The organism is Mycobacterium sp. URHD0025 (assembly GCF_000426065.1).
GTDB lineage: Bacteria > Actinomycetota > Actinomycetes > Mycobacteriales > Mycobacteriaceae > Mycobacterium.
This window is the reverse complement of the sequence record NZ_AUEQ01000017.1, coordinates 57672-115342: the sequence shown is the minus strand read 5'-3', so window position 1 is coordinate 115342 and position 57671 is coordinate 57672. Positions and strand designations below refer to the sequence as shown.

Genomic DNA, 57671 nt, shown 5'->3' with positions numbered 1-57671 from the left:
CCGTGGTTGGGCGCGGCCGCTCCGGGCGAAAATCTCGTCGCACTCGGCTACGAGGGTCAGCCCATCAACGCCACCCCCGGTGAGGACGGCCCGGTGCCGCTCAATGGCACGTCTTTCTCTGCCGCCTTCGTTTCCGGCCTGGCCGCTCTGGTCAAGCAGCGGTTCCCGGACCTGACCCCTGCGCAGGTGATCAATCGAATCACCGCCACTGCACGGCATCCCGGCGGCGGCGTCGACAACTACGTCGGCGCCGGTGTGGTCGATCCGGTGGCTGCACTGACATGGGAGATCCCCGAGGGACCGGCGAAGGCACCCTTCCGGGTCAAGGAAGTGCCCCCACCGGTGTACATCCCGCCGCCAGACCGTGGCCCGATCACCGGTGTGGTGGTCGCCGGGGCCGCGCTCGTGCTGATCCTCGGCATCGCAGCGATGACCCGACGCGCGTTGCGGCGCCGCCCATGAGTTTTTTGAAGCGGCACTTTGGGTTTCGATTCACGACGGGACACGCCATCTGGGCAGCAACGCTGATCCCGGCGTGCATCGCCGTGTGCATGCACTTCAATCTGCTGTGGCTCGGTATCACGCTGTCGGTATTGATCGCGATTTTTTCGGTTCTGACGATCCGTGGATATCGGCTCACCGGCTGGGTCAGAGCGGTGTTCTCGTGGCGGAGGCGCCACCGCAGCACCCCCGATGCGCCGTCGGAGCCCGCGGTCGGAGCCACCGTGATGCCCGGCGATCACGTCGCCGTACGCTGGCAGGGCGATCATCTGATCTCGGTGATCGAGCTGGTACCAAGGCCTTTCACTCCGACGGTGATCGTCAATGGCGATGCCGTCACCGACGACACCGTCAGCACCAAGCTCGTGGAGAAGCTGATCCAGGCGCATTGCCCTGACCTGGAGGCGGACGTCGTGTCGGCCGGTTACCGGGTCGGCAAGACCGCACCGGCCAGCCTCGTAGCCCTCTACGAGCAGGTGGTCGGCCCGTACCCCGCGCCGGCGAACCGACGAACCTGGATTGTGATGCGCGCCGATCCGGATAAGACCCAACGCTCGGCGCAACGCCGTGACAGCGGGGTGTCCGGGCTCGCCCGATATCTGGTGGCCTCGACGACCCGTATTGCCGATCAGTTGGCCAGCAACGGGATTGACGCGCGCTGCTGCCGCAGCTTCGACGATTACGACAAAGCGACCGAGATCAGCTTCGAGAAAGAGACCTGGTCTGTCATCAAGGGCCGCAGCACTTTTACCGCGGCCTACAACGCCCCCGGCGGCCCGGATGTCTGGTGGTCGGCACGCGCCGACCACACCACGACCCGGGTCCGTTTGAGCCCGGGTGCGGCTCCGACCACCACGGTGCTGCTCACCACACTGTCGAACCCCACAACGCCGCGCGGATTTTCCTGCTTGTACGGCGGGCAACGTGCCGCACTGCAGGGCATCAGCCCGGTGACGGACAAGCACTACGATCTGCCGATCGGTTCGGCCGGGGTGCTCGTCGGTGAGACGTCGGACCGCTACCCGGTGTATATGCCGTTCGACAACGTCGACGTCAGCATCAACCTCGGCGACTCCCGACTCTTCACTCAGTTCGTCATCCGCTCCGCCGCGTCCGGAGCGGTGGTGACCCTCGGGCCGCAGTTCCGCGAGTTCGCCACGATGATCAACGGCCGGGTCGGGCGCGTACCGCGCGTGGCATGGCCCAACGCCACGACGTATCTGGGACCACATCAGGGCGTCGGCCGAGTCATCATGCGGCCCAACTTTATTGACACACCGCGCCACCGGCAGCTGCCGATCACGTTGATCAATCCGCGTGAAGAGAGCCGCTACCAGATGGCGCTGGAGCAGTGACATCAAGCTTCCTGGGAGAGGGGTCCCAGAAGGGTCGGGAGGAATAGCTATGCCAGAAGAATTGAAGGTCGACACCAGCCAGCTTCGCAGTCGCGCGGCGGAACTGACCGGGCTGACGTGGCCGGGGGAACCCATTCAAGTGCAGGCACCGAACGACTTCATGCCCGCCGGAACCGCGATCGGCAATTTGAATAAAAACGCCGCCGCCCTGCAGCGCAGCAATAACTGGGCAAAGGAGGAGGCCGCGCGCGTCGCGGACATCCTTGAGAAGGCCGCCACCGAGTACGACCACAAGGACGAAGCGTACGCCGGGATACTGTCTTCGGATCCAGCGCGGATGGCAGCGATGGCGGACATCACTGTTCCGCCACCTCCTACGCCGCGCCCGGCTGACCCGGAACCTATGGAGCCGATGGCCGCCATCCCACCGGGTCAATGTATGAACATCAAGGAGGCTCAGAAGAAGCTCGAGGGGGGCGACCAAGGTTCTTCAGCGCGCAACGCTCACAGCCAGTGGTCAAAAACTGCATCGGATTTGAGCTCGATTCTCCCGATCACCAGCATTCCCGCCTGGGAGGGCGGAGCGGCGGAGGCCGCTGAAACTTACCGAAAAGAGCTGGTGGACTGGATGAACCAGCTATCCACCGCCTGGGCGGCGCTCGCCCAAGTAGCAAAGAGCATCTACGACCAGCACAAGGCAACTTTGGAGGCCCACACACCGCTGTATGAAAAGTACCTCGAGCTGGAGAAGGAACTCGCCGACTCCACATCGTGGAACGGCGGCATATTCGACGGCCTCGGGATGTCTTACGACATCGCGAACGGCCATGTTGAGCGGGTTATCGCTGACATGGAGGAGTTGGAGAAGCGATCTGGAGAAGTCCGCGACAGTTACGCCAGCTCCTTGGTGACCCAACCGGTGCGGGCAGCCAACCCACCTCGAGGTGCGGGCGGCATCGACCCGTCAACTGTGCCCACCGGACCCGGGGGCCCCGGCGGCGTACCCGGGGGACCAGGCGGCCTACCCGGGGGACCAGGCGGCGTGCCGGAGATGCCCAAGATGCCGTCAGTCGATCCCGCATCAATGTCAGCGCCGACCGGGGCTGATCCCTCAGCCGGTGAGAAGTCCGGCGGTTCTCCGAGCGGTGGCGCACCCTCAGGTGGGGGCGCACCCTCAGGTGGCGCCCCGTCCGGCGGTGGCGCGCCAAAGGGTCCTGGCGCGGGTCTGCCTGAGGGCACGCCCGAGATCCCCGGTGTCGGAGAGCCCAGCCTCAAGCCGGCGAGTGCCGGCGCTGGAGGCGGGGGCGGAGGCCTGGGTGGCGGCGGGATGCCCGCCGCGCCCCTCGGTCCTGCCGTCGGAGCCGACTCCGTGGCAGCGTCTCCTGCCGGTGCCCGTGGCGGTGCGATCCCGGCCGGGGCTTCCGGAGGTTCCGGCGCCGGCGGTATGGGCGGCGGTATGGGCGGCATGGGCGGCGGTCATGGACAGGGTGGCCAGGGCAGGGAGAAGCGGCGCGACGCCAACCTCGCCCCCGATGAAGACCTGTACGTCGAGGATCGCAACTACACCGAAGGCGTGATCGGCCGGCGGAAGCGTAAGCCTGGCCAGGACGGGCAGGATTCGAAGTGACCGACGAGATACACCCGCAGGTCGCTGCGGTACTGCGCCAAGCACAGCAACTGCAGTCGCTCATGGATGATCAGCTGCACAAAATGAACACCGAAACGTTCACGGCGACAGACGAAGCCCAGAGCGTCGAAGTTACGCTCAACGGCCATCATCAGCTGACCGACGTCTACATCAAGGACGGACTACTGCGGTTGGGTGCACACACCGTCGAACAACGGCTCAACGAGGCGATCCAGAAGGCAACGGCTGCGGCGACGACATCCATCGAGGCCGACAGGGAACGGCTGGATGCGATGGTCGCGGAGCTGACCGCTGACGGGTCGGAACTGGGCTGAGGGCCCCGAACTAAACCGAGTCAGCCCGCCTCGCCGTACATGGTCAGGCGGGCTGACTTGTTGGTGACGGCTCGTTCGAGGTCCCTTGCAATGGGCGCGGACGAGGTCGAGCCGCCTGGCCGGCCCCGGGCCTAAGGGCTTGCAGGGGACCAGATGCTGGCGGAGCACGTCGAAACACGTCTGCAATGCCCGAGTCCTCGCCTACACAGCGACAGAAACCGTGGCCAGCGCATCACCAGCCATCACACCGATGTGCTGCCAGTAGATCGCATCGGCCGTCGCAGTGCGCAGAGCCTCGCCATCGACAGCTGTATACGCACCGTGTAAAGCCATCTCCTGCATATGATTTGCAAAAGGAATCAATGCCTGCAGCTGCGGCACAGCTCGGCCCGTATCAGCGCTCAACAACGGCCGAAAAACCTCCATCATGAGCTCGAACCGCCGATCCTCCGGTGGTTGCGGATCAGCTGGCGCCGGCGGCAGCATGTCGATCAACATTGCATCAGTCACCGCTGACAACCGTGCGGCCACCTCCGGAGCAATCACCTCCAACCGAGACCGCCCCTGCATCCGACCATCGGAAGGTAAATCCTCGCGTTGCAGCGCAACGGTCGGCACGCCGGGATCCGAACCCTTGAACTGCTCCTCAAACCCAATGACCGCCCTCAGAGTCGTATCGTGCGCCTGCGCCCAACCATGCAACGCCAGAATCGGATACGTCGTCCACTTGGCCCGTTCCTCCATCGGAATGGATTCGTCCACGCTCGCGAACTTGACCTGTTGGGGCAACTTGACCCCCTGCGGGATGTAACCCAAACCGTAGTTGTTCGCCACCACGATCGTTCCGTCCTGGGTCAATCCGGTCAGCCACGTGAACTTCAGCTCGCCCACACCAACATTGAGCGCGGCTGCGATCCTGCGCGCCGTCTCCAACGGGTCAGAACCCGAACGCTTTGCCGCGTTCAGCGCGGCATCACGCTCGGCACGCGCCGCAGATACCGGTATCGGAGCCACCTGGGCGCCGGCCGCTGCCGACACGGCGGGCGCAGGTGGAGCAGCCGGTGGCGGGGGCGGTGCCACCGCTCCGGCCGGCGGCGCAGTAGGCGGCGGGCCCAACGGCATGCCGCCACCACCCATACCCATCGGGCCACCCGACGGAGGCTGGGCCGGCGGCGCAGCGGCGGGCGCACTGTTCTGCGACACCGGCGCCGTGTTGGTGCTCGCCGGCACCATTGGATCACTAGCTGGAACCGCAGGAGCGGGCGCCAAGGGCGGGGGCGCACCCCCGCCAGAAGAAGCAGCATGCACCGGCGTCCCAGCCGAATCCGCAAAGCCCTTCGAGAACTCCTTGAGCGGATCCACGGGCGGACGGCCGGCCAGTGCTTCTGCTGCCTTTGACGGATCCATCCCCGCACCTGCCAAAGAGGAGGACCCGCTGCTCAACGGACTGCTCGCCGCGCTCGAGGAGCTAGGCGCGCCGCCCAGACTTGGGGCGCTCGGCGCCCCCGGCGCGGACGGAACGGAAGGAGTCACCGGGCTCGTGGGTGGTTTGCCAGCAGGGGGTTGAGCGGGATTTGGCGAGACAGTCGGGAGAGTTGCGGGGGCCGGTTGCGCCTGCTCAGCCACGCCCTCAGCTGTCTTAGCCGGTGCTTCGCCCTCATCACCCGCAGACGGAGCACGAGGGGCCGGTTGCGCCTGCTCACCCAAACCCTCAGCTGCCTTAGCCGACGCTCCGCCCTCATCACCCGCAGACGGAGCACGAGGGGCCGGTTGCGCCTGCTCACCCAAACCCTCAGCTGCCTTAGCCGGCGCACCACCCGCGGGCGCGTCGTCGCCGGGTTGCGGATGCCCCTTGGGTTCATTACTCATTAACGACGCCAACGGCTCTTTACCTGAACCGGATGTGCCTCCAACCGATGCCGTCGATCCGGGAGACGTCGATCCAGGCGTCCCGGTGCCATTATTTTCGAGCGGGCCGGCGACATTATTCCCAGGTGGTGGAGATTCGGCCGCTTCGGTTTTTCCACCCAGGCTGTCGGCCAGGGTGTCCAGAAATTTCTTGTTGGCGTGGTATGCCTGCTCAGCTATCTTCTGCGCTGCATCTTTGGCATCTTGCGCCTTCGTTCCCTCCTTCTCCGCCTTAGCCAAGAAGTCATAAATTTCCTTGTGCTTGAGCTCGACATAGTCGGAAATCGCTTTTTTCGCCATCCTGGTGGTCACCCACGCCTTACCACACCATTCGATGGCATCAGCAAGTTGCTGTTCGATCTCCTGCATCGCCTTGCTGTGCTCCTGCGCTTTCGCCGCAGCGGCCGTCGCGCTGCCACCGACCCATACCAGCAGCCCATTGAAAATTCCCGCATGTACCGCATCCCAGCTCGCCCGGGCTTGGGACACCGCTGATTTGATACTGCTCAGCATTTCTTTTCGCTGATCGAACACCGACTCATCGAACTCCGGCCACGCTCCCGGACCCGTCATAGTAGGCGCGTACTCACCAGGCGGCTTCTCTATAGTCCCGCCCATCAACGCGGAGATATCCGAAATGTCGTCAATCAGCACAGGGCCGGGGTTGGCAATCGCACTCACGACTCTGCCTTACACGCCCAATAGATCGCGTTGGACAGAAATGACGATACCCCCGAAATATAGGAAGAATTTGGCGCATATGTGGGAATCGCCTGGACATACGCGCGCCTATACTGCGCTGCAAAGACCGCGAAGTCCTCCCAAACCGGATTCGCGCTTTGCCGACCCAAACGCTCCATATCATCTGCATAAGTGACCATCACGGGCACAACTGCGTCCATGACGGCTTTTTGATCTAAAGTCCATGCCGTTGCCGGGATGTTCGCGTCGATAGCGCGCCAAGCCTCGGTGTCTTTGTCGTAACGCTCAGTCGTACTTATCCAGTCGTCACACACACGATTTTGACCGCTCAGAAATCGCTCCGGTACCAGAGAAATGTCACGATTCATCGCCTCGACATCCGTCGGAGGCCCAGGGAGTGGAATCAGGGGAGCACTTTCCTGCGCCGCGCGGAAATGAATCGCATCGCACACCCTGCTGAGCGTCGCCGCGAATTTATTGTACGCTGCAACAATGTAGTTATCTGCCGACGCGTAAGTTGGAATAGCATCGATAACGGCCTGAGCGTACGCAGAATATTGCCCATACAGTTCGCGTACGATCCGATGCGGTGTCTGCTTCGCGAGGTTAGCCACCTTTTTGATCGAGGTAGCTAATACCGAGCTTTCCTTCTCGAACACCTCTCGTTGTTGGGCCGTCCACTCTGCCGCTGGCACCGCATAATCCTGGTGGTTCCATTCAGGGACCGCTGCCTCCATATCGCGCGCGATCTTTACCCACGCTTCGCAAGTCGGCTCCTCGGTGATGATATTGGCCGGTCCGGTGTCATTTGCGCTCGCGAAATCCGAGGCGCCGTCGGCTGAGTTGGGCGACTGGCCGCTGCCTCCCGAATCTGGGCGCAGCACGAGAACAGTTCCGACGACGCTCACCGCGATCACCGCGACGAGCGCGAGACCCACCAGGATCCACTTGCCCTTGCCGCCCTTGTTCGGATGTGGGGACGGGGCGCCGGCCCAGGACTGCTGCTGTTGCCACGGCGCACCGGGCTGCTGCCCGTACTGCGGTGCTCCCTGAGGTTGCCCGCCACCGGCGTACGGCGGTATCGCACCTTGCGGCGCTGGCCCACTCCACTGCGACCCCCCACCCCCACCGGAGGGTTGCGAACCGAACGGATCCTGGGGAGGAGGAGGAAGCGTCATCACCACACCTTCGAGTCAAAAAGCACTATCGGTCACAACAACACTGACGGATCACCCGGCGGCCGCCGCGGATGGCTGGGCGCAGCCTCGACCGTCGGGCTAGACGGCGCCCCTTGTGCGGGCGATTCGAGTACCGGTGCCCGTTGCGCGCCACCATCGGACGCGACAGCTCCCTCGCGCTGATCATCCTGGTCTTGCTGCGCGTCCTTGCCCTCACGGTTCTCGTCATCGGAAGACGACTCAGTCTCCGCATCAGGCACCGACCCTGCAGGACCGGCAGGGGAGCCTTCCGCAGCCGAGCTGCCTTGGCCGAGCCCGCCTCCCATCTGACCGAACTGCTGGACGCCTTGCATGATCGTCTGCGGAATCTGGCCCGCCTGTTGAGCCATCTGCATCGGCACCTGAGCCAACTGCTGGGCCATCTGCATCGGCACCTGCATCAGCTGGCCGAACTGACCCATCGCATCCATCGCCCCACCGCCACCGCTCGAGCTCGGTGAACCGAACTTCGAGTCGAACTCCGCCGACCGGGCGTCGATGGCTCCCTGAGCCTGCTGGTCAGTCTGCTCATACTGATCAGCGGCCACACCGATGTTCGTCGCCGTCGTCTGCGCATCACTTCTGGTTGTTGGCAACGTGTCCTTGAGCGGTGCTTCCACCTCATTGGTACGGTCGGTCATCGCTTGCGAGAACCGATCTCCGCCCAATGAGGGGAACGCACTCGGCGGATCAGGAAGCGCATCGGCCGCATCCCGAAATCCCAAACCGCCCGCCCGCAGTTCGGCAATATTGACCTTCAGCTCCCCGGTCATGGCACCCCCATCAGTTAGCCGTGAGGAACTCGCTGAGCAGGCCCGCCGGCGGCCCCGAATACCCTCTGGCCCGTTACGCGACGACGCGGCTACGGCCACCCAATCAACATCATTCCAGGACGGCCGTCGACGATCCCCTCTACCAGTAGTTCAGCAAAATGCTACCCGAGCCCAACGCAGGCCGAACGCACAAAATCTAGGTGCTCGGCGGCCTTCAGCATGCGTCGCACGCGACGGGTCGATTCGCCCCGCCACACCGTCCGTGCCCTTCGGGAGGTCCTGCAGTGGACGCTGCCCGCGCTGGTGCCGGTGCTTGGGTAATCGGTTCCCCCAGCGCCCGACAAGCCTCAGTGCAACCGCAGATTTCGCAGCAGGTCGTACACCCCGGCGATCCACAACAGCAGCGGGATCACCGCAGCAATAGCGGCGCCATCTGTCAGTTCCAAGATCCGCTTGGTGACCGGCGACGTTCGGCGTACTCCGTCGGCGGCGCCCACCGCGATCAAAGCAACCAACGCCACCGCCGTGTAGATCCCCAGCACCATCCAGGCGTTGCCCGGGTTCCACAGGCACAGGCGGACCATCACGCCAGTCGGCACGCTGATCGCTGCCGCAAGGAGGGCCCAAGAGCACCACCGTTCGGCATACAGACGGGACCGGAAGCCACAGATCACGGCCACCAGGCCGGCGACGATCATGCTGTGAATAAAGAAATGCCCTTGCACCACAACAGCAATCGCACCGATCGACAGCACCAGCGCACCGGCTGAAAGGAACCCGATCAATAGCTGGCGCGTCAGCAGGCTGCGTTCCTGCAACCGGGCAGCCGATTCCGGCACCGACGCGATGATTGCCTTCCACGTGGGTGAGGCGTCGTCGACCTCATCCGGGGTGACGACCGGGTCGAGGAGTTCATCGTTGGATACTGTCTCACCCGGCACCGGAATCGGTGGCAATGCGATACGGGCAACGGCGACAGTAAGTTTGGCAGCGTTGGTCACCACGACCAGCCCGAACGCGATCGCTCCCGCGGGCACCCAAACGCCCCCGCCATATCCGACGGCGATAGCCCCGCCCGTGATGGCGATCGCCAGGACCGCGAGGAACGCTGCCACATCGGCGCGGTGACGCGGCCCGCCGCGGGTGGCCAACGTCAACAGCAGCACCACCGCACCCGCGCCGGCGAGCTGTGGCGCGCCAAGAGAATCGGCGTCGTACGGCAACGGCACGGCCAGCGCTGCGGCACCGGCGAGCACGATCGTGGACGCCAAAAGAAGACTCTCGGCCAAATCCAGATTCTGGTAACGACTCTGCGCGGTGAAGCTGCCCCCGAGAAGCCCGAGGCCGAACAGCCCCAGCGCCACCGCCCACCACCAACCTTGGCCGGCGCCACTCCAGGACAGCAGCGACATGACGGTCACAACGGTGGCGACCACCGGAATGGCCAGGCCGACAAAACGATCCAGCGCAGTCCGGTCGAACACAGGTGACTCATCGAGCACCGCGATTGCGTCGATCACGTCCTCGACCAGTGGACGGTAGCGCTCGGTGCGGCTCACGGAAACCAGCGTCAGCAGCGATCCGTCGACGACCCCGGCATCGTCCAGGGACTCGGCGGCCTTCAACGGTGGCGCACCAGGGCGGGCGAACGCCCACATGCCCTGCTCCGAGAAGTCGAATCCGGCGAGGGTGTCCTTCGGGGTGTCTTCGAGCAATTCGCCCAGGACACTGACGGTTTCGTCGATATACGTCTCGATCGGCGCAGTGGCCGGCAACACCAAATCCGTCAACCGCTTACCGGTGAGGATGGTGACCCTGGTAGTCGACGGCTTGCTGGGCGTCGCGCTGGAAGTGTCAGCGGCGGCTGCAGTCGCGGTCAACGCCGTTCAAGCCTGTCGAAATCGTCGGACAGCGCAGCAGCCAGCTCGGTGACGCGCCGCCGGTACGTATCGCTCAGCAGGTCGAGCTGGATCTCGGTGCCCGCAGCGATGTGCTTGTCATAGGGCAGCACGATGACGCGGCCCGGAGGCACGTGGCGTTCAAATTGCTGCACCAGATCCTCGACGTCGACGTTCGGCTTGCCCGGCGTGACATGGTTGATGACGACGCAGGACCGGCCGAGCAGATCCTGATACCCGTTCTGGCGCATCCAGTCCATGGTGATGGCTGCCTGTCGGGCCCCGTCGATCGAGGCGCTGGCCACGATGACCATGCCGGAAACGCTGGAAAGCACTCCGCGAGAAGCCTTCTGGAACAGCCCGGCACCGCAGTCAGCGAGCACCAGGTTGTAGTAGCGAGACACTACTGCGGTGGCGCTCTTCCAGTCCTCGTCGTTGAACTCACGTTGCGCGCCGCTGTAGTCCTCCGACGACAACACCTCGAGGTTTGACCCGTTCATGCTCGTGTAGGCACGAATGTCGTTGTAGCGAGAGAGTTCCTGGTCGGCCAGCAGGTCGGAGATCGTCGCCGCCGACTGGCGTCCGGCACGGTCAGCGAGGTTGCCACCGTCCGGGTCGGCGTCGATCGCCAGGATGCGGTCACCGCGAACCTTGGCCATCGCCGAGCCCAGCGCGACCGTGACGGCGGTCTTGCCGACGCCGCCCTTCAGACCGAACACACCGATCTGGTACGAATCGCGGGCGTTGCGCCGGATCCGACTGTGCAACTCAAGTTCGTAGACCTCATCAGGCGACAGACCGAGATTGATCCGCGTCGTCAAATAAAGCCAATGCCGCCAGCCGCGCTGCGACGGCATCTTCACACCGGTCTTCACACCGACGTGCGACAGCGCGTCAATCGCGCGGTGGTTGCCCATCGTCGCCGCCGAGGTCGGACCGGGGGCGGCCGGAGTCGGAATGGCCTGCCCCGCTCGCCACGCGCCACTGATCTCGGGATCCATGTCAGCGAACTGCGACGGCGCTGGACCGGGCGCAACGCGCGCAACTGGCCCAGGCGCCTGGCGAGCCTGCTCATGGCGCGCGCCCGGGCCGAATTGCTGCTGCGGAGCCCGCAGCATCGGGTTCTGCGGCCACTGCGGCGCGGTCGCGGGAGGCTGCGGCATCGGCGCCGGCATCTGCGGTGTCTCGGCATGCCGCGGTTGGGCTGCCGACTGGGTTTGAGTGGGCGCCGTACGTGCCGCCGGGTCCACGGGAATGTCCGTGGCACTGGGCTCCCCAACCGGCGGGGGCGGAGGCGTCGCGGCAGCGGCGGCCTTCAGGATGGCGTCTCTGTCCACGATGGCCGTGGCGTCATCGACCGGCTTCCCCGGTTCCGACGAATGAAAGAGCCGGTCATAGTCGGCCGACATTGGGACCCCTCAGATAGTCAAACAGATAATTAGATCTTTACACCCAAGCACAAGTGGTGGGCGGGTTCGACCATCTCCAGACGGTCCGAACTTCCCGCCCACCACACTGTGTGTGCACGGGCCCGATTAACCGAACCTAGACGTCACACTCGCCTCGGTCGAAGCCATCTGCGCGCCGGCCTCTTCGATTGCGCGCCCGAGGTCCGTGAGCGCGGCATTCAGCTCAGCCGCGTTGGCGTCCCAACGAGTCTGCAACGCCAGCCAGGATGCCTGACCGCTGCCGTCCCACATCGATTGCAGTGTGGTCATGGAGCCTTTGCCCTCGTCGAGCAGACTATTCATCTGGCTGGACGCGGCACCCAGATCCGCGGCGTCCGCGGCAATGCCGGCAAAATTGTAACCAATTCCGTCACTCATGTGATCTCTCCTAAGTTGATGGTCGTCGATTGAAAATGAGTTGGTCTGAGGTTGGTGTCACCACATATTGACTGTGGAACCCAAAGCTGAGGCCTGGTCGTCGTCCGTTCCCACGTAATCCGTGCCGGTGACACCGATGTTGCTTGATATCTCGTCAAGCTCGGTGTTCACCTTCGTCGCTGCCTCTTGGAAACGGATCACCGCGCTGTGAGCGGCCGTACCCGCCGCGCCTTTCAAATTGGCGCTGAGTTGTGCGCCAATCTGGTCAACGCGGTGCATCACCGTGTTCAGCTCGCCGGCAATTCGCTCGAAGTTACTCGCCTCTTTGGCGAGGACGGCAGGATCTGCAGTCAAACCTGGCATGCTCATTGTGGATTTCCCCTTTATTTCCCTGTGTCCTCACCAGATCTTTGGTGAGTCTCCCAGCCCCTCGGCCGGAAAGTCTGTTGCTGGTCGACGAATCACCAGTCGTCGCCTTCATCGTCATCGTCGTTGTATGTCAGCGCGGTCGGAGAGACCAGCGCGTCCTTCGTCTTCCCTTCGGTCTTGCCCTTGTTGGCATGGGTCATAGGCCCACCGCCGCCACCGGCACCAACCGGTGCTAATGGACCACTTCCACCACCGGCCGCGCCCATGGGAACCGGCTTTGCCTCACCGCTGATACCCAACATGCTGGATATCAGGGGTGTTCGTGCCGGAGTGCCGCCTGCACCGGGCAACGACGCCGCACGCACCAGACCGGCCCCCGAACTCGGGCCCGCGCCCCCGGCCAGCGGATGATTCGAGAACGGAGACGCTCCCATCAACCCCGACTGCATGCCCGATTGGCTACCCATGCTGCTGAATTGGCTCACCATCTGGGTGGCCTGCTGCAGCGGCTGTGTCAGCGTCTGCATCGAACTTTGCAGCATCTGAGGGATCTGCCCCGCGATCTGCCCTGCCTGCTGCCCCATCTGCATGGCCATCTGCATTCCCTGCTGCATGGGGTTTTGCTGCGTTGGATTCTTGTCCTGCTGTGCGGCGTTCTCGCCCTTCTGTGCCACGCTGACCGCCCGCTGTTCGGCCAGGTTGGCCTGAGCCGCCGCACCGCCCGCAGCCATACCCACCTGTTCGATCGTGGCCGCTGCGCTGACGCCCTCGATCGCGGCGTTGCGAATCAGCCCCGCGGCGGTGCCCGGTGCGATGCTCGCGAGAGCCGCCGCCACACCTGTCTCGCCAACGCCGGGTATCACGATCGGCTTCATTGGCATGAAGGGCTCGAACAGCAGGTTGACGGTGGTTTCGGCGTGATACGCCTCCATCGCTCCGGCAGCCTGATTCCACATCCGCACGAAGTAGTCGGTCTCGTTCAATCCGATCGGCATCGTGTTGATACCCAGAAAGTTGGTGGCCTCCAGGACGCCGTGAGTGACGTGGTTCTGCTCGATCTCCGGAATCGGCGGCGTCGTCGACAGGGCCAGCGAATACGAACTCGCCTGAGCGCCCGCCTGCAAGGCCCGCTTCTGTGCCTGCATCACCATGGTCCGCAACCACATGATCATCGGCATCGTCGCAGAGACGGCACGTTCACTCGCCGTTCCACTCCACACCGAAGTCAAGTTGCTCAGCGCCGCGGCCAGTTCGTCCGCCTGGGTCTCCAGCAGTATCGCCAGCCCTTCCCAACCTGCTGCCGCCTGGAGCATCGGCGCCGGGCCGGCTCCGCACATCAGGCGCGCGGTGTTGAGCTCTGGCGGCATCGCGAACCAGGTCGGCGGAACGGGCGGTACGGCGACCATTGCTGGGAGACCCTAACTCTGACGAATCGTTTCGACTAAAGAGTGGTGGCGTTGGCTGTGTCGACTGCGGTGTACATCGCTGAAGACTCCAAGTACGCGGCGCCCGCCCGTGCCAGTTCCTCCTGAGCGAACGAGTTCACCGCCAAAGCCTCGACCCCTTCGCTGGCGAAGGCAGCGGCGGCCATCACCGAGACCTCGTCGACCCCGGCCGGAACCAGAGCGGTGACGGCGGCCGAGGCGGTGGTACCGCCGGCCAGTCCCCGGGCGGCGTTTGCGATCACCTGTGCCGCAACACCTTCGACGGCCGGATTGTGCATCAACGGTTGCATTTGCTTGCTCCCCTGTGTCGGTTGGAAAAACCAGGGACGCGCACCCAAATGCGACGTGGCAGAGAGTTTGCCAAGTCGCCAAGGAATCTGTCCCCCGATCCCTTTGCTGGCGGGCCGCCGCCAGCGTTGCTGAGTGCGTTGGATAAATACTAACTGCCCTATTGGGGTGGTGCGAACACTTCTTCTTCGGGCGGATCGACATACGCCGCCTGAATGACTTCCTTGCCATCCGGTGAAACCATGAATGCCTGGCCAGGTGGCCTTTTCTTGACGATGATCTCCCGCGACGGGAAGTCGTTCTTCTCGCCCGACAAGAACAATGTGGGCGAACCCGCGCCGTAGGCGCTGCCGACGAACTTGTCCATCGTGGCCCGGTGGGCTTGGCTCATCTGACACGTCACGATGATGTGCAGACCGATATCGGCGGCCGCAGGCAACAGCGGGCCCAGCGGCGCCATCGGCGACATCATGCCGGATGCGGCGACGATCATGTGCCAGTCATCGACCAACAGCACGATGTCAGGACCGGTCCACCAGGACCGGGCCCGCAATTGCGCGGTGGTCAGGTCGGGTGGGGGCAGCCGCTTCTGCAGATTGAAGGCCAGTGCCTTGATGGACTCTTCCAGCGAGGCACTGTTGCGGTTGATCGCGCCGGCGAGGAGCAGATGCGAGTCGGGTACTGCGTCGAGCAGTCCCGATCGATAATCGGCAAGCATGAATCGCACCTGGTCGGGGGTATTGCGACTGCAGATCGCCTTCGCGATCGCTTGCAAGATGGTGGTCTTGCCCGACTTGGGAGCACCGAAGATCAGCTGGTGCGGAGTCGTATACATCGGGTTGTACGCGACGGTGAGATCGGACTCCCGCACACCGAGCGGCACCTGCCAGCGGGTCCGGTAATCGGCGTCGGGTCCCGGCGGATTGGGGTCGAGCTGATGCAGGTAGATCCGCTCCGGTAGCACCCGCACCTGCGGTGCCTGATCAGTGTGGCGGGCCGCCACCTGCTCCACACCCGCCGTGATGGCCTCCACTATGTTCTCGGCACTGTGCACGCCGTCCAGGCGGGGAACACCGATCATCAGGTGGTGCTTCTCCAGGGACACGGCCCGGCCAGGGCGGTTGGCCGGGATCTCCCGGGTGATTCGGTCGATCTGCGTTTCGTTGACGTCACCGAGGCGGAACTCCAGCTTGGTGCCCAGGTAGTCACGCACGCGTGATTTCAGCTCGGTCCACCGCGGTGTGGAGATGATGACATGCACGCCGTAGGCCAGACCCTGACCGGCCAAATCCTGGACCGCGGGTTCGAGGTCGGGGAACTCGGACGCGAATGCCGGCCACCCGTCGATCACCAGGAAGACGTCGCCGAACGGGTCTTGCGCGGCCGGATTGTTCGGATCGTCGCGCATCGCGCGATAGGCCGAGATCGAACCCACGCGGTATTCCTTGAACACCTGCTCACGGGCCCTCAGCACAGCCTTGACCTCGGCCACTACGCGGTTGACCCGGTCCGGTTCGGCGCGGGTGGCCACGCCGCCGACGTGCGGCAGGCCCTCGATGTACATGAGACCACCACCGCCGAGGTCGATGCAGTAGAACTGCACGTCGCGAGGGCTATGGGTGGCCGCGGCCGAGAGCATCAGGGTCTGCAGGAAGGTCGACTTGCCGGTCTGTGGTGCACCGCCAATCGCGATGTTGCCGCCGGCCGCCGAAACGTCGACGCCCCAGATGTCCTGCCGGTGCCGGCGCGGCTCATCCATGATTCCCAGAGCGAAGCGCAGCGGCTGGCGTTGGTAGTCACGCTCGATCAGTTCATTGACGGGCGTCGGATCGGTCAGCGGCGGCAACCACATCTTGTACGCGCGGCTCTCACCGGTGCCCAGCTGACCGAGGACCACCTCGCGCAGCACCCTGGGTTCGGCATCTGTACTCATCTCAGTTCACCGCCGTATCGAAAATCGGAGTGGTAGTGAACTGGTGGATCCGAACCCGGGCCTGACGCTTCGCCCGTGGCTTGGCGTCACCGTCGGCGGACTCCTCCAGCGCGGGCACGTAGTTGTTGCCCGTGTAGACGCTCCGGAATTTCACCGGGTCCTCCATACCCACGCGCAGGAATCCGACACCGCTCTCCTTGTTGGTGATGTACTGCGCCTCCGGCGTCCCGATCACCGCCTTGGATTCGGCCGAACTGGTGGTGCGCAACGCGATTCGGTAGGTCAAGTTGGGCTCGAGCTTGTCGATGCGCGCACCGCCGGTATTGAGTGACTGTGTCGCCAACAGGAGGTGCACGCGCAGCGAGCGGCCGACCCGGCAGATCCGGTCGAACAACTGGATGAAGTCCGGATGGTTCTGCAGCAGCTCGGCGAACTCGTCGACCACGACGAACAAGGTCGGCAGCGGCGGCAGGTCGGCACCACGCTCGCGGTGCTTCTCGTACTCGGCCACGCCTGAGAGGGCACCCGCGGCGCCCACCTGTATGCCGGCCTGTCGCAGGATCGACTGACGCCGGTCGAGCTCACCGGTGAGCACTTCGCCCATACGCCCGACGAGTTCGGCCTCCTCCTCCATGTTGGTGACGACGGCCGCGGTATGCGGCAGCTTCTCCATACCCAGAAAGGTGGAACCGCCCTTGAAGTCGGTGAGCAGCAGGTTGATCTGGTCGGGGTGGTGAGTAGCCACCAATGACAGGATCAGGGTGCGCAGGAACTCCGACTTACCTGAACCAGTCGTACCGATGAGCATGCCGTGCGGGCCCGCACCGAACTCGGCGCCTTCCTTGATATCGAGATGCATGATCTCGCCCGACTTGAGCTCATGACCGAACGGGATCCTGAGTCGGTCTCGGTCGGTGTCGGCGAACATCCGCCACCGTGCCGGCACGACCTCTTCCACCGACTTGGCGCCGACCAGATGGTGCCACTCCGTGGACACCTTCTTCTGTACCCGGACGTTCTTGTCGATGATCGTGCCGGTGATCGACCAGCCCGCGAGTTTGCGGGCGACCCGACCAGCCTGCGCCGGCGTCATCCGATCGACAACCCGCGTCACCTCGCGGTAGTTCTGGTTCGGCAGTTTGTCGTCTGCGGTTCCGTCTGCATCGACTCGCAATCGATAAGCGGACCCACGGTGATTGCCCAGAGTCAGGACCGTAACCCCGGCCCGGCCATCCACCGGGAAACCGGCCTTACCGCCGGTGAGGTCCACCACGATCACGTACGGCCCACCAGGGGCGGCGTCGGCGCTGTGCGGACCACGGGCAGTCAGGTCACTGAGGCCGTCGGGACGGGTGTACACCAGTCGAGTGGGCCCCGCCGCGTCCGTATCGGTCTGATGCTGCACATGCGGCAACCACTTGAGCCACGACCAGTTCGGATCCTCCGGGTTGTCGGTGAGCACCCGGATCTGCAGCAGGTCTGGCGGATGGAACACCGCTAGATGGCAGATCATCGCGGTCAGCAGCCCCGAGGCGCCGGCGAGATCCCCACCCACCGCGATGGTCGGAAATGTCCGCAGCTGAACGAGTTTGGGGCAATCGTGGATCAGGCCGTGGGTGCGAAGGAACTTCGTCACCCACATGTGGCTGACCGGCTCCAAGTGTGGTTGCGGCGCGCCCTGCGGGCCGGCCAGGTCGCCACTGGTGTTCGGTTTGAGCAGGCGGTCCACCGCGATCTCGGCACCGATGCCGATACGTGTGGCAGCGTAGAAGTCCGAGTTGGCCTGGCGCGACCACTGTCGGTGGGTACCGATGATTGACAACAGATCGTCGGGATTCGGTGCGTGGTAACCGAAGAACGCCACCTGAGCCGAGGCCGACGACGTCACGCGGGTACGCAGACCGGCCAGATAACGCAGATACTCCTTGCGGTCGGCGTTGATCTCGGGGACCTTCTTGCCGCCACCTCCACCGCTGCCCATGAAACCGACGGTGCCCATGATCATCATCAGCGGCATCATCAGCATGTATGGGGACAGCTGACGCACCCCGGTGAAGATCATGATCGAGATCATGCCGAGCATGCAGCCGCCCATGACCCATGGCATGGCCTTCTGCATGCCCGACGGCGGGATCTCGATTCCGAGGTCATCCGGTGGGGCGACATTGATCTCACCCGGTGTCAGCCGCGGGCCCCGCTTGATCGTCGGGGTGAACTTCCGTGTTGTCATGCGCCCTATTTGCTTTCGACTTTGCGGGGATTGGGATCGGCCGGGAGCGTGTCGTGCTCCAGCAGAGCCGCCTCCTTCGACAACACCGGGCCTTCCACCAGCAGCCCGACGACCTGCCACGGCGCGTTCACCGCGCCGGACAGACCCAGATACTTGGCGGCATCGTCATTGGCGATGCCGTACCGCACTCCTTGTGGGTCGATGTAATACAGGCTCTCGCCCACCCGGGGATCCGGCGACTGCAAGCGCACCAACTGGCCGCCTTCGATGTACACCGTTGCGTCCCCACCGATCTGGTCGATTCCGGTGCCCACCGCCGAGTACGGGATCGGCAGCCGACGGCCGGCGATGACGGTGGTCTTTGCCCCTTGGTCACCCGGCTCCCGCTGCCAGGCCCAGCACAGCACCGGCGAGTCCTGGCGCAGCAGTATCTCGAGCGGCTTGTCGGGCAGCGGCGACACATACACCTGCTCGGCAATCTTGGACACCACGCTGGCCTCCACGGAAGGCGGCTGCAGTAGACCGTAGGAGTTGGTGGCACGCAGGGCCGCAGCGGTCGGCCCATTGACGCGGGCTACCCCGTCGGGCAACACCACGTAGTGCTGCGGATCGGATTCGGTGGCAGTCTGGAAGACCGACCCGATCACCAGATTCTCCGGCAGCCCAACGGTATTCGGCGCTCCGGCCGCAGGAATCCCCGGCAGCTGCCATGGGCCCCTATTGGCCAGCGCGTTGAACAGCCCCTCGGATATCGGCGTGGCCTTTGCGGTGACGGGAATGCCCACCGCCGAGCTCACCGCTCGGTCGGCGAGGTCGATGCTATGCCGACCCTCTGGCGTAACGAGCCAGTTGGCGCCCTCGAACGTCACCAGCATGCCCTGGTTCGCGCGCATGGCACCGACACTCAGATCCGTTGCCAGCGAACGGATCAGAACTGCCTGCTCCACCTTGGGTGCTGAGCTGTCCGCCTTCGCCACGGTGTCACACAGCGTCCATCGCGACGCGGGCGCGCCGACCGGGGTGGCGTACGGTGCACCGGGAATCCCGATCGGCTGCCCCTTCGGCAACCGGTTGAGCTCCTCGGACTTCACCGCCGACGGATTGCCTGCGCTGCCGAGGGCCAGCCGAGCCGAGGTCAGGTTGTACACGGGGCGCAGCAGATTGGTTCCGGGCAGCATCACGTAGAGCTGATTTGTGGTCCGGTCCACCAGCAACTGATCGCTGCCTTGCTTACCGAGTGGCTTGAAGTACGCCATCAACGCCGCACCAAGGCAGATCAGCACCGAGACGACGATCCCGGCGAACACCGCGCGGCTGTAGAACTGCAACGGATCGTCGAACATCCGGGTATCGCGGCGCACGATCGCGTGCTCGACGCGACGCAGCAGGAAACGCCAGCCACTGACCTGGACCTTGGTGGTGAGCCGGAAGCCTGCCATCGCTATTCGCCGATACTCAGGCGGCTGTGAACCGCCGCGATCGCCGCTGCCATGTCTTCCCCGTTGACCTCACTGAGCTGCTCTACTCCGAGGTTCTCGAAGTCCAGCGAGCGAGCCAGCCGCATATCGCGGTTCTGCTCACCTGCCTCTACCAACTGCCGCGCGTACCGGCCGTTACCGGCGATGTCCAAGGCCGGCTTGCCGTTGAGCGTGCGCTGGCTCAACAGCATGGCCGCCTGGTGCACGCGCTTGGCCGCATCTTCGTCGAGCTGCGAATCATTCGCCTTCGCAATGACTTTGGTGATCTCGACGATGTCGTCGGGAGAATACGAATCGAACTCGATCCGAGTGGCGAAACGCGAACGGAGACCATCGTTGGTCTCCAGTAGCCGGTCGATGTCGTTGCTGTAACCGGCGATGATGACCACCAGCCGGTCGCGGTCGTTCTCCATCCGGGCCAGCAGAGTGTCCAGCGCCTCGGTACCGAAAGGGTCGGCTCGACCGTCGCGCTCCTGCACCAGTGTGTAGGCCTCGTCGATGAACAACACGCCACCCAAAGCCCGGTCGATCGTCTTGGCAGTCTTGACGGCCGACTGTCCCTCGTACTCTGCGACGAAATCCTTACGCGAGGTTTCGATCAGCTTGGGTTCGGCGATGACCCCCAGGCCGGCGAGGATGTTGGCCACCACGCGCGCGATCGTCGTCTTACCTGTGCCCGGTGGGCCGGCGAAGATCATGTGCTTGGAGGTCTGACCCACCTTCATGCCACGCGCGGCACGAATCCTGGCCATCTGAGTCGCCGCCCGGTAAGCCTCGATCTGATCCTTGACCCGGCTCAGACCGATCTGCCGGTCGAGCTCGGCCTGCGCCTCCGCCAGCAGCTTCTCCCGCCCCGAAGTATCGGCGACCACACTGGAGGGATCCCACGGATCAGTTCGGGCAGCGATCTTCTCGGCGGTCGTTGTCTCCAGTCGATAGGCCGGATCGCGCAGCGCCGCAGTCACTTTTGGTTCAGGAAAATTCGCCTGCAACCACTCCAGTAGAACGTGTGCAGACTCTTCGTTGCCCTGGTACCGCCGGGCCATCGCCAAGTACCACGCTATCGCGGGTGCACATGCCTGACCGGCCGGCGTGTCGTTGGCCTCGGTGAGCCGGCGGTCGGCCTCAGTGAACAGCCCGAGATTCGCCGCCGCCACTCCGTGAGCCACACCGGCCGCCGCTGCCAAGAACTTGTCCGGCCATTGATCGGCGCCCCGCACCTGCTCGATCACGTCGGTCCACCGTTGCGCCGCACCGTAGATAACCGCCTTGATCCAGGCCACCAGATGGTCGGATCCGCCTGCCGGGGCATCTTCCAATGCCTCCATCGCGTCGGCGTAGTTGCCCTCGCTCGCCTCCTGCACGGCGAAGCCCATGGTGATCGCCAGCGGCGAATTGATGGGGTAGGAAATCCCCTTGCCGTAGATACCGCCGATCGGCACGCGCGCGCCGACACCGTTCATCGAGATCTCGGCCGAACCGGCCAGTTGGCCGAAGTTCGAACGCGAATACCAAGCCCGGAACAACGTGACCCGGTCTGTGTCACCGCACCGGATCCGGCCAACCCATGCATCACAAGCGGATTCGTCGTAATTGGTGATCTCGGTGAACAACTCCAGCGAACGCGCCGGCGAACCGCTCAGCATCCCCACTGCGGAGCCGAACATCCCAGCGAGGTGGTCAACCATTATCGCCTCCATAGCGCGTCGAAAAGACCTGGGCTCGAGCGTCGTCTGCTTGCTGCGGGGTGAGCAGATCCAGGTCACGGGTCAGAAAGTCGCGGGTCGCCGCGTCGTCGTGTCCATGCTCGCGCATTCCTGCGAGCATGGCGGAATACTGGGCAGACTTGGCCTGCTTGGCGGCCAGGTCTGCGATGACCAGAATCTCTTCGGCGAGATCCCGTTCGGTCAGATTGACGGCTTTGGGTGCCAACTCGATCTCATGCACCCGCCCATCCATGAACACCGTCACCGTAACGGTTTCGGGCGGGTTGGTGACTGAGAACAACGGCGCTGCAAGATTTTCACCGTCGCCTGCATCGGTTATCGCGTTGTCGAATCCTGTGTCGCCCGATACGACGATCTCCTCGTATGTCCCGAATACATCCAAGCCAGTGTCGTTCGAACCATCGTCGGCATACGTGAAATCCAGCGCTGAGAGATCCTCATAGTCCTCATCGTCATCCGGATCATGTGGCGGAAATTCACCCACCGTTGCGCCCTCTTTCAGTGCAGGTAGGAGCTGTCCGACTCGGACGTGTCGAACCACGAGGCCGACGGCAGGAACTCGACCAACGCATCGAGGGCGCGCTGCAGATTGTCCTTGGTACCCGTCAGGAAACTGCCGTAGAGCTCACCGTTCACCCGTCGAGGAATTGAGACGATGCGTCCCTGCCGCGAGTCGAGTACACCCGCGGCCACGTCTACCTGTGAGGTCGTGCCGCCGGGATTTCGCTCGGTCACCAACAGTTCCACCCAGCTCTCCGGCTCGGAGATGATGTTGGCGTACACCCGGGCAGAGGTGGGAGGGATGCCGTAACCAGTGAGCTCGTCGGCGGTCCGGCAATTGGCGAGCGTCGCCGCTACGCCGGTCAAGGGCTCGACATTCGCCGGATTGCCGTCCCCGAGCACGGTGTTGACCATGCCGGCCAGGCCGATCTGTGCGGCGACGCGCTGCAGCACCAGCATGTCGTTGTCGCGAGCGGCCACGACGTGCCGGCCGCCCTTGCGGCAGACCACGAACCGGATCATCTTTCCGCCGACGTCGCGACGCCACCAGCGTCCCTCTATCGTGCGATCTGGGCGGCTCAGGGTATCCATCATGGCCGCTACCTCGGGGTGAGGATTGCCGAAGACATCCAGCACACCCTGCGCAGTCAGGTCACGTTCGACTTGTTCCCACACAACCTTGCGCAGATCAGGTTGGGGGATGTTCAACCGGATACCCATCGAGGGCGGAAAATCCGTCAGGCCCAGCTTGTCGGCGACCACCAGGATCCCGTCAATCGTCAGTTCAGCCGCGACGACATCGTCGATCGGCGGTGCGCTGGCATCGGCTTCGTAGGGAGTAATCATGACTGGCCCTACCGCACGGTTCCGTCAAGAGCTTCGCTCATCGCCGCATCCGTACGGCCGTAGCTGGTTGCCGCGCAGCTGAGCCCGTCGCCGAGGCCCCGCGACGCCCGTGCCATACCGGCTCCCGCCGCCCGACGAGCGCGCAGTGCCGCGTCGACGGCATCGGCCGTGGGTGACGAAATTGGCCCATGCGTTACCCGCAACGAAGTGCTGACGCCGTCGACCAACTGAGTCGCCGACGCGAGGTCGGCAGCGGCCTGCCCCTGTTTGGCCGACAGCTCGTGCAAGAGAGCGGTGTCAACCCGCAAATTTCCCGACATGAATCCCCTCGATCCCTGTTATTCCAGAATCTCTACCTGTTGACCACCGCAGCGGATCCCGGAATACCGCGCTCCAATGTAGCGGTCACGGGCGGACGTAGCTGTCCCTGCTCCAAATCCGTCAATACGAACTGCGGGGCAGACGCGCGCCCAATCATTGTCGCGGATGCCACCTCCAGGTCTGGAGGTAGCGTCATCGCAGGTCCGCGGCCACCTTCGCCAGCGGAATCGTCATTGGCACCAGCGTCTCGCGGTTCGTCCACCACCGGGTCGCCATCGCCTGAATCCCGGGTGAGCCCACGATCCTCGTCAACGGACTGTTCTTCTTTGCCCGTATCCCGAGTACCTCTGTCATCGGACTCAGCGGCCTGCGCGATCTCGTCGTCGTCGATCCGGTCGGCCGGTTGCCCGGTCTGTCCACCGCCCTGTGCGGCCTGGCTGGCGATCTGGGCCGCCTGACCTCCCGCTTGGGCGATGCCGCCGAACACTCCGACGAGCGGGCCGAGGATAGCGCCGATCACCCCTGCCACCACTCCCGCGATATCCGAGCCTGGGGAAGCACCCGGCGCTGCTGTTGGGGCCGATGATCCTGCGGGCGGAGATGGCACCGCCGGTTGGTTGCCTGATATCGCTGCTGAGGGCGAAGACGGTCCCGGTTGCGCCCCGACAGTGGGTTCAGCAACCGGCGCCGACACAGGATGTTGTTCTGAATCAGCCGCCGTGTCCTCCGCCGACTTCTCCGACTTCTCCGACTTCTCTTGCTGGCCTGAGCCGCGGTCCTCATCGTCCGGCACGGCCTCGCTGGCGATGCCGGCATAGAGGTTCACCGCGTCCCGCACCGCCGCGGCGTTGACCCCGACGTCGGAGTGCAAGGCCATCAGCTGATCGGCAGATTCCCCGACCGCCTTGGTCACCATCGCCATCTCGGCGGAGGTCTGCGCGGCCAGGCCGGCATGGGTGAAACGTCCGGCCGCGGCAGTGGTCAGGGACATGTCACCAAGCCACTCCGATTGCCTGTCGAGGCCTTCTCGAGTCGCGGCGATCTGCTCGGCCTCGCGAGACAGCACGGAGGCCATGCGGGCGTCGGCGTCGACCATGGCCTGCGTGCGCCCGACCAATGTGGTCGTCTGGCCGGTGTACGCCACCGACGCGGCGCCGTCCCAGCTGTCGCCGGAGTACGCCGCATTCAACGTCCGCCCGGCGGACCGAAAGCGCTGTGCGCCATCGCCAAACCGCCTACCGTCCTCCGGCTCGCCGACACCCGTCGTAAGCCTGATCTTCTGGATGACGCGCTGGCCGACAACCAACACCGGGGAACCGGCAGTGACCATCCCCGCTTGATCGCTGACATGTTTGCCGGACGCGGCAGTATCGCCAAATGATTCCATCGCTATCCCCCTCCACCCGAGGAGAGATTACCAGCGGGCCTAGCTCCCTCAGCACACTAATTTCGGCCGCACGCCGCATTTCGCCCGCGATATTCGGACAGCGCAAAACGCTAGGTCATCACGCATTTACTGAGACCATGCATTCCGGATTATGGTCGGGGATACCCCGGTTGGCGTGGCGGCCTGCACGCTCGTTCAAAAAACTTGGTGTAAGAGACGGAGCACGAGCGCGCATACGATCAATAGGTGCCAACGCCGAACGTCGAGGAATTGCTGCGGAGTCCGCTATCCCGGCAACCCAGTACGTACACGGAATATCGTGACGCGCTTTTGCTTATCGAGTCCGTCAACGTTTTGATACGAGTTGCGCCGGCCTGGCGACTGTCCCGCCAGCCATAACCGAGGACCTCATATGTCACGTCGCAAACGCGTCACTCCCCCTGCGCCAAACAGAACCGCTCGGGTGTTCGGCGCCGCAATCGCGGTGATTGCCGCAGCGGCGGTGATCGGCACGGTCACCGTACTGCTCCTGAACTATGTGGCGAGGGTTGTGCCCGGCCAGCCGGCTTCGATGTTGTACGACCCCAACAGGGTTGGAGGTCTACCCGTCACCGACGGACCGAGCGGGTTACGCGACGACGCTCCTGCCCCCACCGGAACTGTGCAGGACACCGATAACGGCCAGATGGACAAGTTCGCACTGTCTGCGGTCAACGATGTCGAACAGTTCTGGCAGGAGGCGTATCCCGGGTCACTGCCCGGCGCGTTCCGGCCGATCAGGAACTTCGCGTCCTATGACTCGACCAATCCGCAGACCCGGGAATTGTGCGGCTCAAGCCCCTACAAGAATCCCAATGCGTTCTACTGCCACCGAGACCGCCTGATCGCCTGGGACCGTGGGCAATTGATTCCGGCCGGACAGAAGTACTTCGGCCAGATGAGTCTGCCGGCTCTCATGGCCCATGAATACGGCCACGCGATCCAGCGGATGGCCAGCCTGGTGAATCGCCGTACGCCCGTCATCGTCTTCGAACAGCAGGCAGATTGCTTCGCGGGCACGTACATCCGTTGGGTGGCGGAGGGTAATTCGCCGCGTCTGACGATCAGCACCGGCGACGGCCTCAACCGGGTTCTGGCGGCCGCGATCGCGATCCGTGATCCGCTCATCACGCCGGACACGGCCGAATTGCTCGAAGAGGGTCATGGCACAGCATTGGACCGGATCACGGCATTCCAAATGGGTTTCAACACCGGGATCACAGCGTGCACCGCGATCAACATCGACGAGATCGACCAGCGCAGAGGCGATCTGCCCATCGCTCTGACCGAAGATGCCGACGGCGACCCACAAACCGCCAACGCCCCGATCAACGAGCAATCGCTGGACACCCTGATCGAACTCCTCAACCAGATCTACTCACCGGCGAATCCGCCGAAGGTGGTGTACGAGTCCGCGCCTTGCGCTGACGCCGCCGAGACCGAATCGCCGGCCGCCTACTGCCCCGACACCAACACCATCAGCCTGGACCTCCGCGCCCTGACCGAATTGGGCACTCCCGCCGATGAATCCAGCCGTGTGCTAATCCAGGGCGACAACACCGCCATGTCGGTCGTAGCCTCCCGGTACATGCTGGCCCTCCAGCACGCCAAGGGGCTCGAGCTCAGCGGGCAGGCCGCAGCAATGCGTACCGCTTGCCTGACCGGGGTCGCCAACCGGGATATGTCCGATCCGGTTCGCTTGCCCTCTGGCCAGTCGCTTCAGCTCACTGCCGGGGATCTCGATGAAGCGGTCGCCGGCCTGCTCACCAACGGTTGGGCTGCCAGCGGCAACGACGGCGAGAGCGTTCCGGCCGGATTTACGCGGATCATGGCCTTCCGTTCGGGACTGACCAGCAATCCTGACCAGTGCTACCAACGGTTTCCGTAAGAGCACTTGTTCAATCTCCGCTGACTGGCAAAGCCGCGCAATTGGTGATGTTGCGGGGCAACCGGACGCCTTAGGCTTCCACTGAGTTCGCAGATGCCGGGCCAGGACAGGAGTTTCACGCCGTGACATACCCACACGAACAGTGGCAATCGACGCCGGATTATGCTTCGCAGCCCCAGCCCAGCAACCCGCCGAATTATCCGCCCGGCCCAGTGCCTGGCTATCCGTCGCGGGGATGGCCGACACAGTATCCGGCGTATCCACCAGCCGGCCCCAAGAAGTCCTCGAAGGGTCTCATCATCGGATTGGTCGTCGCGGCAGTGGTCATTGTGCTTGCAGTCTTCGTCGCTCCAGTGGTGTTCTTCGCGAAGATGACCGGCGACATCAACGACACCATCTCTCAGGGAACCGGCGGGCAGACCGAACAGATCCTCGAGGACGAATTGGAAGTCACCTTCGGGAAGTTTGTCCGGACCGATACCGAGTACCGCAAGGACGGCAAGTTGCCCGTGACCTTCCGGAACAAAGGCAGCGAGCGCACCAGCTTTTATGTGCAGATCGAAGCGATCGACGCCAACGGTGACCGCATCGCCGAAGACACCGCCAGCGTCACCAGTTTGGCAGGCGGACAGTCCACTACCGAGGACCTGTTCACCTTCTCCGAGAATGTCGAGGACATCCAAGGAGCCGAGTTCCGCGTGGCCAGCGTCTCGAAACACTGACTGAGGCCAGGGCCCAACTGGCCACTCGCCCGACCACGAAAGAGGCTGGGAGGTTGGCAGATTGCTGCCAACCTCCCAGCCGGTACTTCTTTAGTTACATGCCCACAGATCGATGTAGCCGCCCCCACCGGGGATGGCGTTGAGTGCAGCACGTGTGGCCGCGCCGAGGGTCCGGCCGTGGGCCGCCTGTACGTGGGTGTCGTTACGCACTGCCACGCCACAATCGGTGAAGTAGTTCAGCGCTTCGCAGGATGTCCATCCGCAGTACTGGATAGCCGCTTGCTGAGCGTCTCTGGATGATGGATAGTTCCACACCACCGCGCCCGCCCCGTTGTCCGCGTACGCAATGGAGCCGTACGACAGTGCGGCGTGGGCAGTCGGGAGTTCAATTACGCCGACGGCCAAGACTCCGACACTGGCCGCGGCCACCCGGCGCCCAAAACTTCTGGTGTCCATGTTGTTTGGTTTCCTTTCAGATCTGTCGCTCAATTGGGCGGGGTGATGGCCGGCTTCTCAGCGGTGACCGTCTTGCCGAAGTCCGACAGGGTCATGGTCACCTTGGCATCCGAGGGATCACCGACGTTGATCTGAGCCTGCACCAGATAGTGCGGATCGCTCTCGGCGATCCACACGGTGACCGGCCACTCCTGGGCGTTTTCAGGTGCTTTCCGTGCACCGGCCAACACCGCTACATCGTTGGTCGAGGCTTTCGCCGTGATCTTGGTGGTCGGTGTTCCGTCGATGGTTTCCGAGCCGGCTTCCTTGGGGTCCTTCAGATTTGACAGGGCATTTGCGAGACCATTGCTCGGATCGAAGATCACCGACAGGTTGTAGATCGAGTTGCCGTCACCGTAGTCGAACCACTCACCGGGGACGGCGACGTCGGAGTAGAGATGACCATCGACATAGATCAGCTTGGTGGTCTGCGTGTCCTGCCCCATCTGCACGGTGGCCTCGCCGGTGGCGACGACCGCGGGCTTTCCAGCAACGTCGGCCTCCAATTTGGTGACCTTGAGATTGGGCACCTTGCCGTCGGCAGTGAGAACGAGATGCGCTCCGGTGAGGCCCTTCATCGCCTCCGCAGACTTCGCAACCAGGCTGCTGGCAGCGTCATCGGAACCTGACGTGCCGCCGTCTGCCGCAGGCTTTTCCGTGCCGCAAGCTGTCAACGCGAGGGCGGCTGCCGCAGTAGCGGCGATCGCGATTTTGAAACGTACCTTCATTGGTCTCTCTTTCTGTCGGTGGGAAGTGCTCTACCGATACGAACCGCCTCCGGCAAAACCCCTCGCAGGTAACTGTAAGCATGTCGTAGGGACCTTCAGTGCAGGTCTTTTCACACAATTCCCTCCCGGAAGTCTTTGGTCACCGGATCTTCTCGGCAATCTTGTCGACGATCTCGTTGGCATGACTGGTCTCTGTTGGACCGCACGACTGGACGTCGATCGCGACGTTGGAGGCGACCTCCAACACATGCTGGCAGCTACGGCCAGACATGCTGAGAACAGCGGTCGGCCGGCCGTCGACCAACGAAACCTTGCCGACATCGATCGTCGTCGCCGGCTGACCCGGCGGCGTCAATGTGACGGTGGTGTTCGCACAGGGCTGCCAGAAATTGATGTGCTCGGACTGAGCCGTGGCGGCCTTCTCTGCGTCCGGATACAGCATGAGGTATTGCGTGACAGTCGTATTCGGATCAGTGGAGACCAATTCACTGCCCGCGACGCCGGTGGGACTACCCGCGCCCCAGGCCTGGGCGTTGGCGGGGCTCACCACGCCCGTGCAGTTGGGCGGCGCGGCCGTAGCTGCATTCAGTTCGGTGAGCGGGACCGGCCCGTTTGGTGTCATCGAACTCGTGCCCATGATGGTGCCGACAGCTCCCGCGTCGACCAGCAGTCCTGCCAGATCACCTGCGGCCACAGGCTTTTGTGTCGGAGCGTTCCCCTGAGTGGGAACACTGGGCATCGAGGTCTGGGCCGGTCGGTCGGAGGTCCCGTCCCGGGTGAGGTACGACATGCCGACCAGGAATCCCGCGACCAGGACCAGGGCCACGGTCATGCTCACCACCCGGCCGCCGGCGCCACGCTCCCTGGCCGGCAGGCGCAGCCTGCGCAGCACCACGATGGTCGCCACGATCCCGATGAGCACCAGGACGCCCACGTCGAGCAGCCACCATGACAGCTGGTGGCGCCACAGCGGGTCGTCGATGTAGTTGGCGGCGTCGGCCTCCATCAGGTCGATGCTCGACGCGCCGCCGGCGAAGCCCCATCGAGCGGGGAGAAGGTAGGAGACCTGGTTGAGTCCCAGACGGCCGGTGACGGGAATCAGCCCGCCGGAGAACACAATTGCGCTCATCAGAATCACGACGAGCATCGGCATGATCCAGTCGCTCGTACGCGCCAACGATGACAACCACAAGCCGACGATCGCCGACACGATGGCAGTGAGCGCCAGTGCGAGGTACAGATCCCACACGGGGTTGCTCGTCAACAGCGAGCCCTGGTTCGGCCCACCCTTCACCACCACGACGATGGCGGTGAGGATCGCGATCTGGACGGCCGCGGCGACGCTGTAGACCGCGATCTTGGCGGTCAGATACGCGCCGGCGGACAGGCCGACCGATTGCTCTCGGCGGAAGATGCTGCGTTCACCGACGAGATCGCGAACGGTCAGCGCTGTCCCCATGAACACGGTGCCGATCACCATCAGGCTCAGCAGTTGGTTGGGCTCGTCCGGTGCGCCTCCGTCCAGGCTCGCCTTCCCCAATCCGACAGACCCCTGCACCACCAAGGTCAGGGCACCCAGAATGAAGGGCAACAGAGCCAAGAACGCCGTGTAGCCCCGGTCGGCGAAGATCAGCCGGATCTGCCGCGCTGCCAGGGTGGCGACCTGGCGGGTGGTATTGGTGCGTGCGGGATCACCCAGCGGCCCAGGCGGACTCGCGGGCGCCGCAGGTGCGGCGGCCGCAGGGTTCTTCTGCAGGAACACGGCATGCGCGGCATCCGGGCTGGACGCGACCCAGGCGAAGATGTCAGCCCAGTCGTTGGTGCCGATGGTCGCCGCGACGTGTCCGGGCGCACCGGCGTAGGCCGTCTTGCCGCCCGGTGCCAGCAACAACACCTGGTCGCACATGCTCAGATAGGTCAGTGAGTGTGTGACGACGATGACCGTGCGTCCGGCGTCTGCCAGGCGGCGCAGCATCGCCATGACCTCGCGGTCCAGCGCCGGGTCCAACCCGGACGTCGGCTCATCGAGGATCAGGAGTGAAGGGCCGGTCAGCAGCTCCATGGCCACCGACGCACGCTTGCGTTGGCCTCCGGACAGTTTGTCGACCCGAGTGTCGCGGTGGTTGGTCAATTGGAGTTCGTCGAGAACCCGGTCCACGACCGCCTTGCGGTCCGCCTTCCCGGTATCCGCCGGAAGGCGCAGGCGAGCAGCATAATTGAGTGCCTGGCTGACCGTCAGCTGGCGATGCACCACGTCGTCCTGGGGCACGACACCGATGCGCGACCGCAGCGACGCATATTCGGCGTGCACGTCGTGGCCGTCGAATCGCACCTGGCCGGAGGTGGGTTGAGTGACACCACCCACCATCTTGATCAGCGTGGACTTTCCGGCACCGGACGGCCCGATGACCGCGGTCAAGGTACCGGGTCGCGCAGTGAACGACACCGAAGACAAAAGTTGACGTCCGTCAATGGTCAGACCGAGTTGGTGCGCCTCGATGCCGCCTGTGGCCGGGGTGCGGGTCTGCGCCCGCAGCGTCGTACCGTCAAAGGTGAGGTCCGTGTTGCCGATCGTGACGACATCACCCGGGCGGAGTGTCGCTGCAGGCATGCGGACACCGTTGACGAAAATGCCGTTGTTGCTGGCATTGTCGTGAATTTGTGTTCCCGTTGGGGAGGCCAGCAGATAGGCATGCACGCGCGAGGCCAGCGGGTCGTCAACCTGAATGGCCGACGTCGAATGCCGCCCGATCGTGATGGCGCCTGCCGGCAGCGCCGGCGCTGCCCGTTGTGGCAGTACCTTTTTCACCACGCCGGTCATGCGGGCCAAGACGTCGTCGTCATCGGCCGCTGCTGCGACGGGCTTCGGTGACGGCATTGGTCGCGGAGTCGGCTGCGGGCCGGCAGGGCGCGGTTGGGGTGGCGGGGCGATCCGCTGAGATTGGGCCGGGCGTGGAGGCTGGCTCGGGGCTTGGGTCGATGCAGGAGGGCGTGGCGCAGGCCGCTGCTGCGGCGGGCCTGATCGCACTGGCGGGGTAGGCCGCATAGGTGGTGCGGCGGGTCGCTGAGTCGGAGGTGGCGGTGGGACCGCACGCTGCGATGTCGGGCCTGGCCTGGCTGGTGGCGCGGGTGCAGCCATTGGCCGAGAAAAGTTGCGGGCCACCGGTACTACCTGGGTGGTGATCCTGAATGTCAACCGGGGCCCGGCCGGAGCGCCGAGGTTGATCGCTACGTCGTCGTCGATGGCAACCCTGGCCTGGCGGACCCCGCCTACATAAATTCCGTTGCGGCTCTTGTCCTCTGCGGTCCATTGGCCGTTTCGCGCGGTGAGGATCATGTGTTCGCGCGAGATCGCCTGTTTGGCATCCACCTCCACTCGGATATCGGCGTCAACGCCGCGGCCGATGACGATGTCCTTGCCAGGCCTGAAGGTGAACATTGCCTCGCCTAGCCAAACCACCAGCGGTGGTGCCGCCGTTGCGGTCACGATGTTCTCCTTTTCGGTAGCCATCCCCGCGCAGTCATCAACCACGCGCACCGCACTGAGGACGTGCTGATGCTCCGCGAGAATCGCAACGTCGCTTGATATAGCTGGGGCGCTGGACGGCTTGGCCGACGTGCAGTCGATCGGCCCCGTCGGAACCCCGGTGTCTCTGATGAGCGCTGTCCCACCCGACCCCCACTACGCTTCATGTTCTTGCGATCGTAACGGCGCCTGCGGTGGGGCGGGCGACGTATTTCCCATTGCCGGGGCGGGGATTTCCACGTCGGGAGCGGGGAGGCGGCGCCCGTAGATCTGGGCGATGCGCTGGAGCAGTTGCGCAAATTCGGACCGAGCGTTGTGCGCATGGGCTGACAACGAAGAGTCGAACTGCTGGATCTGACGCTGCAGCAATGACGCTTGCGCCTGATAGCCGGGATCGGTCGCGGCAGGCAAGTCGACGAGGTCCGCTGCGATCGATTCCAGTCTCAGTGCCGCCGAATCGAGCAGAAGGCTATGCCGGACGGCCGGCGTAATGACATCGGTAACGTCTTCGGGCGCAGCACCATCGCAGATGGCGGCCAGCGATCCGGGCGGCCACGCCAGGGCGTTGTCGATCGCTCGGCGAATGGCGCTGTCTGGCCAATAGCGACCGTTGAGCAGGTCGTCCATGGTCGAGGCGTCGATGTTGGCCTGCAGCCGGACATCCCGACGAGAAAGACCGAGATCTGCGATGCGGCGGGCTACCGCACGCCCGAGGCGCCCGAGGTTGTCGAGGGCATCGGTGCCGTAGCGGAAGATGACCGTTGGTCCCTCTGGCGCTCCGAACGCAACCGACATCCCGTCGGTGATGGTCGCTTCGCGCACCCGTCGTCCGTCGATGTAGATACCGTTTCGGCTCTCGAAGTCGATGATTCGCCAGCGAGTGCCCGGCTCAAGACGGGCATGTAGCCGCGATATCGCAGGGTGGTCGAGGTGGATGTCAGCAGATGGCACATCTCGCCCGATGAAGAAATCACCCTCGGCCGCGCGGGCCGGTGTAAGCCGGCCATCCATGACCAAGACGAGATCGGAGGCGTCGAGCGGTCTCGCGGATTTAGCGGCCATCGCTCCCCCCGGCGCTTCGGTCGTCACGCCAAAGATAGTACATCTCAAACTGCAGCGGTGCTGCGATTCGATCCACGAAACCCGTAGCGTGATCAGCCGTCCGCCAGGTGGACGCTGAGACTTCCGATCAGGTCAACCGGCCGATATTCAGGCCGCTACCTGGCCTTCCGCATGCTCTCCTTCCAATAGTCCGGTCGCGAGCGGCGTGCTGTCGACGACACCAACCTGCAGAATATCGCTACAGTTTCACGCTTGCGCTTCGTCGATCGCTATGGTTATAGTCGTAGCACCGCTACGGTTTCTCAGTCGGAAAGGTCCGCCATGAAGGTCACCGCCAACACCTCCCTTGGACACCGCCTCACGCTGCGCAACACCGCGGCTGGGCGGTCTTCCGCGCCCGTGACCAGGCTGGCCACTGCCAGCGTTCTGGCCGCCCTCGCCGTGGCAGGCTCAGCGGGGACGGCGGCGGCGACGCCCACGGCCCCCATTCCTCAGTTCTCCTGGTCGGGATCCGACAGCAGCCCGCTGGCGGGAGGCCTGGACGCCCTGCTGCTCAGCGCGAGTGAGATCTCGCGGATCGCAGGCACCGACAGCACATTGCGTGATGGCAAGGTTGAGCAGACCCTGAGTGATACCTACTCCGTCAGTCCCACTCGGTGCTTGTCCGCCTACGCGCCGGGCCAGTCCGGCTCCTACCTGGACGGCGCGCCCCAACAGGTGGTGTTCAAATCGGTGTTCACCCCTCGCGGCAGCGACGGTGACCGGCTCACGGTGCCACACGGAGTAGCCGAATTCGACAGCAAGCAAGATGCGTTGGCCTTTATGACTGCCACAGCCTCGGCATGGAAGGCCTGCGACGGCGCCACCGTCACCGAGGCCGAGGGCGGCCGCTGGGAAATGGGCCGCACCCGCGTCAACGAGGAGCGCACTGTGGTCACCCTCGATCAGAAATCGACAAAAGCGTCGGGGACATGCGAACGCGCCATGGCCGCCTATCGCAACGTCTTCATCGACGCCATGTACTGCAGCCGCAACGAGGACACCAGTGGCATGGCGGCAGCCGTCGTGGAGACCATCGCCCAGAAGGCAGCCACCAGTTGACCGCAGACTGTTCGGCCGGGAGGGTGCGCGGCTGGCGCTTGGGCAACTCCCGTGACATCCAGGCGCCGGGCGGAGCCGGCGGCGGCCGTGATTCGATACACGATGTGCAACACCGCCGGCGCACCCGACCAGAGCAGCGCAAAGGTAGCTCGTTGTGACCCACAACAGTGACGGCGAGGAGACCCGGCCCTACGCCGGCGGCCGTCTTCCACCTGGCGCCGGGCAACCCGCGCCCTACAGCCCTTCGGCCGCGGCTTGGTTCCCCCCAGCGTCACCTGGTTGGCCGCCGACGGGTCCCGGATATGCTCCCACCCCGCCACGGCTCCCCGGTCCCGGCCGGGCCCTGGCCGTGATTGCGTTCGTCGCGATCCTCGTTGTGGTCGGCGGTGGAATGTGGATCTACCGGTCGAAATTCACTGATACTCAACGGTCTTCGGGCGCCCGAACCGGTCAGTCGGCCGAACCGTCACCAACGTCGAGCGCCGAGCCGCCCACCACATCCAACCCGACCATCAAGACACCAGCCTCCGCGGTCCCGACGGCGCCTCCTGTGAGCAGCGTCGAATTGGCCGATTACCTGCCCGACGCCGAGGCACTGCAGACGCTCTTGATCACCGATCCCCTTACGCGCACCGCCGATGCCGAGACCACCTACACCTCAGTGAGCACCGACCGCCCGGACTGTGGCGGGGCACCCAACGTTGCGCTGCCGACCGCCTATGACCGGTCGGGCTACACCGCTATCAGAACGCAGGAGTTCTTCAGCCAGCCCGGTCCGCGCGGCCAAGACAGCGTCACGCAAGCCGTAGTGGCCTTCCCCACCGAGCAGAACGCGAAAGACTTCATGGCCCTGGAGACCAGCCGGTGGGGTAACTGCAAGTTCGACTTGGTGACCATCAACAACCCCGACGGCGACGCCATCGTCCGCCAGATGTCCAGTCCCAACACCAAAAACGGCGTGCTGACCCTGTCGATCCACTCCCAGATGCAAAGCAAGTTGGGTTGCCAGCGCGGCCTCAGCTCGCGCCGCAACGTCGTCATCGACGTACAGGTCTGTAGCCAGGCCGGCAGCGCGCAGGCCGCTGAACTCGTCTCCACGATCTCCGACCGAATTCCCAACGACTGAAGGCAGGCTGAACATACTCATGAGCACCTACGATCCTCACCGGCCGCCGAATCGACCATCGAGGGATGAGGACGCCACCGCGGTAGTGCCCCTCCATACCCCGGCGGCCCCTCCCCCGACCAGCCCAGTACCCCCGCCTCCGACCACCCCGGTACCCCCGTCGACGTCCGGGTACGGGTACCCGGCTGCCCCGGGGTGGCCGTCCCAGTCGACGCCGCCTGTCGGACCGGGTGGAGGTTGGCAGCCGCCCCAGCCGCCCGGATACCCCGTCGCCGGTTACCCGGCCGGTGCCCCGACACCACCACCGGGCAAGAAGAAGCCCTGGGGACTGATCGCGGCGGCACTGATCGCCGTGGTCGTCCTGGCCGCGGCTGGCGTATTCGTCCTCGGAGACGGCATCAACTTCGGCTCCGACGAGAAGAAGTCGGACACCGCCTCCACGAGCTCGGCGAACACCGACGAGGAGTCGGAGGGATCATCGGGTAGCGGATCCAACTCCTCCTCGTCCCCTAAAACCTCCGAGACCCCCACAGCCGGTGCCGACGGCACGGTGGACGCGGCCGAACTGCCGGACCTCCTGGAGTCGGCTGACGCACTCAACGAGGATGGCGACTACAACTACACCCCGACCGCCCCCGTACAGTCGGAGCCGTTCAGCGGGCTCCTGGTCATGCCGTCCAATTGCGCGGGCGCGCTGCTGCCCGGCATCGACTACGTCTACAAGACGGCCAATTACACGGGTTTCGCCGGCCAAATCTTCACCGACGACGCCGCGGGCGCCAAGGTCATGCAATCGGTGATCTCGTTCAATTCCGAAACCGAGGCCACCCGGTTCTTCAACGATCACTACACCAGCTGGAGAGCCTGCCACTACACCGAGATCACAACGTCCGGCGGCGGACAACACCAGACGATGAAAACCGGAGTCTCCTCTGAGAGCGACGGCGTGGCATCCATCCTCATCTGGCCTGGCGACAAGCCCGCTGGGAGCGCCGGAAGCTGCGAACACGCCATGAGTCCCCGCAAAAACGTCATCGTCGACACCCGGGTCTGCGGGCCAAAAAGCACTATGACGTCCGCCCAAGGGCTCACCAAAGACATCGGCAAGAAGATCACCGGCAAACGCTGAATAAAACGCGAGCACCGGCACAGCGCCCCGATGCAAAGCGGCCACAATCGTCGCGTACCTAAGGCAGGCTGACCAGTTAATGAGTACACACGACCCCAACCACGACGCGGACATGACCGCAGACTGGCCCATCAATCGTCCGGTCCCGCCGCCCGACGACGACGACGCTACAGCGGTGGTGCCCCGCCACACCCCGGTTCCCCCGTCCGCACCGCCGCCGACCGGCCCGATGCCCCCGCAGTACGGCTACGGGCAGCCTGCAAACCCTGGGTGGCCACCACAGTCGTCGCCGCCGGCACAACCGAGTGGGGGCTGGCAACCGCCCCACCCGCCTGGGCAATACCCCTTCGCGGGCTATCCGGCCGGGGCGCCCACATCTCCTCCCGGCAAGAAAAAGCCCCGAGGACTGACCGCCGCAGTTTTGATCGCAGTGGTCGTCCTGGTTGGGGCGGGCGTGTATGTGCTCGGCGACTTCGGATCTGGCGACACGAAGTCCGACACTGCCTCGACGAGCTCCGCAGCCACCTCGAGTGCGCCCTCCGAGGCCCCGTCCTCCACGACCTCGCAGGCCCCCGGAGCCGGCGCATCAGAGAATGTAGACACAGCTGCCCTGCCCACCCTGCTGGCATCCGTCACCGATCTGAACGAGAGATTCACCGGAAACTTCAAGCCCGCGGCCGCCGTGCAGTCCGAGCCCTTCGACGGCCTGACGGTGGAGCCCTCCAACTGTGCCGGCGCCCTGCTGCCCGGCATCGACTACGTGTACCGGACGGCCAACTACTCCGGTTTCGCCGGCCAGATCCTCACGGATGACACGACCAAAGTCGCCGTCATGCAGGCGGTGATCGCGTTCAATACCGAGACCGAAGCGACCAGGTTTTACAACGGCCAGTTTTCGGCGTGGCGAGGCTGCAACTACAGCGAGGTCAATACCGAGGGCGGCGGCGAGCAGCAGACCGTCAAGATGGGAGTGGCCGCAGACACTGATGGCACTGCCCACATGCTGATGTGGAAGGACCGTCAAGGCAGCGATAGAGCCTGTGAGCGTGGCATGACCCCGCGCAAGAACGTCGTTGTCGACGTGCGGGTCTGCTCGTCGAACATCGGCTCGTCGGGATTCACCCTCGCCCGAGACATCGGCGCCAAGGTAACCGGCAGCCGCTGACCGAACCGGCGCACGGACCAGATCGCCACCCGAGCCGGCCTGGTCCGTGCGACATTTCGCAGTCCGTTACCACCACCGATTGCCTACGCGTGCACTTGGTCGACCAGCTGCGGCACCCACGTCTTGTCCAAGAACTGAGTAGCCAGCACTCCTCCCGGATTCTCCAGCGCCGCAATGGTATCGGGATCATCCACGATTACGAGCGCCCCCCGGAAGGCGCTCAGCTCTGAAGGCAGGCCGGCCGCGCCGCCACCCCCAGCAGCTTTATCAGTACGGATCACCACCAGCACACTGCTGTCGATCGTGTACAGCGTGTACAGATTCCCCACCGCCCGGGTTACTGCCGTCTCCCCCTCGCCACGCGCCAACTTCTGGTCATAGGCCAGCCCGATGGTGGTCAGGAAGTCGGCGGCGTTAGAGGGTGTCAGGGTCCAACTGAGGCCCTCATCAGTCATATTCAAAACCGAGACGGTCTTTCCCGCGGCCTTGCTGTTCTGGTTGCGCAGATCGTTCTGTTGGGCCGCAATCGTCGACGTCAGCTGTGTTGCAACGCCTTCCTTGCCGACGATCTTGGCGACCCACTTCAGCTGCGATTGCCAGTTCCACGGCTGGTCATCGCCAGTCGGGCGGGTGACCGTCGGGGCAATAGCCGCCAGCCGCTCGTATGTCGCATCGTCGATGTCACCGGTCGCCAGGATGAGATCCGGCTTGGCCGCCCCGATAGCGCTGGTGTCGATGAAATTCATCAACGCGGGATCGCCGGTCAGCTTGTCCTGAATCCAGGACGGCACGGTGCCGCCAACCGAAGCGATGGCTACCGGTTGTAACCCCAACGCCAACAGCGCATCAGCGTCACCGGGCCCCAGCGCAGCGACAGCGCGGGGACTGGCAGTGATCTCGGTCGTGCCGTGGGCATGTGTGATCGTCTGCGGTGTGTACGGAGCGTTGTTCGGATTGTTCCGATAGAGCAATACGAACCCCGCGATGGCCAGTACTGCCACCAGCGCCACCGCGGCGGCCGGAATTGCAATACGCCGCTTGAGCGACTTCTTCTCCGGCGGTGGCATCGGCACCGGCGACCGGGGTCCTGCCGGCGCTCCGGTGAACTCGCGGGGTTGAGTGGGTGCGTGCGTCGCACTGAATTGGCCACTGGGATAAGTCGGGGCAGGCGCCGAGTGTGGTCCTGGCCGTATTCCGGTGGTCGGTTGCGGCCCACCCGGCCGCCAGTGCGGAGGACGGCCCGCTGGGTGGGTGACTCCGTCAGCGGGCGGTGCCGCGTCCCACGCCTGCGTCACCGTCGACTTTGGCACTGCGGTGGTGGTGTCCGCGATCGCCGCCGTCGTCGCCTCGGCCAGTTCACGGGCCGTCTGATAACGCGCATCGGGGTTCTTCGCCATGGCCTTGGCGATCACGTCGTTGAGGCCGATCGGCAAATGCGGCGCCAGGTCGGTGACCTTCGGCGGATCTTCGAAGACGTGTGCCGTCACAATTGCCGGCACACCGCCCCGGCCGGCGAACGGTGTTTTGCCTGTCAGCAGGCGAAACAGACTGCAACCCAACGAATAGATGTCGGCTCGATGGTCGAGTTGATCGGAGGTTCCACTGAGCGCTTCGGGTGCGGCGTAGGCGATAGACGCCATCACCGTTCCATCGGTGGTGAGATGGGTGGTGTCGTCCTTGGCGCGCGCGATGCCGAAGTCCGCCAGAAAGACCCGTTCGTCGTCGCCCTCGTGTTCGGCGGGAGCGATCAGGAAGTTCGCCGGCTTGACATCGCGGTGCAGCACGCGACGCCGGTGTGCGTAGTCGAGAGCTTTCGCCACCTCACCGATCACATGAGCGGCGCGATCAGGAGTCATTCTGCCGTCGAGCAATTCGCGATCCGCATCCGTGCCTGCGACGTACTGCATCGCGATCCACAGCTGGCCGCCCTCGGTTTCGCCGCGCGAGTAAACGGCGACGATATTGGGATGGCCGAGGGTGGATGCGACGGTCGCCTCACGCTCGAAGCGAGCCCGAAACTGAGGATCGTTGGAGTACTCAGAGCTGAGGACCTTGAGTGCGTCGCTACGGGGCAGGGTCGGATTCGCGGCGCGATAGACGATGCCCATGCCACCCCTACCCAGGACACCTTGGATCGCGTAGCCGCCGACGACGTCACCGGGCTTGAATTCCATTGTTGCCTTTTACTTTCCGACCAGCATCAGGTACTGGGCTGCGAGTTGCTGTGCGGCGTCGCGTGGTTGCTGAGAGGCAGAGCGGAGCACCCACCGGTCGGCAGCGACGACACAGACTGCCCGGAGCACCACGATGGATGCTTTCGCCGAGTCAAAGCACTTCGCAGTGGGCATGCCCGGTACCGCCTCGGACGGTTCGGCGCCCTTGCTGAGACTTTCCGCCATCTTCGCCGCAAGCTCCTTGGCCGCTGCGGCGTCACGGGCTTGGAAGACCGTGGTGGATTGGCCCCTCGAAACGGCTTCGACGCCAGCAGTTTCCAACAACGGAGCCAGGTCCGGGGATTCGAAATGCATAATGCCATGGCGGCCGTAGACCCCCATCATGGTGTTGGGTTCCCCGTCGCGCAGCGTTCGGGCGATGAGGTGCGTGGGGTCGAGTTCCATCGTCGGGAATTGGGCGGGCTCGGTCGCTTTGAACGCATCGATCGCCGGGATCTGCAGATCGAGGGTTCGCGCCACCAAATCCTCAGGAGCGCGGCCGTCGGGCGTATTCGCGTTCTGGTAGAGAACGTAGGAGCCGTGCGCGGTGAAACTGATCACCCGGACACCCCCGTCGACGGGCCCGCGGATCGCCAGAGCCTCGGGATGCCCAGCGATGGTCACTGGTTCGGGAGTCGTGATGCCAGTTGGCGTCTGCTCGTGGGCCGCACCGGCGACCGCCGCTGCGTCATCAGCGGTGGGAAAGCGCAGCACCATGTTGATCAACGCCGTCTGCGGAACATCGCCTTTCAAGGTATTCGTTCGCCCCGTGACGAAGCCGTTGACGAACCCGTGATCGACAGCGATTTGTCCGGCCGGAGCGCCGATTACATGGTCAATACCCTTGTCCGACAGGGCCACCCCGATCATGGGAAGCAGCGGCTCGGTGAGCGCGGGGTCGACCTCCCACGGACCGATCACGTGGTCCGCCATCCGCTGAGCCTCCACATGTTTGGCACCCGGCACCGACATCTTCGGAGCCGGGTACGGGGTGGTGTCGTAGTTGCCGGGCCGCAGCAGCGCAGTGTTGACAGCATCGGCAGCCACCGCCGGGTCCTTGACGGCCTCACCGCCGATCACGCTGCTGCACCCGCTCGCCACCACCGTGATCGCCGTGACCGCCCCCAGGACACCGCGCAGGCGGGTAGCTGCCTCGCCCCGGATCATTTGGCGGCCAGGATCAGATACTGTGCGGCCGCCATCTGATGCAAGTCCTTGATCCGCGCGCCATACACCGCGAATGTGTACCGATCGAAAACGCCTACACATGCAAAGTTGTCAGTACCGGTCACCTCATAGCACGTGCTGTCAGGCAGGTTCGGCACCGCATCGGCTGAGGTAACAGGTCGGCCTTCGATTTTCGAATAGTCTGCCGTCAGCGCCTTGGCCGCGGCGTTGTCACGGGCGCGTAACACCGATGAATTCGCGATCACGCTCACGTCGACACCTGCATCGCTGTAGGCCTTGCTCGCCAAAACAGGGTTCCGTTCCTGATGCAGCATCGCCCGCGGCCCCAATGTCGCGTTGTTGATGAATGTTTCTTCCTTAGGAGCAACCGGCAGCGCACGCGCCAACAGCCCAGTCGGATCCTTGGGCAGGTTCACCAACTCTGCCGCAGGGGTCGGAGTGAACGAATCAATCGCCGGTACCTGCAGGTCAAGTGTTTTGGCGACCAGTGATACTGCCTCTGACATCTCTCCGCTGGTTTGGGCCATCTGCATCAAGACGAAAGGACCGCGCGCGGTGAATGAGTTCACCGTCTGGCGCAGCCCTTCCTGCTGGTACTTGGTGGAGGTGGAGGCGACGGCAAAGGCGTCCTCGTGGCCAGGAATCGGCACTATCGAGGTGCCCTTTGTGAACTCGTATTGGCCGGCATAGTCCAGCATTCTTTGAGGCATATCGTGCGCCGCGGCCTTGGCGGCCTCGGGATCCTTCATCTCCAGCACCACATTGATGAGGGCTTTCTGGTTTTGGATCTTGCGGGTCGAGGCATAGCCGGTGATCATTCCCGGTTTGCCCGCTTCGGCAGCCTGTTCGCTGGCGACCAACTGCAGTTTCTCCGGCAGTATGGGAGATCCGCCAAATGCCATGATGCCGAGCCCGGCGGGCTCGTTGATGGCCGTGTCGACTTCCCACGGCCCCACCACGACGTCCGCAATCCTGTTCGCCTCCAGAACCGCACGGTGCTGCGGTCCGCCCCCAGTTCCCATGGGAGGCAAGGGCTTTGTCGGATAGTTGCCCGGGTCCAGGGCCGCGACATCCACCTCGCCGGGCTTGGCCGCAGACTGCTCAGCAGCTTTGGGCTGCGCTTCCGATGCCTCCCTGGTGCAGCCCACTGCCGTGACGGCGATGGTGATGGCGACGAATGCCCCCGCAATTCTGATCATCCAGCTGTCCTGTTCCCCGAATCCGACCCCAACGCTGCAATGAATCGTTGCAGCTGAACCTCAACCCCACCACCGAGTTCGGCCCCGGCCTCCGCCCTCCTGATGTCTTCCGCACTGACCCCGGCCATCGGCGCTACCTCGTCGATGCTCAACTCGGCGTTGCGACGGGCGGCGAACAATCGCTGGCCCACGGTCGCGTAAGGCGAGGCCGCCGCAGCGAGCGTCAGCTCGCGGCGCAGACGCCGGATCTCACCCAGGTCGCGGACCATCTCGATGGAACTGCGGGAAGCGTTGACGGCCAACTGCTCGAGCCGAGCCAGGTCCGAGGTGACGGCGGCAACCCGCGCGGGATAGTCGGGCTGCGCCGGATCGGGCAGCGCTGCGATCTGACTGCGCGTGGCACCCAGCGCTATTCCGATGGTCTCGGTTACCAGAGTGACCTCGACCGTGGACGTCACTTCCCCGGCACCGTCGTATCGCAGAAGCTCGGTAGGTCCGTCGCTGTCAACACCGGCGATCGGCGTCGAGCGGCTGTCGGCGAAGGGGGGACGAACGACTCCGGCGCGCACCTGGCGGCGCAGTTGTTCGATCGCGCCCTTGGGCCACTGCAGCGCCCGCTCCAGAGAATCCTCGGTCTTCGCCCGGGGCTGACTGCGGCCTTTCTCGATACCGATGAGCGCGCCGGCATTGACGACGCCTTCGTCGGCCAAGGTGCGCTGACTGATGCCGAGTTCTTTGCGGCGCCGAGCGATCTGCTCACCGACGTGGACGTTCACCGGGTCCCGGGTCGAGAAGGACATCGGGATACCGGCGACCGGGTGCCCCAGCATCACGTCGACCTCCGAGTCGGGTGACACCGCGAACTCGCCGTCGACCCGGTCGTTGCCGATGAAAACCCCGTTGCGTCCGACCGCTCGAGCGATCCACTGACCATCCCTCACCGTCACGGTGATGTGCTCGCGTGAGATGCGATTGTCCGGAATCCGGATCTGCGCACCGGTGTTCTCCGCGCGCCCCACAGTGATCGGCGCCTGTCCCGACTGGAAGGTCTCAAGATGGTCGAGCCACTTGATGGTCAACGCGGGAGCCTGGCCGACGTCGCCTACGAACGACTCCGCTGATGCCATTGGCGTATCTTAACCGTAGCGGCGCTACAGGTTTGCGGTGCTTCAGTTTTCCGTTGCACGTCAAACCGCTTGCGAAATTGGTGCGCAGTCACCGCCTTGGGAACACGTAACGTAGCCGCCAAACACTTGTTGCCCTTTGACGTGAGGAACGCCAGGACGATGGCCGATCAAGACCCGGCGGCAGGGGACGTCTCGACCCCCTCCGCAGCCGATCCCGACAAGACGCAGTTCGTTACTCCGGATCGCGGGGCCAACGTCTCTGACGTGCAGTCCGATGACGAGCAGCGGACGCGGGTCGTCAACTCGGCACCGTCGGCGTTCGATGAGGACAAGACTCAGCTGGTCATCCCGAAAGAAAACCCGGCACCGGCCAGAGGCGATGACTTCCAGCAGCAGGCGCCGCCACCGTCCGGGTATGCCGCGCCGAACCTGCGCCCGGCTACGCCGACGGCGCCACCTTTTGCCGCGGGGTCTCCTCCTCAGCAGCGGCCCGGTTATGGCACACCGCCGCCCGCGCCTGCGGGTTACGGCACACCCCCGCCCCAGGGCTTCGGAACGCCACCTCCCCCGCCTCCGGGTTACGGCACACCCCCGCCCCCGCCTGCCGGTTACGCCACACCGCCTCCCGGTTTCGGAGCGACACCGCCCCCACCTCAGGGTTACGGAGCCCCGCCGCAGCCCCCGGGTTACGGCACACCGCCGCCACCCCCCGGGTACGGCACACCGCCGTCGCAGGCCGGATATGGCCCCTCAGGACCTGGCGGGTACCCGCCGAATCCGTCGGGCCCGCAGAACCCGTATTCGGCGAACGGCGCGCAAAGCCCCATGGAAGCGGCGAATGCACTGCTCTCCAAGAGCAATTCGTTCATCGCGCAGCTGATGTCTCGAGGCATTCGTGGCGAGCTGATCCGTCAGCCGTGGTTCCAGAAGTGGCGCCAGACGCCACAGCAGGCTGACCAGTTCGTGTACATCACTTACGCGGCAGGCATCGTGCTGGCGCTTCTCTTCGGTTTGATGGGCGCAGTGGGGACGATCCTCGCGCTGGGCGTCGGCATCGGTCTGTGCTACCTGTACTTCGCTCTGGGTACCAAGAAGGCCCACCAGTTCATCGCCTACGGGATCTGCGTCGTCGGCGTGGTGCTGGCACTCCTCAGCATCTTGTTCACCGTCGCTGCGCTCGTGGACCTGTCATCACTTCGCTACTCGACCGGCGGAATCATGCTGGCGCTGCTTTTCAGCCTTGGCGTGACCGTGCTCGCCGGCGCGATTCTGGCGTATATCGGGATACAGGTTCATCGCGGGATTCAGCGGATGTCGTCGCCGCCTCGCTAGCCCTTGACGGACGAATGGCCGGGGTTTGACCGGCCACGAACAGCGGAAATGCCTTCCGAACCGGATAATTGAGGATATTGACGCCTCTGCCATCCCCAAGTTCTGGAAGGCATTTTTCGTTCGCCGATGGCTCTATGTTGTTGCGTGAGTCCAGCTTCGGTCACGTCGCTATCCGGCGACCGGGCGGGGGTTCTGATTGCTTGCCGCATCAACTCTCACGGGTCAACTACGGTCAACCTGTGTTGTAGTCGATACTTGAGAGCGGTCCGTATCTCGTCGTCTCACTTTCGGAGGAGATTCAGTCGTGCCCGACCCCGACGACACCTTGCGCAGAGAGCTCGGCTGGACGGGGCCGGAGGAATCTCATTTCGAACCGGATACCCGGCCGACCCGCCGTAAGCGTCCAGAGCCACCGTCGATTCCCGGGCGCCCGCCGGTGAATTTCGTGCCGTCGAAGCCCCCGGAGAACACCGGTGCCGACGATTCCGCTCCGTCTCAGGGCGTACCGACCGATCCCGATGCCGAACGGGCGCGCAACTCCTTCCGGGAGGCGCCATCGGCACCGCCGACCCCTCCCCAGCAACAGCCACCTCCGCCGCCGCCTCCGTCGGCCCAGCCTCCGCATGACGGTCACCAGGGCCCTCACAACCAGGCCCCCCAAAACCAGGCACCACCCAACATGGGCAATCCCGATGCCCGGACCGATACCTGGGAGCATCAACCGCCCGGCTGGCAGCTTCCGTCGCAGCGGCCGCCCGGTCCCGGAGGCCCGCCAGGGCCTCCGCAGCATCCCTACGGAGCGCCGCACGCTCAGCCCTGGCCCGCCGAAGGCGGATTCGCCCCGGAGCCCGGTGCCGCGACGCCCGGCGTACCGCCGTTGCCGACCGGCTCGTACGCCGATCGGATCCGGGTCAACGACCTGGTGCCGCCGCGGCGTCAGCCGCCGGGCAGTGGCTGGCGGCTCTTCGTGTACCGGGCCACATTCGGGATGATCAATCCGGGCCCGTCGCCCGAGGACCTTCGTCAGGCCGAGCTGGAGGCCAAGATCAAGGGCCTTCTTCGCGGCCACTACAAGGTCGGGGTGATGGGCAAGGGCGGGGTCGGTAAGACCACTGTCTCGGCCAGCGTCGGATCGATCTTCGCGCAGTTGCGTCAGGACGATCGCGTGGTGGCCATCGACGCCGACACGTCGTTCGGCAAGCTCGGCAGCCGTGTCGACCCCCAAGCGCAGAGCTCGTACTGGGAGCTCGCCAACGACAAGCACCTGGATTCCTTCGCCGACGTGCGCAGCCGCGTCGGCAACAACGCCGCCGGGCTGTTCGTCCTCGCCGGCGAGGGCACGCCGGCCCGACGCCGGGTGCTCGATGCGGCCATCTACCGCGAGGCCACCACCCGCCTCGACAGACACTTCTCCATCTCGGTGGTGGACTGCAGCTCGACGATGGATTCACCGGTGACGCAGGAGGTCCTGCGGGATCTCGACGGGTTGATCGTGGTGTCCTCGCCGTGGGTCGACGGCGCGGCCACGGCCGGCCAGACACTGGACTGGCTGGCCGCACACGAGATGACGGGCCTACTGCAGCGCACGGTCGTGGTGCTCAACGACTCCGACGGCCACGCTGACAAACGCACCCGCTCGATCCTGGCCGGACAGTTCTCGAGCCAGGGTCAGCGGGTGATCGAGGTGCCGTTCGACGGCCATCTACGTCCCGGTGGCGTCGTCGACCCGCGGGAGATGTCCACCGCGACCAGGCGCCGGTTCCTCGAGATCGCCGCGGCGCTGGCCGAGCACTTCCCGACCCACGACGAGCGCCGGGACCGCTGACCGCAGCCGCTCAGCGCATCGCGCCGATCAGTACCTCCAAGGCTTGGACTGCGGCGGTGTCGACGGGGTACTCAGCCTCGGCGCGGGCCACGGTGTCTTCGGAAACGCCTGCAGCGGTAGCAGTTTCACCGATCGACAGATTCGCCTGGCGACGCGCGGCGTATAGGCGCTGGCCGAGGGTGGCTCCCGGCGCCGCGGCCGCGCGGGCCGTCACCTGATCGATCTGGCGTCGCACGACGCTGAGCGCCCTGATCAGGGCCGGGGTGACCATGCCTATCCGGGCGGCCCGCGATGCCACCGCTTCCAGCCGGCGCAGGTCGCCGAGGACGGCCGTCACGGCGGGGGTGAACTCCGGTTGGGTGGCATCGGGCAGGGCCTCGATGGTCGTCTGCAGCGTGTCGACGGCGGTCAGCACCGCCTGAGCGATGAGCGGCACCTCGTCGCCGCCTGCGGCCGTGGCGGGCGGTGAGGCGGGCACCGCGGCGCGAGGGGGCGCCGTGGGAGCCGGGGGAGACACCGTGCCGCCCGCTGTGGGCGGCGGTGTCGGAGGTACCGATCCCCCTTGACGCAACCGTGCGATGGTGCCGGGCGGCCAGTGCAGTACTTCTTCGAGCTTCAGGCGAGTGCGTTCACGCGGCCAGCTGCGGCCTTTTTCGAAGGCGATGAGGGCACCGGCGTTGATGATGCCGTCCGCCGCCAGGCTGCGCTGGCTGATGTCGAGTTGGCGCCGACGCGCGGCAGCCGCCGATCCGGCGCGGATGAGCCCAACGTCGAATTCACCGGTGGCGAGGTCGTACTCCGCGTCGGTCATCTCCGATTGAGTTCCTCGCTGTTGGCTGCTGGTTTTGGCCGCCGAAGTGGCTGTCGGGACACCTCAATCTTAACCCTTGACCGCAGCGCCGCTACGACTTGGTCGCCCGCGTCGTTCCAGCAAAACACGAGTGCGCTACGGCTTTCTTCGAGCGGAACCGAACCAGCGCTACGGCTCGTACCGTAGCTCCGTGCAGCGCTTTGACGTGGTGTTTTAAATACTGCGCCGCTTTCTCCTGGTGGTCCCGCATGCTTACCTGGGCAAGTTTCCGTAGCCCCGCTGCAACGATTTCGCAGACAACTGTTGCATCGCTACGGTTATTGCTATAGCGTTCTGCCCAACGCGGTACACACCGCAACAGAAGCCCGATAGAGGAGCAGCAGCATGAACGCACTCATGGCCAACGGCATCCCGCTCGGCGTGTGCACCAGCGACCCGGAGCGGTGGACCTCCACGCCCGACGATCAGGCCAAGGTCATCTGCCGAGAATGCCCGCGGCGTTGGCTGTGTGCCCGCGAGGCTTGCGAATTGCCTCGCGCCGAGGGAGTTTGGGCAGGCATCATGGTCCCCGAAGGCGGCCGCGGCCGTACCTTCGCGCTCAAGCAGCTGCGATCGCTGGCCGAGCGCAACGGTTACCCGGTCCGCAAGTTGGGCCTGGTCTTCCCCGAAGCCGCCTGATTCTCCAGCCGGCGCGACCAAGCAGTACTTTTTGTCCGGCCCTTGCGCTGCCGATTCGAGGGGACGGCAGGGCAAGGGCAAGTTTCCACCGGGGGAGGAATAGGGGCCCGGGGTATGTCGTTACACCCGCTGACGGTGTCGGGCATTGCCCCGGGCCCCACACCAGAACCGTCGCTTCGAGCGACCACTCGCCGCGAGGCGCAGTGACGGCACCGTCCCCCAACTTCTCCCCGGTTACCGCTCGAGCGTGGCGACCACCGCATCGAGCAACATGTCCACTTCGTCTTCGTCGTAACCGCGCTGGAACATCGGCGGCCGGGGAAACACGATGTTGCGGACATCGTCGGCACCGAGGTGCCCACGCCCGTCGAGTCGCCGCGCCACCAGCGCGAGAAAATCGTCCACCGACTTCTTGTCGTAGCCCCGCTTGCGCTTCCCAAATTCGGTGCTGCGAACATCTTCGGCAGTCAATCCCCCGGTCATGCGGGCCATGCTAACCGCGTCCGTTTCACGGGCACGCGATTACCGTGAGGTTCATGAGCAACACCGATACGGCGCCTGCCGAAGTCACCTGCGCCAACTCGGAGTTCACCGGAGTCCTGCACCCCCGCGAGGTTCCGCTGGGTGGACCACGTGCGCTCTTGGTTCGGCGCACCCTGCCGCAGCGGGAACGGTCCATGATCGGCGCCTGGTGTTTCGCTGACCACTACGGTCCGCACGACGTCCGAACGGCCGGCAGAGGCATGGATGTGCCGCCTCATCCCCACACCGGATTGCAAACGGTGAGTTGGCTTTTCGAAGGACTGATCGAACATCGCGACAGCGCCGGGGTCCACGCAATGGTCCGCCCGGGCGAGCTCAACCTCATGACGGCGGGTGCCGGGATCTGCCACTCGGAGGTCTCGACTCCGGAGACGACGATCCTGCACGGCGTGCAACTGTGGGTCGCCCTACCCGACGCCGACCGCGACACCGGCCGCGACTTCGCGCACTACGCGCCACCGCCCCAGCGCCTCGACGGCGCCACCCTCCGGGTGTTCCTCGGCGAGCTCGCCGGCTCACAGTCCCCGGTGCACACCTTCACACCACTGCTGGGCGCCCAGATCGACCTGGACCCGGGCGCAGTCCTGACTCTGGATGTCGACGCGGCCTTCGAACACGGGGTCCTGCTCGACCAGGGCGCGATCGAGGTGTGCGGCACCACGCTGGCCGTCGCCGACCTGGCCTACCAGGCGCCGGGTCGCGCGCAGCTGCGGTTGGCCAACCGCGGCGACAGACCGGCGCGGGCGATCCTGCTCGGCGGCCCACCGTTTCCCGAGGAGCTGGTGATGTGGTGGAACTTCGTCGGCCGCAGCCACGACGACATCGCGACCTACCGCGAACTGTGGCAGGCCGGCGATGCACGGTTCGGCGATGTGCAGGGCTATCAAGGCCACCTCGCGCGACTGCCCGCGCCGCCACTTCCCAACGGGCGGCTGAAGCCCCGCCCGCGTCCTTCGGCCTAGGCGCTTCGACTCAGACGCTTCGCTTCAGGCGCTTCGGCTCAGGCGTTCAAATATTGCGCCGTGCTGCCGCCGACGGGCATCTCGGGCAGCCCGAGCTTGCGGTGGTCCCAGCTGCGCTGCCGACTCGGAACCACGCGTACCGCGATGCGGTTGTTCATCATCTGGTCGACGAACGGGCGCATCTCGTCGGTGTAGGGACCGGTGTAGCGCTCCCACACGCTGATGCCCACGCGCAGAATCGTTTCCGGGTCGTCGACGATCTCGGCGGTACCGTCGATCGACACGCCGCGCAGGGCGTTGTACGTGTCGCCGTCCTCGATCATCACCGTGATCGTGGGGTCGCGGCGCAGGTTGACCGCCTTCTGCGACTTGGCCTTGGTCTCGAACCAGATCTCCCCGTCGAGCACCGCGTACCACATGGCCACCAGGTGGGGGCGGCCGCTTGGCAGCACGGTGGCCATGGTCGCGGTCCTGCTGCGTTCGACGAATTCGGCGATCTCATCGTCTGTCATGACGATCTTCGTGCGCTCGTTCTTGCCCACCTGTCACCTCTCTGCTCGGTCAGCTCACCATAGCCACGGCGTCGCCGGCCGCTGTGAACGCGGTCGGGAACCCGCCCCGCCGGCTACAGCACGCCGAACTGCGAGGTCACCCAGCGCACCGGATCCACGCAGCGGAAGGGCGCAATACCCCTGGCGTGCAGACGGTTTCCCGTCGGCGCATGCCCCAGTGCCGACACCGCGAAGTACCGGTTGGCCAATCGCACGCCCGAGGACGGGTTCTCGACGCCCGCCACGATCGAGCCGCCATGCAGGCGCATCAGCAGGCTGCGCACCTCCTGGTCGAGCAATTGACCGTCGACGTCGTCGTAACGCTTGCCGTCGGAGGTGTCGCGCAGGAACGCCGCTCCCCCGTTCGACATGACCAGTGCCCATTCCGAACCCTGCACGTCGCGCAGCGCCCGCAGCACGTCGAACTTGGACAGGATCACGGCGAGCTTGGGTTGGCCCGGATTGACCGCCAGCAGCAGATTTCCCAGGACCGAACGCGGTTCGCCGCCGCTGAACGGCTGGGGCGGCAACAGATCCTGCAGTTGGTCCCGAATGGCCTTGACCCGCAACGGGTCGAACATGAAGAACACCGCGTCCGCGTTGGCGAAGAACTGGAAGGGCGGCGCGCGCAGATCACCGTTCTCGAGGTCCTCGCCCGCCACGTCGCGCAGCACCAGGAACCGGCGCACCCCGTGCCAGACACCGATCGAGAACACCAGTGGCTCACGCTGATTCGGGGCTTGCGTGTGCACCGTCGGAGTGGGTGGCAGCAGGCCCCGCTGCACGTACAGCGGCCCTTCATAATTGGTGGCGTAATTCTGTGCGGTGGCCCGGGTGACCGGTTCCATCACCACACCGAACCGCTCGCACAGCAGCTCGAGCTGCTTGACCAGCACCGCGATGTAGAGGCTCTTGCCCGTCGCGCGCGCACCGGCCAGCGCGATGCAGATGGCGTGACCCTCCCGGAAGCCGTCGGGCAGCGTGAAGTGGCAGACCGGGCAGATCTCCACCGCGGCGCCCTGCAGCGCCCGGCTGGCCTCGGACACCGGCGGTGGCGGGCCTTGGTAGCCGGGCGTGCGGGTCCAGGTATAGAGCGGACCGCAATCGGCGGGCGCACCCACGTAGGCCGACGCGACGTCGTCACGGTAGCGGGTGCCGCCGGCTTGGGCCGGCAGCGTCCACAGGTGGTTGTTCGGGCTCAACAGGGTGAAGCACCGCGGGCATTTGCTCATGTCAGCCCCGGCTCCCCCTCAGTCGCTCCGCCAGCGACGGATGCTCGCCCCGCCGCGTCAGCAGCCTGTTCACCATTTTGCGGTATCCGCGCATCGTCCCCTCAGAGGAATCGCCCGACAACTGCGCCATCAACACCACCACGGATTCCGCGTCGGCGCCGCCCATGGTGGCCGCCACCTGGCCGGCCAGCACCCCCGCCAACTGATCCACCGGATCCAGGGCATATCCCCCCGCGTCGGCTGCGGTGGTGCGTAGCAGGCTGACCGCCACCACCGTCACCGGGGCCAACCTGCCACCGTCGACCAGTGGCAATACCCGGGCCACCGCCTGTGCGCTGCAATGACTTTCGGTGGCCAACACATTGCAGGACCGAGGATATGGCTCACCGGTCAGCACGCCGAGCAGCGCGAAAGCCAGCAGCCGCGCCGCGAAATCCGGGTGCACGGCCTCCGGTTCCACGCCGGCCAGCACCTGATCCCACAGCGGCACATACGAGCTCTGATGGGTGTGCAGATAACGCTGATGCAGCCAGTCCCGTGGCTCGATGTGGCGTACGGCCGCACACGCCACTGCCACCCCGTCGCCGTTGTCGTCGATCACCTTGCCGGCCAGCCGGTGCAGATCGGCAGAGTCCGCCGCACCGACGAGCGTGCGCACCGCGGCCATGCCGGGCAACGGTTCGGCACCGATGGCCAGCAGCAGGTCCGACGGGCTCCAAGCCGAGGCCGCCGCGGCGGCCTCGAAGTCAGCCGGCTCGGTCATACGCAACCACCACAGCTGCGCACCGGGGTCCCCCGGGTACTGCGGTCCGCGTCGACGCGACCGCATGCCACGTAGCGCGGCGCGGGTCCACACCGGATCCCAGGGCCGGGCAGCCGCGAGCGCGTCCGGCTCGGGCACCGCAGCAGCCTCCGCCAGCCAGTCGAGCACGTCATCGCCGACGACACTGCCCTCCGCGTCGCCGTCGGGCAGCAACCATGCCGCAAGTGACAGCCTGTCCGCCTCACCGATCAGCCCGCGCACGGCCGGATCGGCCAGGCCGGGCAGCACCCCGTCGGCCAGCGCGGCCTGCAGCCGGTCGTCGGCCACCCCGGCCCGCAACAGCAGATCAACCACCCGTAGCAACCGGTGAGGGCCCTGGGCCCGGCCGCGCTCCAGGGCCGGCCCGATGGCCTTCAGTAACACTGAAGGTAATGGTTTCCCGTGAAACATCCTCGGCGCCAAAGGAATTGGTGCGGCCTGCGTCATCCAGGCGTCGTCGGCGATGGCCCTGGCGTAGTACGTGGCATCGGCGTACGACGCGCCCGCACCGTCCGACAGCTCGTGCACCGCCCGCCACGCGTCGGCAGTCGTCACACCGACCACGGCCGCCAGCACGTCGCCGATGATGTGCGCGGCCTCGGACCCGACCAGCGCTCCCGACGGAGAATGCGCGGCGATCACCTCTTGGGCCTCCACCTGCGCGTCGGCGAATTCCGGATGCCCAGCCACTGCCATGGCCATGGGCCAGGCGGGATGCAGACCGTCATCGCGCACCTGCCCGGACAAGGTGTCGATGTCGTCGAGTACGCGCCGTGCCGACGCCGCGTCGAGCAGGACCACCTGCGCCATCACCGACCACCTCGTCACCTCGATGCGGTGTCCGCCTGCGGTCCGGTGCGGATCGCCGTCGAGCTCGCCCAACGACACGGTCTCGGCTTCGCTGATCACCACCATGCCCGGCTCGACGGCCGAGAGGTCCTCGATGGGCACCGCGCTGAGCACCTGGCCGCTGTGCGGGGCAAGCTGCTCGGCACGGTCGAAGGTGGAAAAGCTCAATCCCGCCGCGGTACCCGGCGACATCAGGAAACTCACCAGGCCGATCCACTGGGCCGCCGTGTCCGGAGACTGCACGCCGAGCACCACCGGCGCCCCGCCGGCCAACGCCGCGGCCACGGCATCGAGTAATGCGAACAACGTGGCCAATCTCCAGGTGGCGGTGTCGAGTGCGAACGTCACCACGCTGTCCTTGGTCACCGCGCTGCCCAGCTCCGGAAGCACCCACGGAAGCTGGGCGCGGGCCACCGCGGCCGCGCCGTACGGCTGCAGCCAGTGCGGTGATCGCCACCGCTGGATGGCCCGGTGACGCGGGTGGGTCTCGGGCGCCCGGTCCAACAGCACGTGGGCGAACACGTTGCCCGGCCGGCCCGTGCTGTCCGACCCCGCCGGGAAGGTGTGCCAGTAGCCGGCACCGTCACCGAGATGGCGGTACGCCAGCCGGCGAGGACCCTGCTCGAGCTGATCGGGGGTGGGGAAATCGGGCACCTGCCCCACCTGACGGAACACCGTGTGGACCCCGGCGATCAACGACTGCGTCTCGGTGGCCGTCAGATCTCCGCTGGTTTCCTTGACCTGCCAGCCGCCGGCAGTCCCGACGGCATCGAACGACGTGTAGGCGAGCTGGCCGAAGCGCGACGTCATGACACCGTCGCGGTGAGCTGCAGAGTCTGGACCGGCGGGTCCAGCAGGGCGACGGTTCGCAGCTGGGCCGGGTCGGGAATGTTGACGAACAGCCGGATCCAGCCGTGCAGACCGTTGACGTTGGCGGCCCACAGCTCACCGCTTCCCGACGCCGTCAGCGCCGTCCAGCGCAACTGCTTGGACGGCTGGTCCGCCAACTGTCCCTGCGCATCCAGTGGCGCCACATCGACCGGCTGACCGTCGTGCACACTCAACGGCATCCGCTGGGGGTTGTTGACCAGCACGAATGACGGCGACCCCGGCACGTCGTGTTCCGAACGCACCGCGACGGTGGCCGTGGTGGGGTAACCGTTGGGGTCGCGGCCGATTCGCACCGCGTACTGCAGCCGCAGCATGCCCGGATACTCGATGCCGGCCACCGGACCGGTCACGCGTCGGCCGCCGGAAAAGGCCACGGGCGCCAGATGCAATGAGCAACCGTCCACCGGAAGCGCGCCCGTCAGGTGCATGCCGCCGTACTTCTCGTAGTCCTCGAGCGAGATCTCGAAGGACCTGCCGGTCAGGCCCGCCCGGGGGTCATGGCCCTTGGCCGCCAACGTCACGACCACACCGGCCGCGCCGTCGGGCCATTCGAACGTCAGCACCTGCTTGTTGCAGTACTCGACGAGTTCGATATCGCGGATGGTGCCGGTACGCACCGCCGACACGGTGCGGCCCAGCACAGCCTGCCCGGCGAGGATCGTCACCGGCGTGACATACGCCCGGCTCCAGCCCTGCGGCCACGCCACCCCCGCCATCAACGTGCGGTGGCCACCGTCGGGTTGCGCCCGATGCGTCACCGGTTGCCGCAGACGCAGTTCCGGTGTCAGGCCGACCTGCTCGAGCGCGTTCTCGGGAAGTTCGGTGGAGACGCCACCGGCACTCGGCGCGGTCCGGCTGAGATAGACCGCCACCTCTGCTCCGGGAGCGGCCCACGACACGTCGAAGGTCTCGCCGTCGAAACCGGTGTCCACGGCGATGTCGGTGACCGCGGCGAGCACCGCCGACACCTCGATGTCGGCGTCGGAGGGCTCCGAAAGCCGCTCGACTCCGTCGACCTCGACGGCGCAACGCACCCGGTAGCGGTAACGCATACCCCGGGCCGCATTGGAGTCGACGAATCCGGTCTTGTGCTCCGCGTCGGCCAGGATCCGGTAGCGCGACTCATCGGCTCCGGCCGGGTTGGCCCCCTCGACCGGGATTCGGTACACGTGCACCGAACTCGACGCCGGCGGTGCCGTCCACTTCCCGATGACCAGGCCGTTGTCCTCCCGAATCGACATGTCGCTGATCGGGGTGACCAACACTCCACTGGCATACAGGACCGGCCGGGTGCTCAGTGCGTCTGCGCGCGACGTCCCGGTGATGACCCAAACCTGGTAGTAGCGCACCGGACCGGTCAACGGCCGGTCGTCACTCGCGGCCGACAACGGCGTGGCGGCGACGAGGTCGGCGTTCTCCGGAGACTTGGGAGCGCGGTCGTCGGCGCTGACCACGCGGTACAGCACCACTCCCCCGTTGGCCTCATAGTCGGGCCAACTGAGATCCACGACGCCGGGACGCGACGCGCCGTGGCGGAACGCGATGGCGTGCACGTCACCGGCTGCGGGTACCGCAGGCTCCGGCGGGCTGACCGGCGCCCCGGTTTCGAGCTCGGCCAGCACCCGGGCCATCGCTTCGGCATGTTCGGCGACCGACCCCGGCAGCATCTCGCGGATCTGATCGACCTCGGTGCGCCCCGACCGGAGCACGAGACGCAGGTGCGCCTCTTTGAAACTGCGGGCCGCGACAGCGCCGGAGTCGACCAGCTGCTGACGCCAGGCCAGCAGCGGCGCCAACCGGGGATCCGCGTCGTCGGGATCGTCGACGGGATACAGATCGGGCATCAGAACACCAAATCCCCGCCGGACGTGATCGCTGCGCGTCACGTGCTCCGGCAGCTCGAACAGCGCGAACTCCTGAGGTGCCAGACCGACACTGGCCTGCACACCCAGAAACGCTACCGCAGCAGCAGCTTGGTCACCGCCACATGGTGGGCCGGGCAGACGCGGGGCTGGTACGCCATCACATATGTTCGGCATATGCCTTCTGTCAGGTCGTCGGCCAGCGATGACGTATGGGAAGTGATGTCGACATCGCGGACCATCCGGCGGTTCACCGATGAACCGGTCGACGACGCGACGCTGACCCGGTGCCTACAGGCCGCAGCGTGGGCGCCATCGGGAGCGAACGCGCAGGCCTGGCGGTTCGTGGTACTCCGCTCGGCCGAGCAACGCGCGGTGGTGGCCAAGGCGGCCGCACAGGCACTCGCCGTCATCGAGCCCGTCTACGGCATGACCCGGCCCGCCGCGGACGACACCAGCCGACGAGCCAGGACCAACCGCGCCACCTATGAATTGCACGATCGGGCAGGCGAATTCACCTCGGTGCTGTTCACCCAGCAGCGCTTCCCCACCGCCTCGGAACTCTTGCTCGGGGGCTCGATCTTTCCGGCCATGCAGAACTTCCTGCTGGCCGCCAGGGCCCAGGGGCTGGGTGCGTGCCTGACCAGCTGGGCCTCCTATGGCGGCGAACAGCTGCTGCGTGCGGCCGTTGGCGTGCCCGAGGACTGGATGTTGGCAGGCCACGTGGTGGTGGGCTGGCCACGCGGATCGCACGGTCCGGTACGCCGCCGCCCGGTGAGCGAACTGGTCTGCGTCGACCATTGGGACAACCCGGCGTCCTAGGCTCGATTCATGGATCCGGCACCGACACTGATGCCCGCGGCGTTCATCGGCCACGGCAGCCCGATGAACGCGCTCGAGTCCAACCGTTTCACCGCGGCCTGGCGCGATTTCGGGCAGGCCGTTCCCCGGCCGCGGGCGATCCTGGTGATCAGTGCGCACTGGTACATCAACGCCACCGCGGTCACGGCGATGCCGCGCCCGCGCACCATTCACGACTTCTACGGGTTCCCGCGAGAGCTGTTCGACGTCCGGTACCCGGCGCCGGGGTTGCCGGAGCTGGCCGAGGAGGTCGGCGACGTGGTGCACCCGACCTGGGTGGGCGCCGACGTGGACAGCTGGGGTATCGACCACGGCACCTGGTCGGTGCTGCTGCACGCCTTTCCCGACGCGTCCATACCCGTTGTGCAACTGGCGATCAACGCCAACGAACCGGCCGGGTACCACCTGGGACTCGGGGCGAAACTGGCGCCGTTGCGCGAGCGCGGCGTGCTGGTGGTGGGCAGCGGCAACATCGTGCACAACCTCGCAGGGATGGATCCCACGAAGCCCGAGGATGGCTTCGCCTGGGCCGAACGCTTCGACGACGCCGCCCGCGAACAACTCGTCCACTCCCCCGCCGACGTCCTCACCCTCGAGGCGCACACCGATTACGCGGCCGCGGTTCCCACCCCGGACCATTTCATCCCGATGCTGTACTTCGCCGGGCTTGCCGGTGCCGCAGCCGATTCCACCCGCTCGGTCGACGCCATTGTCAGCGGCTACACCTACGGGTCGCTGTCGATGGCCTCCTACCTGCTCAGATGACGCCGGCGCCGGTGACCACCTGCCAGAGCCCGATCACCAGGAAGAGGACCAGCAGCACCAGCTGCCGGTGGTGGCGAGTCCACTCGTGCAGGGGCTGCAGCACGGCCTGGGTCCTCGCCGGGGCGACGGCGTAGCTGAGCAGCGCGAGCTCGAAGACCGCCAGCATTCCGAATACGAACGCGATGCTGATCACCACCTGCGCCCCGATCGGCGCACCCGAACCGACGACCATGGTGGCCACCATCAACACCAGTGGCGGCGGCGCGATGTAGCAGAGGCCGAACACCAGCGCGACCCACAACGCGCCACCCTCCCAGGCATCGTGCGCACGC

Annotated in this window: 48 protein-coding genes and 1 pseudogene (2 of these 49 cut by a window edge); 16 read left to right on the top strand and 33 right to left on the bottom strand. The window is 65.3% G+C overall.

All coding sequences use genetic code 11. The features are described 5' to 3' along the window. The 4 genes in view from mycP to H977_RS0125595 are tightly spaced (at most 49 nt apart) and all read left to right on the top strand, a layout consistent with a single transcriptional unit that may run on beyond the window. Nucleotides 1-462, top strand: partial view of a type VII secretion-associated serine protease mycosin gene (mycP, locus tag H977_RS0125610; protein ID WP_029110533.1) — the 3' end only. 888 nt of this gene lie to the left of the window's left edge; the window shows 462 of its 1350 coding nt (coding positions 889-1350); its start codon lies off the left edge, out of view; the stop codon is at nucleotides 460-462. After that, nucleotides 459-1856 carry a type VII secretion protein EccE gene (eccE, locus tag H977_RS0125605; protein ID WP_029110532.1) on the top strand — a complete coding sequence of 466 codons (1398 nt, stop codon included), beginning with the start codon at nucleotides 459-461 and terminating at the stop codon, nucleotides 1854-1856. The genes mycP and eccE overlap by 4 nt, the downstream gene beginning before the upstream one ends. Nucleotides 1857-1905: 49 nt before the next feature. Beyond that, on the top strand, nucleotides 1906-3483 hold the full coding sequence (locus tag H977_RS36095) for a PPE domain-containing protein (RefSeq protein ID WP_029110531.1): 1578 nt from the start codon (nucleotides 1906-1908) through the stop codon (nucleotides 3481-3483). Next, on the top strand, nucleotides 3480-3818 hold the full coding sequence (locus tag H977_RS0125595) for a YbaB/EbfC family nucleoid-associated protein (protein WP_029110530.1): 339 nt from the start codon (nucleotides 3480-3482) through the stop codon (nucleotides 3816-3818). The genes H977_RS36095 and H977_RS0125595 overlap by 4 nt, the downstream gene beginning before the upstream one ends. A gap of 201 nt (nucleotides 3819-4019) precedes the next feature. On the opposite strand, the gene H977_RS35435 is transcribed toward H977_RS0125595, so the two are convergent. The 17 genes from H977_RS35435 to H977_RS0125510 all read right to left on the bottom strand — a co-directional run bounded on the left by H977_RS35435 (nucleotide 4020) and on the right by H977_RS0125510 (nucleotide 24667). Continuing rightward, complete coding sequence (locus H977_RS35435) at nucleotides 4020-6407, bottom strand: EspK C-terminal domain-containing protein (RefSeq protein WP_155946829.1); 2388 nt, start codon at nucleotides 6405-6407, stop codon at nucleotides 4020-4022. After that, nucleotides 6404-7606: an ESX-1 system-associated protein gene (locus H977_RS0125585; RefSeq protein ID WP_029110529.1), complete on the bottom strand. Its 1203-nt coding sequence runs from the start codon at nucleotides 7604-7606 to the stop codon at nucleotides 6404-6406. The genes H977_RS35435 and H977_RS0125585 overlap by 4 nt, the downstream gene beginning before the upstream one ends. A gap of 32 nt (nucleotides 7607-7638) precedes the next feature. Continuing rightward, nucleotides 7639-8418, bottom strand: a complete 780-nt coding sequence (locus H977_RS34540) for a WXG100 family type VII secretion target (RefSeq protein ID WP_051289061.1) — start codon at nucleotides 8416-8418, stop codon at nucleotides 7639-7641. Nucleotides 8419-8765: 347 nt separating this feature from the next. Then, complete coding sequence (gene eccD, locus H977_RS0125575; protein ID WP_029110528.1) at nucleotides 8766-10298, bottom strand: type VII secretion integral membrane protein EccD; 1533 nt, start codon at nucleotides 10296-10298, stop codon at nucleotides 8766-8768. After that, nucleotides 10295-11725 carry a MinD/ParA family ATP-binding protein gene (locus tag H977_RS0125570; RefSeq protein ID WP_029110527.1) on the bottom strand — a complete coding sequence of 477 codons (1431 nt, stop codon included), beginning with the start codon at nucleotides 11723-11725 and terminating at the stop codon, nucleotides 10295-10297. The genes eccD and H977_RS0125570 overlap by 4 nt, the downstream gene beginning before the upstream one ends. Before the next feature lie 126 nt (nucleotides 11726-11851). Further along, a complete protein-coding gene (locus H977_RS0125565; RefSeq protein ID WP_029110526.1) occupies nucleotides 11852-12142 on the bottom strand; it encodes a WXG100 family type VII secretion target in 291 nt (96 codons plus the stop codon). A 57-nt stretch (nucleotides 12143-12199) separates the two neighbouring features. Continuing rightward, on the bottom strand, nucleotides 12200-12511 hold the full coding sequence (locus H977_RS0125560) for a WXG100 family type VII secretion target (RefSeq protein ID WP_231396060.1): 312 nt from the start codon (nucleotides 12509-12511) through the stop codon (nucleotides 12200-12202). 92 nt (nucleotides 12512-12603) lie between these two features. Continuing rightward, nucleotides 12604-13917: a PPE family protein gene (locus tag H977_RS0125555; RefSeq protein ID WP_155946828.1), complete on the bottom strand. Its 1314-nt coding sequence runs from the start codon at nucleotides 13915-13917 to the stop codon at nucleotides 12604-12606. A 35-nt stretch (nucleotides 13918-13952) separates the two neighbouring features. Continuing rightward, a complete protein-coding gene (locus H977_RS0125550; RefSeq protein ID WP_029110523.1) occupies nucleotides 13953-14246 on the bottom strand; it encodes a PE family protein in 294 nt (97 codons plus the stop codon). Between the two features lie 158 nt (nucleotides 14247-14404). Next, a complete protein-coding gene (gene eccCb / locus H977_RS0125545; RefSeq protein ID WP_029110522.1) occupies nucleotides 14405-16177 on the bottom strand; it encodes a type VII secretion protein EccCb in 1773 nt (590 codons plus the stop codon). Nucleotide 16178: 1 nt separating this feature from the next. Further along, nucleotides 16179-18407, bottom strand: a complete 2229-nt coding sequence (eccCa, locus tag H977_RS0125540) for a type VII secretion protein EccCa (RefSeq protein ID WP_029110521.1) — start codon at nucleotides 18405-18407, stop codon at nucleotides 16179-16181. 5 nt (nucleotides 18408-18412) lie between these two features. After that, entirely contained in the window at nucleotides 18413-19846 is a 1434-nt protein-coding gene (gene eccB / locus H977_RS0125535) for a type VII secretion protein EccB (RefSeq protein ID WP_029110520.1), read from the bottom strand. 2 nt (nucleotides 19847-19848) lie between these two features. After that, nucleotides 19849-21573, bottom strand: coding sequence for a type VII secretion AAA-ATPase EccA (gene eccA / locus H977_RS0125530; RefSeq protein WP_029110519.1), 1725 nt, complete (start codon nucleotides 21571-21573; stop codon nucleotides 19849-19851). After that, entirely contained in the window at nucleotides 21566-22096 is a 531-nt protein-coding gene (locus tag H977_RS0125525) for a hypothetical protein (RefSeq protein ID WP_029110518.1), read from the bottom strand. The genes eccA and H977_RS0125525 overlap by 8 nt, the downstream gene beginning before the upstream one ends. Before the next feature lie 14 nt (nucleotides 22097-22110). Beyond that, nucleotides 22111-22959: an ESX secretion-associated protein EspG gene (locus H977_RS0125520; RefSeq protein WP_029110517.1), complete on the bottom strand. Its 849-nt coding sequence runs from the start codon at nucleotides 22957-22959 to the stop codon at nucleotides 22111-22113. Between the two features lie 8 nt (nucleotides 22960-22967). Continuing rightward, nucleotides 22968-23279: an ESX-1 secretion-associated protein gene (locus tag H977_RS0125515; protein WP_029110516.1), complete on the bottom strand. Its 312-nt coding sequence runs from the start codon at nucleotides 23277-23279 to the stop codon at nucleotides 22968-22970. 32 nt (nucleotides 23280-23311) lie between these two features. Then, a complete protein-coding gene (locus H977_RS0125510; RefSeq protein WP_051289060.1) occupies nucleotides 23312-24667 on the bottom strand; it encodes an EspA/EspE family type VII secretion system effector in 1356 nt (451 codons plus the stop codon). Between the two features lie 412 nt (nucleotides 24668-25079). On the opposite strand from H977_RS0125510, the gene H977_RS0125505 reads away from it, so the two are divergent. Together H977_RS0125505 and H977_RS0125500 are read left to right on the top strand one after the other, a co-directional pair. Beyond that, the gene (locus H977_RS0125505; RefSeq protein ID WP_081681847.1) at nucleotides 25080-26594 is read left to right on the top strand and encodes a neutral zinc metallopeptidase; all 1515 of its coding nucleotides are present in this window, start codon (nucleotides 25080-25082) and stop codon (nucleotides 26592-26594) included. Between the two features lie 212 nt (nucleotides 26595-26806). Continuing rightward, on the top strand, nucleotides 26807-27316 hold the full coding sequence (locus H977_RS0125500) for a hypothetical protein (RefSeq protein ID WP_029110513.1): 510 nt from the start codon (nucleotides 26807-26809) through the stop codon (nucleotides 27314-27316). Nucleotides 27317-27406: 90 nt separating this feature from the next. Here H977_RS0125500 and H977_RS0125495 read toward each other — a convergent pair whose 3' ends face one another. The 5 genes and pseudogenes from H977_RS0125495 to H977_RS0125480 form a co-directional block, all read right to left on the bottom strand. Continuing rightward, a complete protein-coding gene (locus H977_RS0125495; protein WP_051289059.1) occupies nucleotides 27407-27772 on the bottom strand; it encodes a DUF4189 domain-containing protein in 366 nt (121 codons plus the stop codon). Nucleotides 27773-27801: 29 nt separating this feature from the next. Then, nucleotides 27802-28539 (bottom strand): LppX_LprAFG lipoprotein, encoded by a 738-nt coding sequence (locus tag H977_RS0125490; protein ID WP_036477169.1) that lies wholly within the window; start codon nucleotides 28537-28539, stop codon nucleotides 27802-27804. Nucleotides 28540-28678: 139 nt separating this feature from the next. Beyond that, the gene (locus H977_RS33905) at nucleotides 28679-31417 is read right to left on the bottom strand and encodes an ATP-binding cassette domain-containing protein (protein ID WP_231396061.1); all 2739 of its coding nucleotides are present in this window, start codon (nucleotides 31415-31417) and stop codon (nucleotides 28679-28681) included. A 348-nt stretch (nucleotides 31418-31765) separates the two neighbouring features. Continuing rightward, nucleotides 31766-31978 (bottom strand): annotated as a pseudogene (locus tag H977_RS35910) (FHA domain-containing protein); the annotation flags it as partial. Nucleotides 31979-32221: 243 nt separating this feature from the next. Beyond that, entirely contained in the window at nucleotides 32222-33154 is a 933-nt protein-coding gene (locus H977_RS0125480; RefSeq protein WP_155946827.1) for an FHA domain-containing protein, read from the bottom strand. A gap of 294 nt (nucleotides 33155-33448) precedes the next feature. Here H977_RS0125480 and H977_RS0125475 point away from each other — a divergent pair, with 294 nt between their 5' ends. From H977_RS0125475 to H977_RS0125460, 4 genes are all read left to right on the top strand, one after another. Further along, the gene (locus H977_RS0125475; protein WP_029110509.1) at nucleotides 33449-34228 is read left to right on the top strand and encodes a sensor domain-containing protein; all 780 of its coding nucleotides are present in this window, start codon (nucleotides 33449-33451) and stop codon (nucleotides 34226-34228) included. A gap of 550 nt (nucleotides 34229-34778) precedes the next feature. After that, complete coding sequence (locus tag H977_RS35695; protein ID WP_196808325.1) at nucleotides 34779-35354, top strand: sensor domain-containing protein; 576 nt, start codon at nucleotides 34779-34781, stop codon at nucleotides 35352-35354. 19 nt (nucleotides 35355-35373) lie between these two features. Beyond that, nucleotides 35374-36483: a sensor domain-containing protein gene (locus tag H977_RS0125465; protein ID WP_081681846.1), complete on the top strand. Its 1110-nt coding sequence runs from the start codon at nucleotides 35374-35376 to the stop codon at nucleotides 36481-36483. A gap of 79 nt (nucleotides 36484-36562) precedes the next feature. After that, complete coding sequence (locus H977_RS0125460) at nucleotides 36563-37648, top strand: sensor domain-containing protein (RefSeq protein WP_155946825.1); 1086 nt, start codon at nucleotides 36563-36565, stop codon at nucleotides 37646-37648. 83 nt (nucleotides 37649-37731) lie between these two features. Here the strand turns inward: H977_RS0125460 and H977_RS0125455 are convergent, their stop codons facing one another. The 4 genes from H977_RS0125455 to H977_RS34535 are packed head-to-tail and all read right to left on the bottom strand — an operon-like array spanning nucleotide 37732 to nucleotide 43375. Next, on the bottom strand, nucleotides 37732-39822 hold the full coding sequence (locus H977_RS0125455; protein ID WP_029110505.1) for a serine/threonine-protein kinase: 2091 nt from the start codon (nucleotides 39820-39822) through the stop codon (nucleotides 37732-37734). Nucleotides 39823-39831: 9 nt separating this feature from the next. Further along, complete coding sequence (locus H977_RS0125450; RefSeq protein WP_029110504.1) at nucleotides 39832-41028, bottom strand: DUF7373 family lipoprotein; 1197 nt, start codon at nucleotides 41026-41028, stop codon at nucleotides 39832-39834. Next, on the bottom strand, nucleotides 41025-42248 hold the full coding sequence (locus H977_RS0125445; RefSeq protein ID WP_029110503.1) for a DUF7373 family lipoprotein: 1224 nt from the start codon (nucleotides 42246-42248) through the stop codon (nucleotides 41025-41027). Before H977_RS0125445 ends, H977_RS0125450 begins: the two co-directional genes overlap by 4 nt. Then, the gene (locus H977_RS34535; protein ID WP_051289058.1) at nucleotides 42245-43375 is read right to left on the bottom strand and encodes a helix-turn-helix domain-containing protein; all 1131 of its coding nucleotides are present in this window, start codon (nucleotides 43373-43375) and stop codon (nucleotides 42245-42247) included. Before H977_RS34535 ends, H977_RS0125445 begins: the two co-directional genes overlap by 4 nt. Before the next feature lie 159 nt (nucleotides 43376-43534). Between H977_RS34535 and H977_RS35690 the strand changes: the two genes are divergently transcribed. Both H977_RS35690 and H977_RS0125430 read left to right on the top strand, forming a co-directional pair. Continuing rightward, nucleotides 43535-44707, top strand: coding sequence for a tetraspanin family protein (locus tag H977_RS35690; RefSeq protein WP_196808324.1), 1173 nt, complete (start codon nucleotides 43535-43537; stop codon nucleotides 44705-44707). A 304-nt stretch (nucleotides 44708-45011) separates the two neighbouring features. Then, nucleotides 45012-46532, top strand: coding sequence for a MinD/ParA family ATP-binding protein (locus tag H977_RS0125430; RefSeq protein ID WP_029110501.1), 1521 nt, complete (start codon nucleotides 45012-45014; stop codon nucleotides 46530-46532). A gap of 10 nt (nucleotides 46533-46542) precedes the next feature. Here H977_RS0125430 and H977_RS0125425 read toward each other — a convergent pair whose 3' ends face one another. Then, entirely contained in the window at nucleotides 46543-47343 is an 801-nt protein-coding gene (locus tag H977_RS0125425; RefSeq protein WP_029110500.1) for a helix-turn-helix domain-containing protein, read from the bottom strand. A 384-nt stretch (nucleotides 47344-47727) separates the two neighbouring features. On the opposite strand from H977_RS0125425, the gene H977_RS0125420 reads away from it, so the two are divergent. Next, complete coding sequence (locus H977_RS0125420) at nucleotides 47728-48021, top strand: WhiB family transcriptional regulator (RefSeq protein WP_029110499.1); 294 nt, start codon at nucleotides 47728-47730, stop codon at nucleotides 48019-48021. A 234-nt stretch (nucleotides 48022-48255) separates the two neighbouring features. Here H977_RS0125420 and H977_RS0125415 read toward each other — a convergent pair whose 3' ends face one another. Next, nucleotides 48256-48513 carry a DivIVA domain-containing protein gene (locus tag H977_RS0125415; RefSeq protein WP_029110498.1) on the bottom strand — a complete coding sequence of 86 codons (258 nt, stop codon included), beginning with the start codon at nucleotides 48511-48513 and terminating at the stop codon, nucleotides 48256-48258. A gap of 44 nt (nucleotides 48514-48557) precedes the next feature. Here H977_RS0125415 and H977_RS0125410 point away from each other — a divergent pair, with 44 nt between their 5' ends. Next, complete coding sequence (locus H977_RS0125410) at nucleotides 48558-49526, top strand: pirin family protein (protein WP_029110497.1); 969 nt, start codon at nucleotides 48558-48560, stop codon at nucleotides 49524-49526. A 38-nt stretch (nucleotides 49527-49564) separates the two neighbouring features. On the opposite strand, the gene H977_RS0125405 is transcribed toward H977_RS0125410, so the two are convergent. The 4 genes from H977_RS0125405 to H977_RS0125390 all read right to left on the bottom strand — a co-directional run bounded on the left by H977_RS0125405 (nucleotide 49565) and on the right by H977_RS0125390 (nucleotide 55797). After that, entirely contained in the window at nucleotides 49565-50068 is a 504-nt protein-coding gene (locus H977_RS0125405; RefSeq protein ID WP_029110496.1) for a pyridoxamine 5'-phosphate oxidase family protein, read from the bottom strand. Nucleotides 50069-50151: 83 nt separating this feature from the next. Next, nucleotides 50152-51309, bottom strand: coding sequence for a hypothetical protein (locus H977_RS0125400; RefSeq protein ID WP_029110495.1), 1158 nt, complete (start codon nucleotides 51307-51309; stop codon nucleotides 50152-50154). A 1-nt stretch (nucleotide 51310) separates the two neighbouring features. Further along, complete coding sequence (locus H977_RS0125395) at nucleotides 51311-53770, bottom strand: GAP1-N2 domain-containing protein (RefSeq protein ID WP_029110494.1); 2460 nt, start codon at nucleotides 53768-53770, stop codon at nucleotides 51311-51313. After that, on the bottom strand, nucleotides 53767-55797 hold the full coding sequence (locus H977_RS0125390) for a SaeA-related protein (protein WP_502691203.1): 2031 nt from the start codon (nucleotides 55795-55797) through the stop codon (nucleotides 53767-53769). Before H977_RS0125390 ends, H977_RS0125395 begins: the two co-directional genes overlap by 4 nt. Before the next feature lie 93 nt (nucleotides 55798-55890). Here H977_RS0125390 and H977_RS0125380 point away from each other — a divergent pair, with 93 nt between their 5' ends. Both H977_RS0125380 and ygiD read left to right on the top strand, forming a co-directional pair. Then, nucleotides 55891-56535: a nitroreductase family protein gene (locus H977_RS0125380; protein ID WP_036477204.1), complete on the top strand. Its 645-nt coding sequence runs from the start codon at nucleotides 55891-55893 to the stop codon at nucleotides 56533-56535. Nucleotides 56536-56565: 30 nt separating this feature from the next. Continuing rightward, complete coding sequence (gene ygiD, locus H977_RS0125375) at nucleotides 56566-57339, top strand: 4,5-DOPA-extradiol-dioxygenase (RefSeq protein ID WP_029110491.1); 774 nt, start codon at nucleotides 56566-56568, stop codon at nucleotides 57337-57339. Here ygiD and H977_RS0125370 read toward each other — a convergent pair. After that, nucleotides 57332-57671, bottom strand: the 3' portion of a protein-coding gene (locus H977_RS0125370; RefSeq protein WP_029110490.1) for a GAP family protein. Its footprint extends 464 nt past the window's final position; the window shows 340 of its 804 coding nt (coding positions 465-804); the start codon falls outside the window, past its right edge — the gene reads right to left on this strand; it ends in the stop codon at nucleotides 57332-57334. The two genes, ygiD and H977_RS0125370, sit on opposite strands and share 8 nt — an antisense overlap.

Bases quoted from the DNA above. Each gene is read 5' to 3' on its own strand.
- H977_RS0125425 (WP_029110500.1), bottom strand. From the start codon at position 47,343: ATGACCGACGCGGAGTACGACCTCGCCACCGGTGAATTCGACGTTGGG.
- H977_RS0125445 (WP_029110503.1), bottom strand. From the start codon at position 42,248: ATGATCAGAATTGCGGGGGCATTCGTCGCCATCACCATCGCCGTCACG.
- H977_RS0125420 (WP_029110499.1), top strand. From the start codon at position 47,728: ATGAACGCACTCATGGCCAACGGCATCCCGCTCGGCGTGTGCACCAGC.
- H977_RS0125465 (WP_081681846.1), top strand. From the start codon at position 35,374: ATGAGCACCTACGATCCTCACCGGCCGCCGAATCGACCATCGAGGGAT.
- H977_RS0125555 (WP_155946828.1), bottom strand. From the start codon at position 13,917: ATGGTCGCCGTACCGCCCGTTCCGCCGACCTGGTTCGCGATGCCGCCA.
- H977_RS0125515 (WP_029110516.1), bottom strand. From the start codon at position 23,279: ATGTCGGGAAATTTGCGGGTTGACACCGCTCTCTTGCACGAGCTGTCG.
- H977_RS0125380 (WP_036477204.1), top strand. From the start codon at position 55,891: ATGCCTTCTGTCAGGTCGTCGGCCAGCGATGACGTATGGGAAGTGATG.
- eccCa (WP_029110521.1), bottom strand. From the start codon at position 18,407: ATGACAACACGGAAGTTCACCCCGACGATCAAGCGGGGCCCGCGGCTG.
- H977_RS0125400 (WP_029110495.1), bottom strand. From the start codon at position 51,309: ATGAGCAAATGCCCGCGGTGCTTCACCCTGTTGAGCCCGAACAACCAC.
- H977_RS0125415 (WP_029110498.1), bottom strand. From the start codon at position 48,513: ATGGCCCGCATGACCGGGGGATTGACTGCCGAAGATGTTCGCAGCACC.
- H977_RS0125495 (WP_051289059.1), bottom strand. From the start codon at position 27,772: ATGGACACCAGAAGTTTTGGGCGCCGGGTGGCCGCGGCCAGTGTCGGA.
- H977_RS0125395 (WP_029110494.1), bottom strand. From the start codon at position 53,770: ATGACGTCGCGCTTCGGCCAGCTCGCCTACACGTCGTTCGATGCCGTC.
- H977_RS0125505 (WP_081681847.1), top strand. From the start codon at position 25,080: ATGTCACGTCGCAAACGCGTCACTCCCCCTGCGCCAAACAGAACCGCT.
- eccE (WP_029110532.1), top strand. From the start codon at position 459: ATGAGTTTTTTGAAGCGGCACTTTGGGTTTCGATTCACGACGGGACAC.
- eccA (WP_029110519.1), bottom strand. From the start codon at position 21,573: ATGGTTGACCACCTCGCTGGGATGTTCGGCTCCGCAGTGGGGATGCTG.
- H977_RS0125475 (WP_029110509.1), top strand. From the start codon at position 33,449: ATGAAGGTCACCGCCAACACCTCCCTTGGACACCGCCTCACGCTGCGC.
- H977_RS0125560 (WP_231396060.1), bottom strand. From the start codon at position 12,511: ATGAGCATGCCAGGTTTGACTGCAGATCCTGCCGTCCTCGCCAAAGAG.
- H977_RS0125410 (WP_029110497.1), top strand. From the start codon at position 48,558: ATGAGCAACACCGATACGGCGCCTGCCGAAGTCACCTGCGCCAACTCG.
- H977_RS0125490 (WP_036477169.1), bottom strand. From the start codon at position 28,539: ATGAAGGTACGTTTCAAAATCGCGATCGCCGCTACTGCGGCAGCCGCC.
- H977_RS33905 (WP_231396061.1), bottom strand. From the start codon at position 31,417: ATGCCGTCACCGAAGCCCGTCGCAGCAGCGGCCGATGACGACGACGTC.
- H977_RS34535 (WP_051289058.1), bottom strand. From the start codon at position 43,375: ATGGCATCAGCGGAGTCGTTCGTAGGCGACGTCGGCCAGGCTCCCGCG.
- H977_RS0125460 (WP_155946825.1), top strand. From the start codon at position 36,563: ATGAGTACACACGACCCCAACCACGACGCGGACATGACCGCAGACTGG.
- H977_RS0125570 (WP_029110527.1), bottom strand. From the start codon at position 11,725: ATGTCGGCCGACTATGACCGGCTCTTTCATTCGTCGGAACCGGGGAAG.
- eccB (WP_029110520.1), bottom strand. From the start codon at position 19,846: ATGGCAGGCTTCCGGCTCACCACCAAGGTCCAGGTCAGTGGCTGGCGT.
- ygiD (WP_029110491.1), top strand. From the start codon at position 56,566: ATGCCCGCGGCGTTCATCGGCCACGGCAGCCCGATGAACGCGCTCGAG.
- H977_RS0125550 (WP_029110523.1), bottom strand. From the start codon at position 14,246: ATGCAACCGTTGATGCACAATCCGGCCGTCGAAGGTGTTGCGGCACAG.
- H977_RS34540 (WP_051289061.1), bottom strand. From the start codon at position 8,418: ATGACCGGGGAGCTGAAGGTCAATATTGCCGAACTGCGGGCGGGCGGT.
- eccCb (WP_029110522.1), bottom strand. From the start codon at position 16,177: ATGAGTACAGATGCCGAACCCAGGGTGCTGCGCGAGGTGGTCCTCGGT.
- H977_RS0125510 (WP_051289060.1), bottom strand. From the start codon at position 24,667: ATGGAATCATTTGGCGATACTGCCGCGTCCGGCAAACATGTCAGCGAT.
- H977_RS0125585 (WP_029110529.1), bottom strand. From the start codon at position 7,606: ATGACGCTTCCTCCTCCTCCCCAGGATCCGTTCGGTTCGCAACCCTCC.
- H977_RS0125520 (WP_029110517.1), bottom strand. From the start codon at position 22,959: ATGATTACTCCCTACGAAGCCGATGCCAGCGCACCGCCGATCGACGAT.
- H977_RS35690 (WP_196808324.1), top strand. From the start codon at position 43,535: ATGGCCGATCAAGACCCGGCGGCAGGGGACGTCTCGACCCCCTCCGCA.
- H977_RS0125565 (WP_029110526.1), bottom strand. From the start codon at position 12,142: ATGAGTGACGGAATTGGTTACAATTTTGCCGGCATTGCCGCGGACGCC.
- H977_RS0125455 (WP_029110505.1), bottom strand. From the start codon at position 39,822: ATGGAATTCAAGCCCGGTGACGTCGTCGGCGGCTACGCGATCCAAGGT.
- H977_RS36095 (WP_029110531.1), top strand. From the start codon at position 1,906: ATGCCAGAAGAATTGAAGGTCGACACCAGCCAGCTTCGCAGTCGCGCG.
- H977_RS0125450 (WP_029110504.1), bottom strand. From the start codon at position 41,028: ATGATCCGGGGCGAGGCAGCTACCCGCCTGCGCGGTGTCCTGGGGGCG.